The sequence below is a fragment of the Streptomyces sp. NPDC005266 genome (assembly GCF_040607655.1).
Classification (GTDB): domain Bacteria; phylum Actinomycetota; class Actinomycetes; order Streptomycetales; family Streptomycetaceae; genus Streptomyces.
In genome coordinates, this window is record NZ_JBEXHC010000005.1 from 217,365 (window position 1) to 275,035 (window position 57,671).

Consider the following 57,671-nt stretch of genomic DNA (forward strand, 5'->3'; position numbering starts at 1 on the left):
CGGGTCGGTCACGCCCGCCGGGTCGGTCACGCCCGCCGGGTCGGTCACGCCCGCCGGGTCGGTCACGCCCGCCGGGTCGGTCACGCCCGCCGGGTCCGTGGGGTCCTCACCCCGGTCCAGGGCCTTCCACAGCTCCTCGGGGCGCTCCGGGTCGGGGGCGGGGCGCCCGCCGCGCCGGGGCCGGCCCCGGCCCGCGGCGGCGCCGGCTGACGCGCCCGCGCGCTCGTACCGGCCGGACATGGCGGGCCAGTCTCGACCGTAGCCCAGGGCGAGCACGCCCGCGAGCAGCAGCAGCGCACCGCCCGCCGCGGCGACCCACGGCCAGGGGGTGTACGCCACGTCGTGGATGGGGCTGTGGGTCAGACCGCTCACCTTGGACGCCTTCTCCTCCAGCGCCGCCTTGTCGGACGCGCCGAGGACCGCGCTGATGACGATGCCCGCGCCGCTGAGGGCGAGCAGCCCCGAGACGACGGTGCGGCCGAGGTGGCGGACGGCGAAGACCGCGACGAGCGCGGCGAGGCCGACGACCGCGAGCGCACCGGGCAGCCCGGTGATGTCATCGCCGTTCGCGCTCTGGGGAAGGTTCCCCTGGGCGACGGAGGCTGTGCCCTCGGCCCACTTGCGGCTGGTCGCCAGCAGGACGAGTGCGGCGCCGAGCGCACCGGCGAGCAGGGCGATGGCAAGGCTGCTCCGGCGGCCGCGCGCGGCGGGGGCGGAGGGCTCGTTCTCGGCCCGGGGCTGGGGTACGGCTGCTGCAGTCACGCGTACCACTATCCCCCACGGGGTACGGGGCCCGGATCGCGGGGATCCGGGATGAGCGGCCCGATACCGGTACACGCCCCTCCGGACGGGGGCGTACCGGCATCACCGCCCTGCCCCGGGGCCCGATACCGGTACACGCCCCTCCGGACGGGGCGTACCGGCATCACCGCCCTGCCCCGGGGTGGGCGCCGGGGGCGGGCGATGAGCGGCCCGATACCGGTACACGCCCCTCCGGACGGGGGCGTACCGGCATCACCGCCCTGCCCCGGGATGGGCGCCGGGGGCGGCCGGCGGCTACCGGCCCAGCCGGTTCGCGGAGTTCACCGCTCGCAGCACGGCGGCCGCCTTATTGCGGCACTCCGCGTCCTCGGCGGCCGGATCCGAGTCGGCGACGATCCCCGCTCCCGCCTGGACGTAGGCCGTACCGTCGCGCAGCAGCGCGGTACGGATGGCGATGGCGGTGTCGGAGTCGCCCGCGAAGTCGAGATAGCCGACGCAGCCCCCGTACAGCCCGCGGCGGCTGGGCTCCAGCTCCTCGATGATCTGCATCGCGCGCGGCTTGGGGGCGCCGGAGAGGGTGCCTGCGGGGAAGCACGCGGTGAGCACATCGAAGGCCGTGCGGCCCTCGGCGAGGTCGCCGGTGACCGTGGAGACGATGTGCATGACATGGCTGTAGCGCTCGATCGACATGAAGTCGACGACCTCGACGCTGCCGGGCTCGCAGACCCGTCCGAGGTCATTGCGCCCGAGGTCCACCAGCATCAGATGCTCGGCCCGCTCCTTGGGGTCCTCGAGCAGCTCCTCCGCGAGGGCGGTGTCCTCCTGCGGGGTGGCGCCCCGGGGGCGCGTACCGGCGATGGGGTGGACCATCGCGCGGCCGCCCTCCACCTTGACGAGGGCCTCCGGGCTGGAGCCCACCACGTCGAACCCCTCGAACCGGAAGAGATACATATACGGGCTCGGGTTGGTGGCCCGCAGCACCCGGTAGACATCGAGGGCGCTCGCCGAACAGGGCGTCTCGAACCGCTGCGAGGGGACGACCTGGAACGCCTCGCCCGACCGGATGCGCTCCTTGATGTCCTCGACGGCCGCCATGAAGTCCGGCCCGCCCCACAGCGCGGTGCAGTCGGGGAGCTCGGAGGCGGGCAGGGCGGTGGGCTCCGTGGGCACGGGGCGCACCAGATCGGCGGCCATCGCGTCGAGCCGCGCCACGGCGTCCGCGTACGCCTCGTCGACGCCCGTGTCGAGGTCATTGTGGTTGATCGCGTTGGCGATCAGCAGAACGGTGCCGTCCCAGTGGTCCAGTACGGCGAGGTCCGAGGTGAGCAGCATGGTCAGCTCGGGGAGCTTCAGATCGTCCCGCCCGTGCTCGCCGATCTTCTCCAGCCGGCGCACGATGTCATAGCCGAGATAGCCGACCATGCCGCCGGTGAAGGGCGGCATCTGGACCAGGCCACCGAGGTCGCGAGGGGTGTGCAGGGCCTCGACGGTGGCGCGCAGCGCCTGGAGGGGGTCGCCCTCCGTGGGGACGCCGACCGGCGGGGTGCCCAGCCAGTGGGTGCGGCCGTCGCGCTCGGTGAGGGTGGCGGCGCTGCGGACGCCGATGAAGGAGTAGCGGGACCAGGAGCGGCCGTTCTCGGCGGATTCGAGCAGGAAGGTGCCGGGGCGCTCGGCGGCCAGCTTGCGGTAGAGGCCCACGGGCGTGTCCCCGTCCGCCAGCAGCTTGCGGCTGACGGGGATGACGCGGCGATCGGCCGCCAGCTTGCGGAAGGTCTCGAGATCCATGGTGACAGGGTCCTGGGTCAAGGCTGGGGAGCCCAGCGGGAGACGGATGGGCCGGTGGGAGCCGGGCTACTGGCCGAGCGGGAGGACGTCGGCGTCGAAGCAGGTGCGGTCGCCGGTGTGGCAGGCGGCGCCGACCTGGTCGACCTTCACGAGGATGGTGTCGGCGTCGCAGTCCAGCGCGACGGATTTGACCAGCTGGACATGGCCGGAGGTGTCGCCCTTGACCCAGTACTCCCGGCGGCTGCGGCTCCAGTAGGTGCAGCGGCCGGTGGTGAGGGTGCGATGCAGCGCCTCGTCGTCCATCCAGCCGAGCATCAGCACTTCGCCGGTGTCGTACTGCTGGGCGATGGCGGGGACGAGCCCGTCGGCGCCGCGCTTGAGGCGGGCGGCGAGGGCCGGGTCGAGGGCGGAGGGGCGGTCGGGACCGGTCATGCGACCATTCTGCACGCCCGGGCGAGCGGAACCGCGAGCGCTCTCCCGGGGTGGTCTCAGGGCGTGATCTCGGGGGGTGGTCCAGGGCGTGGTCTCAAGACGTGATCCCGGGACGTGATCCCAGGACGTGATCCCAGGACGTGATCCCGGGACGTGATCCCAGGACGTGATCCCAGGACGTGATCCCAGGACGTGATCCCAGGACGTGATCCCAGGACGTGATCCCAGGACGTGATCCCAGGACGTGATCTCCCTGGCTCGTATGTCGGTGTTGATGGCCGCGATGTCAGGGCCCGATGGCCGCGATGTCAGGGAGATGGGGCATGCTTCGGACATGACGTTTCCGTCGCCGTCGCATGACCCCAACCGGCCTGGAAACGGCGGGGGGTTCGGTCCGCCGCCGCAGCAGCCACCACAGCCACAGGCCCAGCCACCGCAGCCACAGGCCCAGCCACCGCAGCAGGGCTTCGGGCCGCCGCCCGCGGTGGATCAGTCCGCGCCATCGGGCCCGCCCGCGCCTTCGAGCGGCGGATTCGGCCCGTACAACGCACCGGCCCTGCCGCCTGGCTCCCCGCCGCCGGGTGGTCTTCCGCCCGGCTCTCTTCCACCGGGCTTCCTGCCGCCTCCTCCCCCGCCGCCGCCCGGCACCGGCGGGTCCAAGGTCACGGCGATCGTGATCGCGACGGCGGTGGCCGTGGCGGTGGTCGTCGGCGCGATCGTCATCGGCGCCCGGGGCGGCGACGACGACACCGAGGCATCGGCCTCTACGCCCTCGCGCTCCCAGGGATCGGACAAGCCCCTGTCATCGCCGTCGGCCTCCGCGTCCGCCTCCGCCAGTCCCTCGGGTACGGAGGATCCCGGCCAGGGCGCGCCGCTGGGCGGCGGAAGCGACGCCTCCGACGAGGATCCGGCCGCCTCGGCCTCGGCGTCCCCGGAGTCGTCGGAGTCCGGCAGGCCCGGTGACAAGGTGCCGTATGTCGTGCTCAAGCCCGGTGAGTGCTTCGACCACCCGGCGATGGACAGCAGCGTCACCAAGGTGGAGACCCGGTCCTGCATGAGCCCGCACGACGGCGAGGTGATCGCCAACGAGACGCTGAGCGGTGACTTCTCCTCCGAGAAGGCCATTCAGACCAAGGCGCTCTCGCTGTGCGGGGCGGACGCCAAGAAGCGGCTGAAGAGCATCCCCAACGACGGACGGGTGTATTACTACTACGCGCTCTATCCGGAGCTGGGCACCTACACGGTCCAGGGCGAGGACAAGGTCTCCTGCGCGCTGACGCTGAGCGCGGGGCTGGACGGCGCGAAGCTGAGCAAGCGGCTGCCCGGCTGAACCGGCGGCCGGAAGCGACGCGCCCGTTGCCGGGCGGCATGGCAGGCGGCACGCGACGGCCGTAGGGTGGCGGTATGTCCACTCACGCGAAGCGCGAACGCCTGCTCCTCGCCGACCTCTTGGAGAGCGCGGGCCCCGCCGCCCCGACGCTGTGCGAGGGCTGGACCACCCGCGATCTGGCGGCCCATCTCGTGGTCCGTGAGCGCCGCCCCGACGCGGCCGCCGGCCTGCTGATCAAGCCGCTGGCCACCCGACTGGCCCGGGTGCAGGCCGAGTTCGCAGTGAAGCCGTACGAAGAGCTGCTCCAGCTGTTCCGCACCGGCCCGCCGCGGACGTCGCCGTTCGCGCTCAAGCAGGTGGACGAGGCGGCCAACAGCCTGGAGTTCTACATCCACGGCGAGGACGTCCGCCGCGCCCAGCCGCAGTGGACGCCGCGCGAACTCGACCCCGTCTTCGCCGATGTGCTCTGGGCCCGCATCGAGCGCGTCGCGCGGGTGTTCGGCCGCCGCTCCCCGGTCGGTCTGGTGCTGCGCCGCCCGGACGGCCGCACGGTGGTCGCCCACCGGGGCGTCCCGGTCGTCACGGTCACCGGCGAACCGGGCGAGCTGGCCCTCTTCCTCTACGGCCGCCAGAACGCCGCCCGGGTCGAGCTGGACGGTGACAAGGAGGCGGTGGCCGCGGTGCAGGAAGCCAAGCTCGGCATCTGAGGGCGGCTGCGGCGACGGCCTGCTCGTCCGCAAGCTTGCCGCCGTCTCGTTCACCACCGACCGGCTGCTGTGTCGGCCGATCGAGCCCCCGGCGTGCACGTCAGCAGGTCTCGCGGACGTAGTCGTCGCTGCCCGGGGGTGTGACGTTCTCGTCCCGGCGGACGATGCTGAGCTGGTCGCCCCAGCCCTCGCATGCCTTGGCGAAGCCCTCGTCGGTGTACTCGACCACGACGAGGCGATCGTCGTAGGCGTCCGCGAAGTCACCGCACTCGTCTCGTTCACCACCGACCGGCTGCTGTGTCGGCCGATCGAGCCCCCGGCGTGCACGTCAGCAGGTCTCGCGGACGTAGTCGTCGCTGCCCGGGGGCGTGACGTTCTGGTCCCGGCGGACGATGCTGAGCTGGTCGCCCCAGCCCTCGCATGCCTTGGCGAAGCCCTCGTCGGTGTACTCGACCACGACGACGCGATCGTCGTAGGCGTCCGCGAAGTCACCGCACTCGTCGTACTGGCCGCACTCCTCGACCACCGCGAAGTCCAGCCCGGTCTTCTTCCGGCCGGGGAGGAGTTCGGCGGTGTTCTTCTGCGCGATGGCCAGGCCCTTGGCGTGGGCGTGCTTCGACAGCAGGGTGATGAACGCCTGTGCGTCGGCGGTGGTCAGCAGACCGTGGGAGCGTTCATAGCTGTCGTAGTTGTCGGGCTCGACGGCGTCGAAGTCCTTGTCGGCGCAGCCGTCGAGCCACCGGTTGACCTTGGCGGCCGCCCGTTCGCGCTTGTCGGCGGTGCCGATGTCCAGCAGCGGTTCCTTCCACCGCTTGTCGATGACGGTGTCGCCGTTGCCGTCGTGTAGCAGCAGATCCTCGGGCCAGGTGTTGCGTTCGCCCGGCTGGACCTGGAAGGCGTTGACGTAGCAGATGGAGTAGAGCCCGTCCGCCGGGGACGCCGTACGGTCGCGGCTGACGATGTCGACGCCCTTTCGCGGGGTGTACGCCCCGCCCAGCTGATAGTCGAATCCGCCGTGGACGTGCGGCAGCGCCGGCTCGGTGGCGTCGCCTGCCCCCGAGGACGTACAGCCGGTCAGTACGGCGGAGGCGGCGGCCAAGGCCATCGTGGAGGCCACCGCCCGCGAACGACGACGGCGGACAGTGTGGTGGGCGGGCATGCGGCACTCCAGCATCGGCGGGTGAGGATCCAAGCGGGCGGCGGGCGGCCGCGTCACGTACCCGGCCGCCGGGCCCACACCTCTTGGACAACGCCGTAGTCGATCACATGGATCCCCTCCCGCCGCGGCAGTTCACGCGCCTGTGAGGACATCAGGAACGCGTAGTCGCTGTGGATGAGCACCCGTGCGTCGGGCGCAAACCCCAGCGGCTCACTCGGCCCATGTCGTTCCACGGCCTCAGTCCGAGCCGCGGGCACGGCGGTTGGCACCCGGTTATTGGAGGCCGGCCGCGGGGCGGACCACGATCTCGTTGACGTCGACCTCGGGCGGCTGGCTGATCGCGTAGGCGATGGCGTCCGCGATCGCCGAGGCGGGGAGGGCCACGGAGCGGTACGCCTCCATGTCCTTGCGGGCGCGCGGGTCGGAGATGGAGTCGGCGAGTTCGGACTCGGTGACGCCCGGGGAGACCACGCTGACCCGGATGTCCCCGGTCGACTCCTGGCGCAGCCCCTCCGAGATGGCGCGTACGGCGAACTTGGTGCCGCAGTACACCGCGGCGGTGGGCACCACCTCGTACGCGCCGACCGAAGCCATGTTCACGATGTGCCCGGCGCCCTGGTCCTTCATCACCGGCAGGGCCGCGGCGATGCCGTAGAGGACGCCGCGCACATTCACGTCGATCATCCGGTCCCACTCCTCGACCCTCAGCGCCTCCAGCGGCGAGAGCGGCATGATCCCGGCGTTGTTGACCATCACGTCCACCCGGCCGTAGAGCTCCCGGGCGGCGGTCACGAAGGTTCGCATGGCGGTGGCGTCGGTGACGTCCAGCTGCTGGAACGCCCCGCTTCCGCCGGCGGTGGTGATCTCCTCGACCAGCTCCTCCAGCCGGTCGGTGCGCCGCGCGCCCAGAAAAATCCGGTGGCCGTCGGCGGCCAGGCGGCGGGCGGTCGCCGCTCCGATCCCACTGCTCGCCCCGGTGATCAGCACGACCTTGGCTGGTTCGGCCATGGCGGACCCCTCTCGTCCCTGGTGCGGTTCTGTCCTGTCCCACCGAGTCTGGGCTGGTCAGCGGCCATCTACCAGGACGCGATCTTCCTGGGTGGGGTGCTCCCACCCGCGAGGCACGGCTGACCTGGGCCTCGGCAACATTCTGCGCACGCGCCACCGGGGCCTGCGACCGGAGAGCGTTGGGGGCAGGTGCGCCCCGTCCCCGAACCCTTGGGTCAGCGGACCGGGTGCCCCGCGTCCCGCAGCGCGTCCTTCACCTGGCTGATCCGCAGATCGCCGAAGTGGAACACCGACGCCGCCAGCACCGCATCGGCGCCCGCGGCCACCGCCGGGGGGAAGTCGGTGAGCCTGCCGGCGCCGCCGCTGGCGATGACCGGGACGGTGACGTGCTTGCGGACGGCCTCGATCATGGCCGTGTCATAGCCGTCCTTCGTACCGTCGGCGTCCATGGAGTTGAGCAGGATCTCCCCTGCGCCCAGCTCGGCCGCGCGGTGGGCCCATTCGACGGCGTCGACGCCGGTGCCGCGGCGGCCGCCGTGGGTGGTGACCTCGTAGCCGGAGGGGGTCACGGTGCCCTCGGGGCAGCGGCGGGCGTCGACCGAGAGGACGAGGACCTGGCTGCCGAAGCGCTGGGAGATCTCGCGGATGAGCTCGGGGCGGGCGATGGCGGCGGTGTTGACGCCGACCTTGTCCGCTCCGGCGCGCAGCAGCTTGTCGACGTCCTCCGTGGTACGGACGCCGCCGCCCACGGTGAGCGGAATGAAGACCTGCTCGGCGGTGCGACGGACGACGTCGTACGTGGTCTCGCGGTTGCCGGAGGAGGCGGTGATGTCGAGGAAGGTCAGCTCGTCGGCGCCCTCCTCGCCGTAGATCTTGGCCATCTCGACCGGGTCGCCCGCGTCGCGCAGGTTCTGGAAGTTGACTCCCTTGACGACCCGGCCGTTGTCCACGTCCAGGCAGGGGATGACTCGGACCGCCAGGGTCATGTCTGCCGTGCTCCTCGGAATGCTTCCAATTCGACTTCCACCAGGACGCGCGAGTCGACGAAGCCGGACACCACGACGAGGGTCGCGGCGGGGCGTACGGCGTCGAAGAGCTCCTTGTGGGCGCGCCCCACCTCGTCCACGTCGCGGGCGTGGGTGAGATACATCCGGGTGCGGATGACCGATTCGACGCTCAGGTCGAACTTCGCGAGCGCGTCGAGCGCATGACGGAAGGCGGCGAGCGTCTGTTCGTACGGGTCGCCCTCGCCTTCCAGGACGCCGTGCTCCGCGAGCGGCATCGTCCCGGAGACGACCACCAGATCACCGGCCTCGACGGCCCGTGCGAAGCCGATGGTCTCCTCCCAGGGGCTGCCGGTCTGGACCCGACGTGCGATCTCGGGTGAGGTCATACGGATACCGCCTCCAACGCCTCTTCCAAGGTGAACGCCTTGGCATAGAGGGCCTTCCCGACGATCGCGCCCTCAACGCCTTCGGGTACCAGAGTCGCAAGGGCACGCAGGTCATCAAGGGAGGAAACGCCGCCCGAGGCGACGACGGGCTTTTCGGTGGCGGCGCAGACATTGCGCAGCAGCTCCACGTTGGGGCCCTGGAGGGTGCCGTCCTTGGCGATGTCGGTGACGACGTAGCGCGCGCAGCCCTCGGAGTCGAGGCGGGCGAGGGTCTCGTAGAGGTCGCCGCCGTCGCGGGTCCAGCCGCGGCCGCGCAGGGTGGTGCCGCGGACGTCGAGGCCGACGGCGATACGGTCACCGTGCTCGGCGATGATCTTGGCGACCCACTCGGGGGACTCCAGCGCCGCCGTGCCGAGGTTGACCCGGGTGCAGCCGGTGGCGAGGGCGGCGGCGAGGGAGGCGTCGTCGCGGATGCCGCCGGACAGCTCGACCTTGAGGTCCATGGCCCGCGCGACCTCGGCGATCTGCTCGCGGTTGTCGCCGGTGCCGAAGGCGGCGTCCAGGTCCACCAGATGCAGCCACTCGGCACCCGCCCGCTGCCACGCGAGGGCGGCTTCCATCGGGTCGCCGTACGACGTCTCGGAGCCGGACTCGCCGTGGACGAGCCGGACGGCCTGGCCGTCGCGGACGTCAACGGCGGGGAGGAGTTCCAGGCGGTGCGTGGGCATGTGGGGAACCTTAGGGTGAGAGGGTGCGGACGGGGCGGTCAGAGCGTGTCGAGCCAGTTGCGGAGCAGCCGCGCTCCCGCGTCGCCGGACTTCTCGGGGTGGAACTGAGTGGCCCACAGCGGGCCGTTCTCCACGGCGGCGACGAACGGCTCGCCATGGGTGGTCCAGGCCACCTTGGGGGCGGGGATGTGCGGGCTGGTCACCTCGAGCTCCCAGGTCCGGACGGCGTAGGAGTGGACGAAGTAGAAGCGCTCGCCCTCGTCAAGACCCGCGAACAGCTGGGAGTCCTCGGGCGCCTTGACCGTGTTCCAGCCCATGTGGGGGACGACGGGAGCACGCAACGGCTCGACCGTGCCGGGCCACTCGTCGAGCCCCTCGGCCTCGACACCGTGCTCGATGCCGCGCGCGAAGAGGATCTGCATGCCGACGCAGATGCCCATGACCGGGCGGCCACCGGCCAGCCGGCGCCCCACGATCCAGTCGCCGCGCGCCTCGCGCAGCCCCTGCATACAGGCCGCGAAGGCGCCGACGCCGGGGACGAGGAGGCCGTCGGCGGCCATGGCCTTGTCGTAGTCGCGGGTGATCTCGACATCGGCGCCGGCATGCGCGAGCGCGCGCTCGGCGGACCGGACGTTGCCGAATCCGTAGTCGAAGACGACGACCTTCTTGGTGCCCTCGCTCAATTCCAGACCTCCAGCCGCAGGATTCCGGCCAGCAGAGACATCGTGGCGCCCACGCCGAGCAGCACGATCACGCCCTTGGGCAGCCCCTGCTTGACGAAGGAGATCACCCCGCCGAGCAGGAACAGCCCCACCAGGATGAACGCCGTGGACAGCCCACTCACAGCATCTTTCCGTTCGCCCCGCCGCGGCAGCGGCTGATGTCACCGTCGCCCGCGCGGCGACGGCGCGGCTCGAATGTCGGCAGCGGCCCGGCGGCCGCGCGTGCGACGCTCACAGGGCCCCCTTCGTGGAGGGCAGAATGCCCGCCGCCCGCGGGTCGCGCTCGCTCGCGTACCGCAGCGCCCGCGCCAGCGCCTTGAACTGGCACTCCACGATGTGGTGGGCGTTGCGCCCGTACGGGACGTGGACGTGCAGGGCGATCTGCGCCTGGGCCACGAAGGACTCCAGGATGTGGCGCGTCATCGTGGTGTCGTAGGTGCCGATCATCGGCGCCATGTTCTCCGGCTCGCTGTGCACCAGGTACGGGCGGCCGGAGAGGTCGACGGTCACCTGGGCCAGCGACTCGTCCAGCGGCACCGTGCAGTTGCCGAAGCGGTAGATGCCGACCTTGTCGCCGAGCGCCTGCTTGAAGGCGGCGCCGAGCGCGAGGGCGGTGTCCTCGATGGTGTGGTGGGTGTCGATGTGCAGGTCGCCCTCGGTCTTGACTGTGAGGTCGAAGAGGCCGTGGCGGCCGAGCTGGTCGAGCATGTGGTCGTAGAAGCCCACACCGGTCGACACATCGACCTGGCCGGTGCCGTCGAGGTCGATCTCGACGACGACCGAGGTCTCCTTGGTCGTACGCTCCACGCGTCCCACGCGGGTCATGCGCTCTTCTCCTTCATCAGCTCGCGTACCGCGTCGAGGAACGCGTCGTTCTCGGTGGGGGTGCCCGCGGTGACCCGCAGCCATCCAGGTACGCCGTTGTCGCGGACCAGGACGCCTCGGTCCAGCAGGGACCGCCACGCCGCGTGGGCGTCCTCGAAGCGTCCGAACTGCACGAAGTTGGCGTCGGAGTCGGTCACCTGGCAGCCGATGGCGCGCAGCTCGCGCACCAGCCGGTCGCGCTCGGCCTTGAGCGCCTCGACGTACCCCAGCAGCGTATCGGTGTGCTCGAGGGCGGCCAGCGCGGTGGCCTGGGTGACGGCGGACAGGTGGTACGGCAGCCGGACGAGCTGGACGGCGTCCACCACGGCCGGGTGCGCGGCGAGATAGCCGAGCCGCAGCCCGGCGGCGCCGAACGCCTTGGACATGGTCCGGGAGAGGACCAGGTTCGGGCGGCCGTCGATCAGCGGGAGCAGCGACGGGCGGTGGCTGAACTCCCCGTACGCCTCGTCCACGACCACGAGCGCCCCGGCGCTCTCGGCCCTGGCCGCCTGCGCCGCCTCGTACAGGGCGAGCACCGTCTCGGCCTCGACGGCCGTCCCCGTCGGATTGTTCGGGGAGGTGATGAAGACGACGTCGGGGCGGTGCTCGGCGATGGCCTTACAGGCGGCGTCCACATCGATGGTGAAATCGGGATTCCGCGGACCGGAGATCCAGCCGGTGCCGGTGGAGCGCGAGATCAGCGCGTGCATCGAGTACGAGGGCTCGAAGCCGATCGCGGTGCGCCCCGGCCCGCCGAAGGTCTGGAGCAGCTGCTGCAGCACCTCGTTGGACCCGTTGGCCGCCCACACCTGGGCCGGCCCCACCTCGAGCCCGGCCGTACGGCTCAGATACCGCGCCAGCTCGGTGCGGAGCTCCGTCGCGTCCCGGTCCGGGTAGCGGTTGAGGGAACGGGCCGCCTCGGCGACCCGCTCCGCGATCCGCGCCACGAGCGGCTCGGGCAGCGGATACGGGTTCTCGTTGGTGTTCAGCCGGACGGGGACATCGAGCTGCGGGGCGCCGTACGGGGACTTGCCACGGAGCTCGTCCCGGATCGGGAGATCGTCAATGCCGGTCACTTGCTCGGTGGCACCTTCCAGTCGAACCTTGCCTTCACCGCGGCGCCGTGGGCGGGCAGATCCTCCGCCTCGGCGAGGGTCACCACATGGCCCGCGACCTCGGCCAGCGCCTCGCGGCTGTAGTCCACCACGTGGATGCCGCGCAGGAAGGACTGCACGGACAGCCCCGAGGAGTGGCAGGCGCAGCCGCCCGTGGGCAGCACATGGTTGGAGCCCGCGGCGTAGTCGCCGAGCGAGACGGGTGCGTACGTCCCGACGAAGATCGCCCCGGCGTTGCGCACCCGGGCCGCGACCGCCGCCGCGTCCTTGGTCTGGATCTCCAGGTGCTCCGCCCCGTACGCGTCCACGACGGCCAGGCCCTGTTCGAGCCCGTCGACCAGCACGATGCCGGACTGCCGCCCGCTCAGGGCCGGGGTGATCCGGTCCTCGACGTGCTTGGTCGCGCCGACCTGGACCTCCAGCTGCTTCTCGACCGCGCTCGCCAGCTCCTCGGAGTCGGTGACCAGCACGGATGCGGCCAGCGGGTCGTGCTCGGCCTGACTGATCAGGTCCGCGGCGACATGCACCGGGTCGGCGGTCGCGTCGGCGAGGATCGCGATCTCGGTGGGACCGGCCTCGGCGTCGATGCCGATCCGCCCCTTGAGCAGCCGCTTGGCCGCGGCGACCCAGATATTGCCCGGCCCGGTCACCATCGCGGCCGGACGGCACTCCTGCGTGCCGTACGCGAACATCGCCACGGCCTGGGCACCGCCCGCCGCGTACACCTCATCGACGCCCAGCAGCGCACAGGCCGCCAGGATCGTGGGGTGCGGCAGTCCGCCGAATGCCTTCTGCGGCGGCGAGGCGACGGCCATCGAGCCGACCCCGGCCTCCTGCGCGGGCACCACGTTCATCACCACGGAGGACGGATAGACCGATCGACCGCCCGGTACGTACAGTCCCACGCGCTCCACCGGCACCCAGCGCTCGGTGACCGTACCGCCCGGCACGACCTGCGTGGTGTGGTCGGCGCGCCGCTGCTCGCGGTGGACCAGCCGGGCCCGCCGGATGGACTCCTCCAGGGCCGCCCGCACGGCCGGGTCCAGCTCGGCCAGGGCGCGCTCCAGCGCCTCGGCCGGTACCCGGACCTGCTCTATCGTGACGCCGTCGAACCGATGCGCGTAGTCGATCAGCGCCGCCGTGCCACGATGGCGCACGTCGTCGCAGATGGGCCGCACCTTCTCCAGGGCGGCCTCGACGTCGAGCTCGGCACGGGGCAGCAGGTCACGGTCGATGCCGCCCTCCGGGAAGGCGGCACCGCGCAGATCGATTCGGGAGATCACGCGATCAATTGTCTCAGACCCGCACCGGCGCCCCTCCCCCTGTATCAGCCAGTGATACGACCCCCTAAGTTGGCCCTGACCGTTGGCGTTCAACCGGTTACTCAGCGGGCATGTGGTCCGTACGGGGATACGGAGAACAGGAGGGCACACGGCTGTGACCGAGCCGCACGATGGCGACCCGCCCCCGGGGCTCGACCTGACCACCGCGGAGTGGGGCATGTGGCAGGCGTTCCGCAACGGCAGCACCCACGATCTGCGCACCTCCCACCCCCAGCGGAACGACCCCGCCGGCCCCTATGCCTGGGGACCCGAGCGCAGCGTGCGCGCGCGCGTCGTCGCCCTCCTGCTGCTGGACGGGCCGCCCGCCCAGCCGGGCCGGGTCGCCGCGCTCAAGCTCAACGGGGTGCACATCACCGGCACGCTCGACCTGGCCGGCGGGGTGATCAATCCCTATGTCGAGCTGAAGAACTGCCGCTTCGAGCGGGAGGTCCTGCTCCCCGAGTCGCATTTCACCACCCTGCGCCTGGTGGGCTGCGCCCTGCCCCGGCTGGAGGCGGCCCGGCTGCGCACCGAGGGCGATCTGCATCTGCCGCGCTGTGTGGTCGAGCACGGCATCCGGCTCACCGACGCCCACATCGGCACGGACTTACTCCTCAACCAGCTGATCGTGCGCCGGGACCGCCGGGGCATGTCGATCAGCGCCGACGGGCTGACCGTCGCCCAGGACTTCCAGGCCGACATGATCGAGTCGTACGGCGAGCTGAGCCTGCGCGGCGCGCAGGTCGGCGTGTCGCTCAGCCTGCGCGGCAGCCGGCTGCGCAATCCGTACGGGCGCCGCGCGCTCAACGCGCCGCAGCTGACCGTCGAGCGCAGCCTGTATCTCACCACGGGCGGGGTCAGCACCTACTCCAGCGGCTCCACCCCACCGTACGGCACCGCCTCCACGCCCACGCGTGGCACCCGCATCCAGCGCTTCGAATGCGAGGGCGGGGTCCGGCTGGACGACGGGCGCATCGGCGACGCCATCGACTTCGACCAGGCCCGCTTCATCATGGAGAACGACCAGGAGCTGTCGCTGCGCCGCGTCCAGACCCCCGAGCTGCGCTTCATCGGGGAGCGGCCGCAGCGCGGTCGGGTCATCCTGTCCGGCGCCCGGGTCGTCAACCTCGTCGACAAATCGGTGAGCTGGCCGGGGCCCGGCGGGCTGACCATGGCCGGGTTCTCCTACGAATGCCTGATCCCGCGCGGCCACTTCCCGCTGTCCCGGCGGCTGGAGTGGGTGGCCGCCGCAACCCCGGAGTACGCGCCCGAGCCGTACGAGATGCTGGCGAACTCGCTGCGCGCCGGCGGCGAGGACGCCGACGCGCGCGAGGTGCTGCTCGCCAAGCAGCGCCGCCGCCGCGAAACCCTGCCGCCCGCCGGGAAGCTGTGGGGGTATCTCCAGGACTGGACCGTGGCCTACGGCTACCGCCCCGGGCGGGCGGCGGTGTGGATGGCGGTGCTGTGGGCGGTCGGCTCCGTCTTCTTCGCCCACAACAGACCCGAGGCCATCAAGCCGGGCGAATCCCCGCACTGGAACGCGACGCTGTACACCCTCGACCTGCTGATCCCGGTCATCGATCTGGGCCAGGACGGCTATTGGAAACCCGACGGGGCGGTCCAATGGGCGGCCATCGTGATGATCCTGCTGGGCTGGGTGCTGGCGACCACGATCGCCGCCGGCGCATCCCGGCTGCTGCGCCGTCAGTGAAGCCGGACGCGCGGGGCCATTAGGCTTACGCCCCGTGACCTCCGCGCGCCTTCCGCTCTTCCCCCTGAACACGGTGCTGTTCCCGGGGCTCGTCATGCCCCTGAACGTCTTCGAACAGCGGTACCGCTCCCTGATGCGCGATCTGTCGGCGCTTCCCGAGGACGCGCCACGCCGGTTCGGGGTGATCGCGATCCGGGACGGCTATGAGGTCGCCCCCAGCGCGATCGGCCTCCCCGACGCCGTCACCCTGCCCGATCGCGGCCCCGCCGCCGGGTTCGGCCCGGATCCCGCCAAGTCCTTCTACACCGTCGGCTGCGTCGCGGACGCGGCCACCATCCGGGAAAAGGAGGACGGCACCTTCGAGGTGCTCGCCACCGGCACCACCCGCTTCGAACTGCTCTCCGTCGACTCCTCCGGCCCCTATCTCACCGCCGAGGTCAAGGAGCTGGAAGAAGAGCAGGGGGACGGCGCCGGGGCGCTGGCCTCGGGGGTCGTACGGGCCTTCCGCACTTACCAGAAGCGGCTCGCGGGCGCCCGCGAACGCACCCTCACCGCCGAACAGGACCTGCCGGGCGAGCCGTCCGTGCTCTCCTACCTCGTCGCGGCCGCCGCCGTCCTGGACACGCCCGCCAAGCAGCGGCTGCTCCAGGCCCCGGACACGGCCAGCCGACTGGCCGAGGAGCTGAAATTGCTGCGCGCCGAGAGCGCGGTCATCGGTAAGCTCCCGTCGCTCCCCGCCGTCGATCTGACCCGCCGCCCCACCAGCCCCAACTGACGCATCGGATATGGCCAAGAAGCCCAGGAAGAACTCCGTCGGCACCCCCGCCACCACGGCCCTGACCGCCGCGGGGACGCCCTTCACCCTGCACTCCTACGACCACGACCCGGCAGCCCCCTCCTACGGCGAGGAGGCCGCGACGGCGCTCGGCGTCGCACCGGGCCGGGTCTTCAAGACCCTGATCGCCAGCGTCGACGACCGGCTCACCGTGGCGATCGTCCCCGTCTCCGCGACCCTCGACCTCAAGGCCCTCGCGGCGGCCGTCGGCGGCAAGCGGGCCACGATGGCGGACCCGGCGGCGGCCGAGCGCACCACGGGCTACGTCCGCGGCGGCATCTCTCCCCTGGGCCAGCGCAAGCGTCTCCCCACGGCCCTGGACGCGTCGGCGTCCGCCTACGAGACCATCTGCGTCTCGGCGGGCCGCCGCGGCCTGGAGGTGGAGCTCTCCCCCACGGCCCTGGCGACGCTCACGGACGCGGTCCTCGCCCCGATCGCCCGCCCCAACGCGTAGCGAGTGCCGGGCCCCCGCCCCGGCACCCCTGCACCCGGAAGCGAGCTACCGCGCCGCCGACCCCGGCACCGGCCCTGGCGACGCTCACGGACGCGGTCCTCGCCCCGATCGCCCGCCCCAACGCGTAGCGAGTGCCGGGCCCCCGCCCCGGCACCCCCGGCACCCGGAAGCGAGCTACCGCGCCGCCGACCCCGGCACCGGCAGCGGCTCCGGGTCCCTCGGCCCGAACAGGCCCGTCAGCGCCAAGTGCAGCACCATCGCCGCCACCGACCACGACAGCACCGCGCCCTTGGCGCCCAGCTTCAGGGGCCCGTCGAAGGTGACGCCCTTGCCTGCCGCCTTCGCATGGGCCACGACGTCCGAGGTCGGACCCAGCCATACGCCCAGCCGCCACGCGATGATCGAGGCGAGCACCCCCCCGATCGCCAGCCCGATGACCAGGGCGATGCCACCGTGCCGGAAGAGCAGGAACACCACGATCGCCGACACCGCCCCGAAGGCCAGCCCGAGCAGCGTGAAGACGCCGTCCGCGCCGATCGCGTCCTCCCCCTCGGAGTTCTTCAGATAGACGCCGGAACCGCCGTCCCAGACCAACGGAACCTTCGGCGCCAGCCACAGCCACAGCAGTCCGAGAAGCACCCCGGAGACAGCCACCGCGATCGCGACCAGGGAAGCCTGCACCAGCTCGGCCCGCAGCTCGGGCCCGGGCTCGGAGTACTCGTCGGTGTGTTCCGGATGGGAGGGATACGCCGCGGAGGGGTATCCGTACTGCTGCTCGGGCCGGTCCTCGCCGGACTCGTCACGGGGCGAAGGCTGATCATGTGGCGTCAACGGTGCGGTCACCCCGTCATCGTGCCAGGCGGATGGCGTACATCGGTCAGCGGGAGGCCCGCTGGGCGCGTCACCGCACGGCCGCCCGCCGGTAGGCCCAGGTCGCTGCGGTGAGCGACACCACGGCCACCGCCGCGCACACCCCGAGGTCGGCGCAGACCACCAACCAGTCGGGCTGCCCGTCGAAGGACCGCGCCAAGGCTTCCACACCGTACGTCGACGGCAGCAGATCACGCGCGTACGACACTACCTCCGGCATGCGCCCGGCGGGCAGCACCCCCAGCAGCAGCGCGGCGGACATCCCCAACTGCCCGCAGAGCGTGGCGAGTTCCTGACGCGGGGCGAGCAGTCCCAGCGCGGCGCCCAGCCCCGCCAGGGCGGCACCGGAGAGCGGGATCACCGCGACCAGCACCCACAGATGCCCCATCGGCAGCTGGAACAGCACGCTGCCCATCACCGCCGTGACGGCTGTCCCGGGCGCGGTGAAGGAGGCGTACGCGGCGGCCGCGCCGAGGACCACCGCCGCAGGCGGCACCGGCAGCGTCGCGTAGTGGTCGAGGCCGCCGCTCGCCCGCAGCTGGCCGAAGTACTGCGCGAGGAGGTTGAGCGCGACGAAGGCGACGACGAGCACGCTGGACCCGGCGACCACGGACCGGGCCTCGCTGCCGCCGTCCACGACCCCGCGCATCAGGATCATGATCCCGATGGACTGGAAGGTTGCCACGAACAGCAGCGGGATCCGGGCCACCCGGGCCCGCGACAGCTGGGCCCGGTAGACCGCGGCGAGCGCGGGGAGGAGGCGTGCGGGGGCCGCCAGCGGGGCGGGCGCGTCATCGGCCTCACCGGCCGGCGCACCGGAGGCATCCGGTACGGGCGACACACCGGACACCGCGGGCACGACACTCACGTTGCGCTGCTCCTCTTCCCCTACCTGCACTTACCGCTTCATTACGAGCCCGGTCACCGCCGCGTTCACGCCTTCACCAGGCCCTGCCGGCCCTCCGCGCGGCCGCCCAGCGCCACGTAGACATCTTCCAGGCTGGGGGTGGCGAGCGTGAAATCGTCCAGCGCGGCGAAGGCCGGGCCCCCGGTCACGGTGGCGATGGCGGCCCGTGCGTCGTCCGCGGCGAGCCGCAGGGTCCAGCGGCGCCCGGTGGAGGAGGACGCGGCGTCCCGCAGGGCGGCGACCCCGGGGATGTGCAGGGGCGGCTCGGCACGCCAGACCAGCTCGACCCGCACCTCGTCGGCGACGAGTGCCTTGAGTCCGGCGGGCGTGTCGCAGGCGATGACCCGGCCGCGCTCCAGCACGGCGACCCGGTCGAGGACGGTCTCGGCCTCGATCACGTTGTGGGTGACGAGCAGCACCGTAACGCCCCGCTCGGCCCGCCGCCGGTCGATGGCGGCCCACACGGCCCGCCGGGCGACGGGGTCCATCCCGGTGGTGGGCTCGTCCAGCACCAGCAGCGGCCGCTCGCCGACCAGCGCGGCGGCGACACAGGCGAGCCGCCGCTGGCCGCCGGAGAGCTTCTTCAGCGGGCGTCCGGCGAGCTCTCCCAGCCCCAGCTCATCGATCACCGCGTCCCGCTCGGCGCGGGCGGCGCGCAGATCGAGCCCGCGCAGCCGGGCGGTCGTCTCGGCGGCCAGGGAGACGGTCAGCTCGTCGAGCGCGGTGGAGTCCTGGCCGAGATAGCCGAGGAGGCGGGCGGCGCGCTCGGGATGGCGTACGAGATCGTGGCCGAGGACCCGCACACGGCCCTCGTCCGGCCGCAGCAGGCCGGTGAGCTGCCGTACGAGCGTGGACTTGCCGGCGCCGTTGGGCCCGAGCAGCCCGAAGACCTCACCGCGGGCCACATCGAGGTCGATGCCGTCGCTGGCCCGGACGGCGGGCGTGGCGGGCGTGCCGCGCCGACCGCGCGCCGCCGGATAGGTCTTGACCAGGCCGCGCACGGTGCACACCACATCGCCGCTCGTCGCCTGTTTCGCGCCCGTCCTCACGAGCTATGAGGGTACGCGCCCGAACTCCCGGACTCGCCCTCGGGGCTTCCTCCCCCGGCCCTTCGGACTTCCCCGCCCGGCCCTTCCGGCTTCCCCGCCCGGCCCTTCGGACTTCCCCGCCCGGCCCTTCCGGCTTCCCCGCCCGGCCCTTCGGGCTTCCCCGCCCGGCCCTTCGGACTTCCCCGCCCGGCCCTTCCGGCTTCCCCGCCCGGCCCTTCCGGCTTCCCCGCCCGGCCCTTCGGACTTCCCCGCCCGGCCCTTCCGGCTTCCTCACCCGGCCCTTCGGACTTCCCCGCCCGGCCCTTCCGGCTTCCTCACCCGGCCCTTCGGGCCTACTCTCCCGCCCCCGCGTGCTCGGCCGCCGTACGGAGGTCGATCTCGCGCCAGAAGCCCGCCCGGATCGCGTAGCGGTCGTGCTCGTCGATCTGGTCGTCCTTGTGGGCGAGCAGGCCGAAGCGGGCGGCATACCGCAGCAGTTCGCCGTCGATGCGGTGCGGGATGCGCGGATATTCGCTCGAGAGCTGCTGCAGATAGCCCGGGTCGGAGAGCCGCTCGATCCAGCGGCGGGCGAAGACCTGGCCGACCTCGAAGGGGTCGCCGCTGACGGTGGTGATGTCCTCCTCGCGGTCGGCCCAGCGCTGCTCGGCGCTGGTGAGCTGGGCCAGCATGGGGAGATTGGCCGTCTCCGGGGGCTCTCCCACCCCGGCGGCCGGGCCGCGGTCGACCCAGCCCTTGTCGGAGGACCAGCGCAGGGTGGCGCTGGGGACCGGCTGCTGCACCGTGGGGCCGCCGCCGTGCCCACCCTGGCCGCGACCGAGGCCCGCGAGGTCCTTCGGGGTGGGTACGCCCTTGCCCGCGCCCGTGGCCGCGGCTGCGGACTCGGCGGGCACGCCACCCGCGGCCGTGACGGCACCGGCGCGGCCGGTGGCGCCCGTCCCGTCGGCGACGGCGGCGGCCCGCCCCCCGCCGTTGCGGCTGGAGGGGGCCTCGCTCACGCCGGGCGGCCCGGCCGCGGCGGCAGCGGCAGCGGCCGTCTCCGGCAGCGGGGCGGACAGGATGGCGGCGATCTCCGGGCGCGGCTCGGCGGCGGGCGCACAGGGCCCCGGGAGCTCCTTGGCGCGCACGGCGCGGGTGATCCACGCACGGTCCAGGACGCGCCGCTCATCGGCCTCGGCGACGAGGTCCTCGGACTGGTTGTAGTCGCCGTCGGCCGCCTGGACCGCCCAGAGGTGGACGGCGACGCCGTGCTCCTTGGCGGACATCAGACCGGGCAGCAGATCGCCGTCGCCGGTCACGAGCACGATGTCGGAGCAGGCGCGGTTACGGGCCAGCTCGGTGAGCTCGGCGTGCATGGCGGCGTCGACGCCCTTCTGGGCCCACCGGCCGTCGCTGCGGGTCAGCGCCCCGAGCCGGACGGTCACCCGGGGCATGACGCGCAGCCGCCGGTGCTCGGGCTGCGGAACCCGGTCGGGGGCGCCGTCGAACCAGTAGATGCGCAGCAGCGGGCGCTCGGTCTCGGCCTCGGCACGCTCGCGCAGCCCCTGGATGAGGGTCGCGTGGTCGACGGAGATGCGGGACCGGGCGGGCTCCCCGGCAAGCAGGCTCGCGGCGGCGCCCAGCAGATAGCCGGCGTCCACCAGGACGACGCAGCGGTCCACGTTCCACCCTCTTTCCTGACAGTCCAGTCGTCGGTCGCCCCCGCGCACAGTTGTGCCCCGATGCTTTTCTTTGACTTTCTTTTGAGTCTGCCCGACCGTACGGGGGTTATCAGTCCGAACTGGATCACCGGCGTGGCGGATACGGCCTACCCTCGAAGACCCGCCTTCTCACTCACCGTAATTGCCCGAAATGCACGGGTCACCGCGACGTGTCACTGTTCTTCCCGGAGGGCTTCTCTCCAAAGGGCCCTTCGCGGGGGCTGATCCCAACTGGAGGAACACCACCATGGGCAAGAACAAGAACCGCGACCGCAAGCAGCAGCAGGAAGCTCAGCAGCGGCCGAACCGCGGTATGGCCGACGGCACCGCCGAGCAGGCGCAGCAGTCCTCGGTGGAGGCGCAGTCCCAGCGGACGCGGTCGGAGGGCGGCCCCTCGACGGCGCGCAAGGACCGGCAGAAGAGTTTCGGCCACAACTGACCCGCTGCATCGCGCGGTTGAGGGGCGCGCCCGTTCCGGGCGCGCCCCTCACTCATGGGTCAACTCGTACGGGCGCTCAGCCCGCCAGGCAGGACGCCCCCAGCAGCACCTTGAGATCGCCGAAGAGCGCCGGGTCGGGGGTGACCCGGTGCCGGTCGAGCCGGAGCACGGTGGTCTTCCGCGCCCCTTGGAGCTTGATCCGCACCTCGGTGGAGCCACGGTGGTGGGTGAGCACCTCGCCGAGCTTCTCGACCAGCGGCGGGGTGACCTTGACGGTCGGGATGGTGATCGTCACGGGCGCGTTGGCCGATGCCTCGGACAGATCGGGGACCATGAGCTCCATGGCGACGAGCCGGGGGACGTCCTCGCGCTTGTCGAGCCGGCCCTTGACGAAGACGACGGCGTCCTCGACCAACTGGGTGGAAACCAGCTGATAGGTGGCCGGGAAGAACATGCACTCGATCGAGCCGGCCAGGTCCTCCACCGTGGCGATGGCCCAGGCGTTGCCCTGCTTGGTCATCTTGCGCTGGAGGCCGGAGATGATGCCGCCGATGGTCACGATCGCGCCGTCCGCGTGCTCACCTCCGGTGAGCTGAGAGATCGCGGCATCCGCCTTCTCGTTCAGCACATGCTCGATACCGAACAGCGGGTGATCGGAGACATACAGGCCGAGCATCTCGCGCTCCTGGGCCAGCAGATATGTCTTGTCCCACTCGACGTCGGAGAACTCGATGTCGAGCCCGAAGCCCGGTCCGTCGCCGCCCCCGTCGTCGCCGCCCATGCCGCCGAAGAGGTCGAACTGGCCCTCGGCCTCCTTGCGCTTCACCGCCACGACGTTGTCGATCATCGTTTCGTAGTGCGCCATGAGGCCCTTGCGGGTGTGGCCCATCTCGTCGAAGGCGCCCGCCTTGATCAGCGATTCGGTGGTGCGCTTGTTGCAGACGACCGCCTCGACCTTGTCGAGGTAGTCGGGGAAGGAGGTGTACTTTCCCTTGGACTTACGCCCACGGATGATCGCTTCCACCACGTTCTGACCGACGTTACGGACCGCTGTGAGGCCGAAGAGGATCACATCATCACCCTGGGCGGTGAAGTTGGCCTCGGACTCATTGACGTTCGGCGTGAGCACCTTGATGCCCATGCGGCGGCATTCGTTGAGGTAGACCGCGGACTTGTCCTTGTCGTCGCGCACCGAGGTGAGCAGCGCCGCCATGTACTCGGCGGGGTAGTTGGCCTTGAGGTACGCGGTCCAGTAGGTGACCAGGCCGTACGCGGAGGAGTGCGCCTTGTTGAACGCGTATCCGGCGAACGGGACCAGCACGTCCCACACCGCCTGGATGGCCTCGTCGGAGTAGCCCTTCTCGCGGGCGCCCTGCTGGAAGTTGACGAACTCCTTCTCCAGCACCTCGGGCTTCTTCTTGCCCATGGCACGGCGGAGCAGGTCGGCCTGGCCGAGCGAGTAGCCGGCGAGCACCTGGGCGGCCTTCTGCACCTGCTCCTGGTAGACGATGAGGCCGTAGGTGATCCCGAGGACCTCCTTGAGCGGCTCCTCCAGCTCGGGGTGGATCGGGGTGATCTCCTGCTGCCCGTTCTTCCGCAGCGCGTAGTTGATGTGCGAGTTCATGCCCATCGGGCCCGGCCGGTAGAGGGCCGAGACGGCGGAAATGTCCTCGAAGTTGTCGGGCTTCATCATGCGCAGCAGGGAGCGCATGGGGCCGCCGTCGAATTGGAAGACGCCGAGGGTGTCACCGCGGCAGAGCAGCTCGAAGGTCTTGGGGTCGTCGAGCGACAGGTCGAGCAGCTTGAGGTCGACGCCCTTGTTGGCCTTCACCATCTTGACGGCGTCGTCCATGATCGTGAGGTTGCGCAGGCCGAGGAAGTCCATCTTCAGCAGGCCGAGCGACTCACAGGTGGGGTAGTCCCACTGCGTCACGACCTGGCCATCGTTCTTCGGCGAAAACACCGGCACATGGTCGGTGACCGTCTCGCTCGACATGATGACGCCGGCGGCGTGCACACCCATCTGGCGGACCAGGCCCTCGATGCCGCGCGCGGTATCGATGACCTTCTTGACATCCGGCTCGTTCTCGTACATCCCGCGCACCTCGCCCGCCTCGCTGTAGCGGGGGTGCTTGGAGTCGGTGATGCCGGAGAGCGGGATGCCCTTGCCGAGGACGTCGGCGGGCATCGCCTTGGTGATCCGGTCGCCCATCGCGTACGGGTAGCCGAGCACCCGGGCCGAGTCCTTGATCGCGTTCTTGGCTTTGATGGTGCCGTACGTACCGATCTGCGCGACCTTGTCGGCGCCGTACTTCTCGGTGACGTACCGGATGACCTCACCGCGCCGACGCTCGTCGAAGTCGATGTCGACATCGGGCATGGACACGCGCTCGGGGTTGAGGAACCGCTCGAAGATCAGGCCGTGCTCGATGGGGTCGAGGTCGGTGATGCCCATCGCGTACGAGACGATCGAGCCCGCCGCGGAGCCACGGCCGGGGCCGACCGCGATGCCGTTGTTCTTCGCCCACATGATGAAGTCGGCGACCACGAGGAAGTAGCCGGGGAACCCCATCTGGATGATGACGTCCATCTCGTACTCGGCGAGCTTCTGACGGTCCTCGGGGATCCCGCCCGGGAAGCGGCGGGCCATCCCCTTCTTGACCTCCTCCTGGAACCAGGTGACCTCGGTGTACCCCTCGGGGACGTCGAAGCGCGGCATCAGGTCGCGCTTCTCGAACCACCCGGTGTTGTCGATCTGCTCGGCGACCAGGAGGGTGTTGCGGCAGCCCTCCTGCCAGGCGTCCGAGGAGTCGATGGCGTACATCTCGTCGGTGGACTTCAGGTAGTAGCCGGTGCCGTCGAAGCGGAAGCGGTCCGGGTCGGAGAGGTTCTTGCCGGTCTGGACGCAGAGCAGCGCGTCGTGCGCCTCGGACTCGCGCGCGTACGTGTAGTGCGAGTCATTGGTGACCAGCGGCGGGATGCCCAGCTTCTTGCCGACCTCCAGCAGCCCGTCCCGGACCCGGCGCTCGATCTCGATGCCGTGGTCCATCAGCTCCAGGAAATACCGGTCCTTGCCGAAGATGTCCTGATACTCGGAGGCGGCCTTGACGGCCTCGTCGAACTGGCCGAGCCGCAGCCTGGTCTGCAGCTCACCCGACGGGCAGCCGGTGGAGGCGATCAGCCCCTCGGACCACTGGGCGATGGTCTCCTTGTCCATCCGGGGCCACTTGACGAAATAGCCCTCCATATAGGCGTCCGAGGAGAGCCGGAAGAGATTGTGCAGACCGGTCTTGTTCGCCGCCCAGATCGTCTTGTGGGTGTAACCGCCGGAACCGGAGACGTCATCGCGCTTCTGGTGCGGCTGGCCCCACTGGACACGCCGCTTGTAGCGCCGCGACTCGGGCGCGACATACGCCTCGATCCCGATGATGGGGGTGACCCCCGCACCCGTCGCCTGCTGGTAGAAGTCGTACGCCCCATGGAGGTTGCCATGGTCGGTCATGGCGATGTGGGTCATGCCCATCTCATTGCAGGCGTTGAACATGTCCTTGAGCCGCGCCGCACCGTCCAGCAGCGAGTACTGGGTGTGGACATGCAGGTGCGTGAAGGGCGGCTTGGTCACGGTGGCAGACCTCCGGCGAACAATCGATGACGGCATGGCGAGACAGCTCCGAAGGTTACCCCTCCGCACTGACAGCGGCGGGGCACTCACGAGTAGCCTCAGGCGTTGATCCCCACGGGTCGTCCGCTCCACCGGCGCGCCCGGCGGGAGGGAAATACCCTGTCGTATCTGTCACCCCGGCCCGATCCCCCATGCCCTCAGGAGGCGTCCCGCGATGTCGACCCAGCAGACCCAGGCGGAGCAGCGCGGCGAGCACATTCTCGCCGTATTCGACACCGCCTTCGGCGAGCTGCTCGCCGCCGACCCGGCCGCCTTCCGCGTCAAGTTCCGGAAGATGGCCGCCTCGGCGTTCGCGTTCTACCGCGGCACCGCCTGCCTGTTCTATTCCGACGTGGAGCGGGAGCGCGCCGGTGGCCCGTACCTGGACGAGCGCACCAGCCGGGTGTGGATCCACGGCGACCTCCACGCGGAGAACTTCGGCACCTATATGGACGCCAACGGACGGCTGATCTTCAATGTCAACGACTTCGACGAGGCGTACGTCGGCCCCTTCACCTGGGACCTGAAGCGCTTCGCCGCCTCAGTAGCACTCATCGGCTACACCAAGGCGCTCAGCGACGAGATGATCACCGAGCTGGTGCGGACGTACGCGACCGCCTACCGCGAGCGGATCCACGCGCTGGCCACCGGCGCCAAGAACGACGAGGTGCCGCCCTTCACGCTGGAGACCGCCGAGGGTCCGCTGCTGGACGCGCTGCGTGACGCCCGCTCGCTGACCCGCTTCGGGCTGCTCGACTCGATGACCGAGATCCGCGACTTCGAGCGCCGCTTCTCGGCCGGCGGCGGATCCATCGAGTTGGACGCGGCCACCCGCTACAAGGTCCTGGCCGCCTTCGACGGCTATCTGGAGACGCTCCCCGAGTCCAGTCTCGCGCGGCCGGACTCCTACCGGGTCAAGGACGTCGTCGGCCGCCGGGGCATCGGCATCGGCAGCGCCGGGCTGCCCTCGTACAACATCCTTCTGGAGGGCAACAGCGACGCCCTGGAGAACGATGTGGTGATCTACATGAAGCAGGGGCAGACCCCGGCGGTCTCCCGGCACATCACCGATGAGCAGGTGCGGTCGTACTTCCGCCACGAGGGCCACCGCACGGTGATCTCGCAGCGCGCGCTGCAGGACCACGCCGACCCGTGGCTGGGCTGGACCGAGCTGGACGGCGCGGGGCAGCTGGTCGCCGAGGTGTCGCCGTACGCGGTGGACCTCGACTGGTCGGACATCGACGACCCGGCCGAGATCGCGGCGGTCGTGGCCGACCTGGGGCGGGCGACGGCCACCATGCACGCCGCCGCCGACGACCAGAGCGGCCACTCGCTGGTGCCGTTCTCCACCGAGCGCGCCATCGACGCGGTGATCGCCGCCGACGAGGAGGCGTTCTCGGAGCTTCTGGTGGACTTCGCCCACTCCTACGGCGCCCGCGCCCGGGCCGACCACCAGATCTTTGTGGACCTTTTCCGCAACGGCCGGATTCCGGGGCTCTGAGCTCCTCCTGCGTTCGCCGCGGTCCTGCTCGGCCCTCTATCGTTGTCGGCCATGTGGCCTGGAGAGCAGCCGCCGGGGGGCGAGCAGAACCCGCAGCACCATCCGCATCAGCAGCCGGGGTACCCACCGCCGCCGCCGAACGGGCCGCCAGGCTTCCCGCCGCGGGGGGACCCGCGGCGCAGGGCCGGGCTCACGGCCGTCGTGGCGGTGGCGGCGGCCGCCGCCGTGGTCGCCGCCGTTCTCGTGATCACGGATGACGGCAGCGGCGGCTCCACCCGCGACGGCGCCTCCGCGTCCCGGCCCTCCCTCCCGGGAGCGGCGGAATCCGGCGGCTCGGGCGGCTCCGGTGGCAGCGGGGGCTCCGGCGGCAGCGGCAGCGGGAAGCTCGCCACCCCCGCCCACAGCTCCGGGCCGGACGGCACCACCGTGCTGATCGGCAAGAACGGCACGGGGCACACCCTCGACGTCTACGAGGATGTGCGCTGCCCGCCGTGCGCCACGTTCGAGCAGGGCGTGGGCCCGGCCATCGCCAAGGACATCAAGGCCGGCAAGTACCAGGCGTCCTTCCACTTCGCCTCCCTCATCAGCACACACCTGGGCGGCACCGGCTCCACGAACGCACTGAGCGCGCTCGGCGCGGCACTGAACGTGAGCACGGACGCCTTCATGGACTACAAGGCGGCCCTGATGTCCGAGGACCACCACCCCGAGGAGTCGAAGGACGCGTACGCCGACGACAGCTATCTGCTGACCGTGGCCAAGGAGGTGCCCGCCCTGAAGGACAGCGCTTCCTTCCGGAAGGACGTGACCGAGGGCACCTACGACGACTGGGCCCACAAGATGGTCGGAACCTTCGGCAAGTCCGGAGTGAACGCCACCCCCACCGTCAGGCTCGACGGCACCGACCTCACCGGGGACAGCGGCGGCGCCCCCATGACCGCGACGGAATTCACCCAGGCGGTGAACGAGCGGCTGGGCGGCGGATAGCCACCCGGGCGGGTCCGCTCTTGATGGCACCCCTACACCCGATCGTGGCAAAATGCGAGGTCTATGGACGGCACCGGACCACAGCTGAGGACCGTGCGCGCGGCGCTCTTCACAGCGCTGTGCGTCACCCTGTCCTCGGCGTCCCATGTCCTGCTGTCCCACACGCCGCTGCCGCTGAGCACCGTCGGGGCGCTCTCGGTCGCCGTCTTCGCCCTCGCGTACGCCCTCGCGGGCCGGGAGCGCGGCTTCTGGAGCATCGCCGCCCTGCTGGTCCCGCTGGAGCTCGCCGCCGACACGATCTTCACCACCGGTCAGGACGCCTGTTACGGGCACTCCGGCGGCCCGGTGGCCGGCTCCCTGCGCTCCATGGGCGTGAATCTGCTGTGCGGCAGCGGCGACGTCGGCACCCCGCTGGCTCGGGTCGCCCAGCCGGGCACCGGCACCCCGCTGACGTCCGCCGTGAGCTCGGCCACGCCCTGGCTGCTGCTCGCCGGGCATATCGCGGTGGGCCTGATCGCCTCGGCCTGGCTGCGGCGCGGTGAGGCCGCCGTGGGCCGGCTGCTGGGCGCGCTGGCCGGCTTCGCCTTCCGGCCGCTGCTGCTGGCGGTCGCGGCGGTCACCGCGGCCACGCGGGCCCCGCGCCCGGCCGTACGGCCCGTGCGCCCGGTGCGTCCGGCGCCGGGGCTCCCTCTGCTCGGGCACTCCGTCGTGCGTCGTGGACCGCCCCGCCCCGCCCTGGTCTGAGCACAGCGGTCCACACCCCCGTACGCATTACCGACGACGCACAACGACGGAGAATCGATCAACCATGAGCAACCGCAACAACCACCAGAACAAGCAGGCCGCGCGTGAGCGGCTGCGCGCCGAGCGCGAGCGCCAGGCCAAGAAGGACCGGATGCGCCGCCAGCTGTTCGTGGGCGGCGGGGTCGTCGCGGTCCTCGCGATAGCCGGCGGCATAGGCTACGCCGTCACCCAGATGAACAGCGACAACGTCAGCCAGAAGTGGATAGCGGCCGCCGAGAAGAAGAAGCTGGTGAAGCCCGCCCACACCACCGGCGCCAAGGGCACCACGGTTGTCATCGGCGAGAAGAAGGCCAAGAACACCCTGCATGTCTACGAGGACATGCGCTGCCCGGTCTGCGCCCAGTTCGAGCAGCTCACCGGCAAGACCGTGCTCAAGGACATCAAGGACGGCACCTTCAAGGCGCAGTTCACGATGGGCACCTTCCTCGACAACAACAAGCAGATGCCCGCCGCCGGTTCGAAGAACGCGCTGAGCGCGCTGGGCGCCGCCCTCGACGTCAGCCCGGACGCCTTCCTGGACTACAAGACGGCGCTCTACTCGCAGAAGAACCACCCGGAGGAGACCAAGGACTCCTTCGCGGACGACCAGAAGCTGATCTCCATCGCTCAGGAGGTCAAGGAGCTCAAGGGCAACAAGAGCTTCCAGAAGGCCGTGAAGAACGGCACCTACGACCGGTGGGCGCTGGCCATGTCCAAGACCTTCGACCGCACCAAGGACGTCAGCGGCACGCCGACCTTCAAGCTCAACGGCAAGAAGCTGGTCACGAACGCGCAGGGCAACCCGCCGATGACTCCCGACCAGTTCACCCCGCTCGTCCAGCAGGGGCTGAAGAAGTAACCCACCACACCGGGATCGGCGGGCGTGCCCTGACGGCGCGCCCGCCGATTCGCCGGTGACACGGCGGCGACGAGTGGGCGAACATACCCCAAGTCCCTGTCCCCTGGGGATACTTACCAGTAATGTCGTCGGCCGTGACCGACCACCACATATCGCGCCGCAGTGCCGTCACGGCCGCTGCGGCCACCGCCGCCCTGCTGCCCCTCGCCCCCGGGTTCACCGCCCACGCCGCCACCGGCCCCGCCTTTGTGCACGGCGTCGCCTCCGGCGACCCGCTGCCCGACGGGATCCTGCTGTGGACCCGTATCACGCCCACCCCGGACGCCGTACCCGGCTCGGGGCTGGGTCCGGTCCTGGAGGTGACCTGGGAGGTCGCCGAGGACCAGAACTTCCGTACGGTCGTCGCCCATGGCTCCGTCAAGGCCACCGCCGGCACCGACCACACCGTCAAGGCCGATGTGCGCGGACTGCGACCCGCCACCGACTACTTCTACCGCTTCGCCGTGGACGGCGGCGTCCGCTCCCCGGTGGGGCGCACCCGCACCGCCCCGGCCCACGACGCGGGCCCGGACGGCGTCCGCTTCGGCGTGGTCTCGTGCGCCAACTGGGAGGCGGGCTACTTCTCCCCGTACCGCCATCTGGCCGCCCGCACCGACCTGGACGCGGTGCTCCACCTCGGCGACTACATCTACGAGTACAAGAGCGGCGAGTATCCGTCCCAGAAGTACGTCGTCCGGCAGCACGCCCCCACCCACGAGATCATCACCCTCGCCGACTACCGCACCCGGCACGGGAAGTACAAGACCGACGCCGACGCCCAGGCGCTGCACGCCGCGCTGCCGCTCATCGCCATCTGGGACGACCACGAGTTCGCCAACGACGCCTGGTCGGGCGGCGCGGAGAACCACTCCCCCGAGGCCGAGGGCGCGTGGGCGCAGCGGATGGCCGCCGCCAAGCAGGCGTACTTCGAGTGGATGCCGGTGCGCCCCTCCACCCAGGGCACCACCTACCGGCGGCTGCGCTATGGCACCCTCGCCGACCTCCATCTGCTGGATCTGCGCTCGTTCCGCTCCCAGCAGGCTTCCGTCGGCAGTGGCACGGTGGACGACCCGGACCGTACGCTCACCGGGCGCGCCCAGCTGGACTGGCTCAAGTCGGGGCTGAGCGCCTCAAACACCACCTGGCGTCTGGTGGGCAACTCGGTCATGATCTCGCCCGTGGCCTTCGGTTCCGTCCCCGCCGATGTGCTGGGCCCGCTCGCCGAGCTGCTGGGGCTGCCCAAGGGCGGGCTGGCCATCAACACCGACCAGTGGGACGGCTATACGGACGACCGCCGCGAGCTGCTGGCCCATCTCACCGGCCAGGCGATCGACAACACGGTCTTCCTCACCGGTGACATCCATATGGCGTGGGCCAACGACGTCCCGGTCAAGGCCGCCAGCTACCCGTCCTCGACGTCGGCCGCGACCGAGTTCGTGGTCACCTCGGTGTCCTCCGACAACCTCGACGATCTCCTGCATGTGGCGCCGCACACGGTGTCGCTGGCCGCGGCCGGCGCGATCAGGGCCGCCAACCGCCATGTGAAGTGGGTGGACATGGACTCCCATGGCTACGGAGTGCTCGATGTCACGCCGGAGCGGGCCCAGATGGACTACTACACCGTCTCCGACCGCACCGACCCGCACGCCACCTCGGCCTGGGTCCGGTCGTACCGTACGCCGTCGGGCACCCAGCGGATCGAGCGCGCCGACAAGCCGGTGCGCTGACCCGCGGGCCACCCCTCACAGATCGGCGAGGAAGCCGAGCGCCACCCGCCACGTGGCCTCGGCGGCCTCCTCGTCGTAGTCCGGCAGCTCCGGGTCGGTGTACAGATGACCGGCCCCGGGGTAGCGGAAGACCTCCACGTCCGCCCCGGCCCGCCGCATCCGCAGATACCAGGCGTTCAGCCAGTCGTGCGGCTCGAACGGGTCGGGGTCGGCCACATGCAGCTGCACCGGCAGATCGTCGGCCGCCGCGTCGTCGGCGATGTCCGAGGTGCCGTGGAGCAGCAGCAGCCCGCGCGCCTTGTCGTCACCCAGCGCGAGGTTCTGCGCGATGGACCCGCCGAGCGAGAAGCCCGCGTAGACCAGCCCCCGGTCCGAATGGGGCGCCGCCGCCGTGATGGCCCGCTTCAGCAGCTCCTCCCGGCCGATCTCGTCGCGGAGCTCCATGCCCTCCTCGACGGTCCCGGCCGTCCGCCCCTTGAACAGATCGGGCACGATCACCTCATGCCCGGCCGCGCGCAGCCGGTCGGCCGCCGCGCGCACCGCGGGCCGCAGCCCGTACGTGGAGTGGAACAGCAGAATCGTCGAAGCACCGGCCACCGCGGTCACTTTCCCTTTCCGTGTGCGGAACGCGTCCTGTTCATGGATCGCGCTGATCCCATCGTGCCAGTTACGGTCTGGGGAAGCCTGATCCAGGGAAGACGGGACACCCGGGAGACTCCCGGAAGGAAGGATGAGCTAAGTGTCAATGGAGGACGTACTGCGTCCGCTCGTCGTCATCGGCGGCTCGCTGGCCATCACGCTGTTCATCGGCTGGGCGGTCGACTGGCTGCTGCGGAGGGCCGACGCCCGGCACCGTGAGACCCCGTTGTGGGGCCTGCTGCGCCGCTGTCGGCTCCCTCTGCAGGTGACCGTGTGCACGGCGCTGCTGAGCGGTTCGTACGACAAGACACGGGCGAAGATCGTCCAAGACCACGGCTCGGCCGTCTCCCAGCTGCTCACGCTGGCGCTGATCGCGGCGACCGCCTGGCTCGTGGTGCGGGTCTCATCGGCGATCGTGGAGTCCTCGTACTCCCGCTACGCCGCCAGCGCCCACAACGCGGCGCGGGTGCGCCGGGTGCGCACCCAGGTGACGCTGATCCAGCGCGTGGTGACGGCCGTCGTGGGGGTCGTGGCGATCTCGGCCATGCTGCTGACCTTCCCCGCGATGCGCACCGTCGGCACGTCCATGCTGGCCTCCGCGGGCCTCGTCGGCATAGTCGCCGGTATCGCCGCCCAGTCCACGCTGGGCAACCTCTTCGCCGGGCTGCAGATCGCCTTCGGCGACATGGTGCGGATCGGCGACACGGTGGTCGTGAACGGCGAGTGGGGCACGGTCGAGGAGATCACGCTGACCTTCCTGTCCGTCCGGACCTGGGACGAGCGCCGGATCACCATGCCGGTGTCGTACTTCACCAGCCAGCCCTTCGAGAACTGGTCGCGGGGCGGCACCCAGAAGATGGGCACGGTCTTCTTCCACCTCGACCACAGCGCCCCGATCGAGGAGATGCGGGAGCGGCTGCGCGAGTTCGTGCAGAAGTCCCCGGCGTGGGACGGCCGGGACTGGAGCCTGGTGGTGACGGACACCACCCCGAGCACGATCCTGGTCCGCGCGCTGATCACCGCGCGGGACTCGGACGACGCGTGGACGGTGCGGTGCGAGGTGCGCGAGAAGATGATCACGTGGCTGCGGGACGAGCATCCGTACGCGCTGCCCCGCGTAGCGACGGCCCCGGCCGTCGTCCAGCCGGTCCCCCACCGCGAGCCGGAGCGCAAGGACCACTTCGCCCGCTTCGACAACGACCTCCGCAAGGAAGCCCCCCACTCCGGCCGCGGCTGAAGGGCCGGGGCGCAGCCCCGGACCCGGGGCAGAACCCCGGATCGGGACCAGGGGCGGAGCCCCTGGCCGGCGCGCCCCCGCTACAGCGGCCTGCGCATTGCCCGGTGGGGGATGCCGCTGCCTTCGTCGAATTCGGGGCCGTGCGCCACATACCCCAGCCGCTCGTAGAAGCCGAGGGCATGGGTCTGGGCCTCCAGGTAGACCTCGGCGAGGCCGCGCCGGCGGGCCTCCTCCTCGACGGCGCGGACCAGCGCCGCGCCCAGGCCCGTGCCGCGCGCGGCGGCCGTGACGGCGAGGCGGCCGAGGACGGCCGTGGTGGCGCCGTCGACGCCCGCGTGGGCGTACTTCTTGTCCGCGGCGGCGCCGTGCAGAAAGCGGGCGGTGCCCACCGGCCGGCCCGTCGGGTCGGTCGCGAGGAGGTGGACGGCGTGCGCGTCGTACGCGTCCATCTCCTCCGCCTCGGGGATCCGCTGCTCGACGACGAAGACCTCGCGCCGGACCGCGAAGCAGGCCGACAGATCCCCGTCGGGCGCCACCACCTGGATCACGCGCTCTCCGCCCGCACGGTGTCCAGCGCCTGCCGCAGATCCTCCGGGTACGGGCTCTCGAACTCGACCCAGCCGCCGTGCCCCGGGTGCTCGAAGCCGAGCCGCATGGCGTGCAGCCACTGCCGGGTCAGCTTGAGCCGCTTGGCGAGCGTGGGGTCGGCGCCGTAGGTCAGGTCGCCGACGCACGGATGGCGGTGGGCGGCCATATGGACGCGGATCTGATGGGTGCGGCCCGTCTCCAGCTTGATGTCCAGCAGACTCGCGGCCCGGAACGCCTCGATGAGGTCGTAGTGGGTGACGCTCGGCTTGCCGTCGGCCGTCACCGCCCACTTGTAGTCGTGCTGCGGATGGCGCCCGATCGGCGCGTCGATGGTGCCGCTCAGCGGGTCGGGATGGCCCTGGACCAGCGCGTGGTAGCGCTTGTCGACCGTACGCTCCCGGAACTGCTGCTTGAGCAGGGTGTACGCGCGCTCGGACTTGGCGACGACCATCAGCCCGGAGGTGCCGACGTCCAGCCGGTGCACGATCCCCTGCCGCTCGGCGGCGCCCGAGGTGGAGATGCGGAAGCCGGCGGCGGCGAGCCCGCCGATCACGGTGGGGCCGGTCCAGCCGGGGCTGGGGTGGGCGGCGACGCCGACCGGCTTGACGATCACCACGATGTCGTCGTCGTCATGCACGATCTCCATGCCCTCGACGGGCTCGGCGACGACCCGCACCGGCTGCGCGGGCTGCGGCATCTCGACCTCGAGCCAGGCTCCCCCGGAGACCCGGTCGGACTTCCCGGCGACGCTGCCGTCGACCTGCACCTTCCCGGCGGCGGCCAGCTCGGCCGCCTTGGTCCGCGAAAAGCCGAACATGCGGGCGATCGCGGCATCGACGCGCTCACCCTCGAGGCCGTCGGGTACGGGCAGGGTGCGGATCTCAATACTCACCCGACGAGTATGCCGGACCGCGAGCCCCGGTTCGTACGCCTGTCGCAGGCCGGCCGTACGGGCCCGGCCGGGCGGCGGCCGGAAGTCAGTCCTTGTGGATCGTGCCGTCCGGGTCCAGACCGCGGAAGGACAGGATGACGATCAGGAAGCCGCCGCAGACGATCGCCGAGTCGGCGAGGTTGAAGACCGCGAAGTGGGCGGGCGCGATGAAGTCCACGACCGCCCCTTGAAAATCTCCGGGGGTGCGGAAGATCCGGTCGGTGAGGTTGCCGAAGGCCCCGCCGAGCAGCATTCCGAGCGCGATGGCCCACGGCAGGCTGTAGAGCTTGCGGGCCAGCCGCGCGATCACCACGACGACCCCGACCGCGATCACCGTGAAGACGATGGTCATGGCCTCGCCGAAGCCGAAGGCCGCGCCCCGGTTACGGATCACCTCGAACTGCAGCCAGGTGCCGACCACCTCCACCGGCGCGTGATGCTCCAGCTTGGCGACCACGGCCAGCTTGCTGACCAGGTCGAGGAGGTACGCGAAGGCGGCGACCGCCAGGAGCACCCCGATCCGGCGCTTCCCCCTGCTTCCGTCCGCGGCTGTGTCAGCGCTGGGCCCGGCGCCTTCCTCGGCCTTCCCCGCGTCTGGCGTACCGATGGCCTGCTCCGCCTCTGTCACGTGAGTCCCTCAACATCGTCCGGGCCAGTCTCCCCCTGGCTGAGGACGAGAGTACGGCACACTCGTGCGGAGGGTCAGCGGCGCTCCTGGCGCTGCTTGCACTCGACGCACAGGGTGGCCCTCGGAAACGCCTGCATCCGGGCCTTGCCGATCGGCTTGCCGCAGCTCTCGCACAGCCCGTACGTCCCGGCGTCCAGCCGCTCCAGGGCGCGCTCGGTCTGGAGCAGCATCTCGCGGGCGTTGCCCGCCAGGGCCATCTCGTGCTCGCGGGTGATGTTCTTGGTCCCGGTGTCGGCCTGATCGTCGCCCGCACCGTCCCCGGAGTCCCGCATCAGCCCGGTGATCGCCTCCTCGGAGGCGAGGATCTCGGTGCGCAACCGGCCGGTCTCGGTCAGCAGCTCGCTGCGCGCCTCGTCCACCTCCTCCGCGGACCAGGGATCCTCTCCGGGGCGTACCGGCAGCTCGCTGGGGTCGACGGGGTTGCCCGCCGCACGGGCCTTGGGCAAGGGGGACGCCGTCGTTGTGGCCTTCTTCTCGGTCGGCGCACCACCCGGGTTCTTCTTCGCAACCACTTTCCTGGCTCCCGTCCTCTTCGCGGGCACCGCCTTCTTGGCGGATGCGGCCTTCTTGGCTGTGGTTTTTTTGGCCGCCGCGACCGGCTTGGCGTTTTTTCCGGCGGACGCGGTGGCCTTCTTCGTCGGTGCGCTCTTCTTCCCGGCCTTCGCGGTCGCCCCGGCGGCGTTCCTGGCGGCCGCCGCGGTCTGCTTCACGGCCTTCTCGCCCGAACCCGAGGCGCTCTTCCTGGCGGGCGCGGCCTTCGTCGCCTGCGCCGTGCTCTTCTGCACGGCGGTCTTCCTAGCCACCATGGCCGCGGCCCCTTCACATATTGTGATCTTGCTCGCGAATCGTTCCGGAACGATAAATCGACTCCGGGCACGCGGCAACGGGGCTCGCCGCCCGATTCGCCCGGCTTGCCCGTACGACAATCCGGTCTCCACCGTTGTGCCCCCCTCGTCGCCCGGTAATCCGGCCGGGATCCGTTACGGGAGAGTGACGCCCCGGGTCCCGCGGACTGCAGCACCCGGCGTATCGCCATTCGGGTCATCTCCCGGTGGGCCCGTACCTCACTCGGCGCAGCGCGGAAATCGGTCGGCGGCGATCTGCCGCGCCCCGTACACTGGGCGAAGCGAAAGGCATGGATGGGGACGAGTAGCGTCGTACGCGGCCATGAGCGACCCGGGGACGGTGTGAGCCCGGGGGCGAGCGCGATGCGAAGGATCACCCCGGAGCCGCCGGAAGAACCCCCGCACAGGGTCAGTAGAACCGGCATCGCGACCCTTAATGAGGGGGCCGGGAGCGCACCCGCTCGCGGCCAAGGAGGGTGGTACCGCGGGAGCCAGTGGCTCTCGTCCCTCCGACGGAACGAAGAGCGTGTGTCCGCCGGAGGAAGAGTCCCGATGACGCTGTATCGCCAGGTACCCGCCCAGGTCGACCTGCCCGCCCTCGAGCACGCCGTGCTCGACTTCTGGCGGGAGAACAAGATCTTCGCCCGCACCCTGGAGCAGTCCGAGGGGCGGCCGGAGTGGGTCTTCTACGAGGGCCCGCCGACCGCCAACGGCATGCCGGGCGCCCACCACATCGAGGCCCGCGTCTTCAAGGACGTCTTCCCCCGCTTCCGCACCATGCGCGGCTACCACGTCGACCGCAAGGCGGGCTGGGACTGTCACGGTCTGCCGGTCGAGCTGGCGGTCGAGAAGGAGCTCGGCTTCAACGGCAAGAAGGACATCGAGGCCTTCGGCATCGCCGAGTTCAACGCCAAGTGCCGGGAGTCGGTGACCCGGCACACCGACGCCTTCGCCGAGCTCACCACGCGCATGGGGTACTGGACCGACCTCGACGGCGCCTACTGGACCATGAACCCCGAGTACGTCGAGTCGGTGTGGTGGTCCCTGAAGGAGATCTTCAAGAAGGGGCTGCTGGTCCAGGACCACCGGGTCGCACCCTGGTGTCCGCGGTGCGGCACCGGTCTGTCCGACCATGAGCTGGCGCAGGGCTACGAGACGGTCGTGGACCCGTCGGTCTACGTCCGCTTCCCGCTGACCTCCGGCCCGCTGGCCGGCCAGGCGTCGCTGCTGGTGTGGACGACCACGCCGTGGACCCTCGTCTCCAACACCGCCGTCGCAGCGCACCCCGAGGTGCGCTATGTGGCGGCCACGAACGGCGAGGAGACGCTGGTCGTCGCGGAGCCGCTGCTGGAGAAGGCGCTGGGTGAGGAGTGGACGGCGACCGGGCAGTCGTTCACCGGCGCCGAGATGGAGCGCTGGGCCTACCAGCGCCCCTTCTCCCTCGTGGAGATCGAGGACGCGCACTATGTGGTCAACGCCGACTATGTGACGACCGAGGACGGCACCGGTCTGGTCCACCAGTCCCCCGCGTTCGGTGAGGACGACCTCAGGACCTGCCGCGCGTACGGCCTGCCCGTGGTCAACCCGGTCCGGGCCGACGGCACCTTCGAGGAGGGCCTGAACCTGGTCGGCGGGCAGTTCTTCAAGAAGGCCGACGAGGCGCTGACCGCGGATCTGAAGGAGCGCGGTCTGCTCTTCCGGCATCTGCCGTACGAGCACAGCTACCCGCACTGCTGGCGCTGCCACACCGCGCTGCTGTACTACGCCCAGCCGTCCTGGTACATCCACACCACCGCGATCAAGGACGCGCTGCTGCGGGAGAACGAGAAGACCAACTGGTACCCCGACTCGGTCAAGCACGGCCGCTACGGGGACTGGCTCAACAACAACATCGACTGGGCGCTGTCGCGCAACCGCTACTGGGGCACCCCGCTGCCCATCTGGCGCTGCGCCGAGAACCACCTCACCTGCGTAGGCTCGCTCGCCGAGCTCTCCGAGCTGACCGGCACCGACCAGACGGGGCTGGACCCGCACCGCCCGTACATCGACGAGATCACCTTCAGCTGTACCGCCGAGGGCTGCCGCCTTACGGCCGTACGGGTGCCGGAGGTCATCGACGCCTGGTACGACTCGGGTTCGATGCCGTTCGCGCAGTGGGGCTACCCGTACCGCAACAAGGAGATCTTCGAAAAGCGCTACCCGGCGCAGTTCATCTCCGAGGCCATCGACCAGACCCGCGGCTGGTTCTACACGCTGATGGCGGTCGGCACGCTGGTCTTCGACCGGTCGTCGTACGAGAACGTGGTCTGCCTCGGTCACATCCTGGCCGAGGACGGCCGGAAGATGTCCAAGCACCTGGGCAACATCCTTCAGCCGATCCCGCTGATGGATCAGCACGGCGCCGACGCGGTCCGCTGGTTCATGGCCGCCGGCGGTTCGCCGTGGGCCGCGCGCCGGGTGGGTCACGGCACGATTCAGGAGGTCGTGCGGAAGACCCTGCTCACCTACTGGAACACGGTCGCCTTCCAGGCCCTGTACGCCCGCACCACGGGCTGGGCCCCGGGCGAGGCCGACCCGGCCCCGGCCGAGCGCCCGCTGCTCGACCGCTGGCTGCTGGGCGAGCTGGGCACGCTCACCGAGCAGGTCACCCAGGCCATGGAGGCGTACGACACCCAGCGCGCCGGAAAGCTGCTGTCGGCCTTCGTCGACGATCTGTCCAACTGGTACGTGCGCCGCTCGCGCCGCCGCTTCTGGCAGGGCGACACCGCCGCGCTGCGCACGCTCCACGAGGTCATCGAGACGGTCACCCGGCTGATGGCCCCGCTGGTGCCCTTCATCACCGAGCGGGTCTGGCAGGACCTGGTCGTCCCGGTGACGCCGGGTGCCCCCGAGTCCGTCCATCTGTCCTCGTGGCCGGAGCCGGACCGGTCCATGATCGACCCTGCCCTCTCGGCGCAGGTGCTGCTGGTGCGGCGGCTGGTGGAGCTGGGCCGCGCGACCCGCGCCGAGTCCGGCGTGAAGACCCGCCAGCCACTGTCGAGGGCGCTGGTCGCGGCGTCCGGCTTCGAGCAGCTCTCCGCCGAGCTGCGAGCGCAGATCGAGGAGGAGTTGAACGTCTCGTCGCTCGCGGCGCTGAGCGAGGTCAGCGGCTCCCTGGTCGACACCACCGCGAAGGCCAACTTCCGCGCACTGGGCAAGCGCTTCGGCAAGGGCACCCAGCCGGTCGCCAAGGCAATCGCGGAGGCGGACGCGGCCGCGCTGTCCCTGGCACTGCGCGAGGGCACCGCGTCGGTGACCGTGGACGGCGAGACGGTGCCCCTCTCCCCCGACGAGGTCATCATCACCGAGACCCCGCGCGAGGGCTGGTCGGTCGCCTCCGACGCGGGCGCCACCGTCGCCCTCGACCTGGAGATCACCCCGGAGCTGCGCCGAGCGGGCCTGGCCCGTGACGCGATCCGGCTGATCCAGGAGGCCCGTAAGAACAGCGGCCTGGACGTGGCCGACCGGATCGCGCTGCGCTGGCGGTCGGAGGACGAGGAGCTCCGTCAGGCGCTGACCGACCACGCCGGCCTGATCGCGGACGAGGTCCTCGCCACGGAGTTCGCCTCCGGCGACGGTGACGACGCCTACGGCGAGGAGTTCACGGACGCCCCGCTGGGCCTCACCTTCCGCCTCCGCAAGGTGTGAGCGAACGGAGCCACCCGCTTCCCGCACAACATCGGCATGGGGGCCACCCGTGACCCCATGCTGGCCGAGCGCGAGGGCGAGGTGACCGCCTCCGCGCTACGGGCGACCGGCACGCTTCCCTCGCCGCGCCCTCCCACGGATTCCGCCGTGGGAGGGCGCAACCATTGATTGAGCAACCCTCGCGGAGAGCAACCAGGTCCGCGAAAGCGGCGCCGGTTCAGGCGCACAAAAGAGCCGGGCCCCGGGAGGAAGCTCCCGGGGCCCGGCCCGTGTGATTGCCGAACGGTCACGCGCTCACGCGCGCCGCGTCAGTTGTCGTCCTCGTCGATGAGGAAGCCCCGCATCGGGCTCGGCGCCTGCTGCATCGGCTGCGGACTCTGCGGCCGCACCGGTGCCATCGGCTGGGTCATCGCGGGAGACATCTGCTGCTGGCCACCGTAGGACGGCGCTCCGCCGTTCTGCTGGTGACCGCCCATGGACTGGTTGCCGCCCATGGTGTGACCACCCATCGAGCCGGCGCCGGCCGAGGCCATGGAGCCGCTCATCGAGGGGGACGGCGGCAGCGAGGCGGTCGCCGGGGTGCGCGGCGGGGCCAGCGAGTCGTCGGCCTGGTTCTCCAGCTGGCGCAGCTGGCTCTCCAGGTACGACTTCAACCGCGTGCGGTACTCGCGCTCGAAGCCGCGCAGATCCTCGACCTTGCGCTCGAGCGTGGCGCGAGCGGACTCCAGGGAGCCCATCGCGACACGGTGCTTTTCCTGCGCGTCCCGCTCCAGCGCGTCGGCCTTGGCGCGGGCGTCCCGCTCCAGGCCCTCGGCGCGGCTACGGGCCTCGCCGACGATCTTGTTGGCCTCGGAACGGGCCTCCGCGATCGCCTGGTCGGCGGTCTGCTGCGCGAGCGAGAGCACGCGCGCGGCGCTGTCACCACCGGGGCCCTGCCCCGGCTGCGGCAGCTGCGGGCCGCCGGGACCGCCCATCGGGCCACCCATGGGACCGCCGGGGCCCATGGGGCCGTTCTGACCCATCGGGCCGTTCTGACCCATCGGGCCGTTCTGACCCATCGGGCCGTTCTGACCCATCGGGCCGTTCTGACCCATCGGGCCGTTCTGACCCATGGGGCCGTTCTGGCCCATCGGGCCGGGTCCGCCCTGCTGCATGGGTCCGGGGCCGTTCTGGCCCATCGGACCCGCCGGCAGCTGCGGGGCACCGCCCGGAAGTTGGGGCGGACCACCCATCTGCTGCTGGCCGGGCGGCACCGGCTGCGGTCCGGATATGGCGGCGGGCACAGGTGCGCCGGGCCTCTCCTGTTGTTCTGGGGGCTTGCGCATCCCTTGTTGCTGACTCTGCGCGGCGGCACGCGTCGCGGCGGCCAGCTTGGCCCGCAGGTCCTCGTTCTCCCTGAGCAGGCGGGTCAGTTCGGCTTCGACCTCGTCGAGGAAGGCATCGACCTCGTCCTCGTCATAGCCTTCTCGGAGGCGGACGGTCGTGAACTGCTTGTTCCGCACGTCCTCGGGGGTCAACGGCATCTCTACTTCACCTCAACGTAGTCGTCGGCAATCGGCAAGACCGTATCGTTCACACCCTGCTCGCAAAATTGCTCACGACGGTGATCAGGATCCAGACGATGATCATCAGCACGAAGAAGGACAGGTCGAGCGCCACACCCCCGAGACGCAGCGGCGGGATGAACCGCCGCAGGAGCTTGAGTGGCGGATCGGTCACAGTGTAGGTGGCCTCGAGGATGACCACCATCGCCCTACCGGGTTGCCACGAGCGTGCGAACTGGAAGACGTAGTCCATCACCAGCCGGAAGATCAGGACGATCAGAAAGCAGTACAGCGCGATATAGATCACCTGCAGTGCGATGTCCATCCCGCGCGTCCCTCTCCCCTGGCTCGTACTCGGCCTCGCGGCCTCGGATGACTCGATGTTGCCGTGTTGCGTCTCAGCTCTGGTTGAAGAACCCGCCCTCTGCGATGCGGGCCTTGTCCTCCGCCGTGACATCGACGTTAGCAGGAGACAACAGGAACACCTTCTGCGTCACCCGCTCAATGCTCCCATGGAGACCGAACACCAGACCGGCGGCAAAGTCGACAAGTCGCTTCGCATCCGTGTCGTCCATCTCGGTCAGATTCATGATAACCGGGGTGCCCTCACGGAAGTGTTCCCCGATAGTACGGGCCTCGTTGTAGGTCCGGGGGTGCAGTGTGGTGATGCGGTACGGCTCCCGCTCGGACACAACCTTGGGCATGATCACAGGTGCGTTCTTCTCCAGGTTCTGACGTTCAGGTGTGATGGATGCCACGGGGGCGATTCGCGCGGGTCGTCCACTTTCCACCGTAAGTGGGGCCGGTTCACGCTGTGCGGGGGGGTGGACGACTCGCACGGATTCGCCCCTTTCCGGCCGCGGTTCGGTCTCCACTACCTGATGACGCCGGCGCTCCCGCTCGGGCTCCGGCTCGGGCTCGAACTCGTCGTCGGGGTCGAACCCCCGGCCGTCGTACCCATCGTCCTCCACGAGGCCGAGGTAGACCGCCATCTTGCGCATCGCGCCGGCCATTCTCTGCGTCCTCCGCTCTGTGGTGGATCGGCTCCGCCACCGGATGCCCTGGATCCACGTGGCCCGCCCGCCTTTTGGCGGGAATGACCATATTTTCTGCTGTGGTCCGACTTCTTCGCGACGTTACCGGAGCCTGGGTCGGACTCCGAGTACCGCAGTGCCAACGCGCACATGTGTCGCTCCGGCCGCCACCGCTTCCTCGAGATCCGAGCTCATCCCCGCCGAGACCATGTTCGCAGCAGGGTGGGTCACGCGCAGGCGGGATGAGATTTCCATCAGCCGGTCGAACGCCGCCCGCGGCTGCCCCGCGAAGGGACCGGCCAGCGGAGCGACGGTCATCAGCCCGTCGAGCCGCAGCCCTTCGGCCTCGACCACGGCGTCTGCCAGCCGCTCCACTCCGTCCGGTCCGACGCCGCCGCGCGCTCCCCGCTCACCGGAGTCGGCATCGAGCGCGACTTGGATCAGGACGCCCAACTCACGGGCGGCCCCGACCGCCGCACCGGAGAGCACGTCGACCAATCGTCGGCGATCGACGGATTGCACCACATCGACATAACTGGAAACGCTACGCACCTTATTGGTCTGCAATTGTCCGACAAAGTGCCACATCAACGGCAAATCCGCGCATTCCGCAGCTTTAGGGGCGGCCTCCTGATCGCGATTCTCGGCGACATGCCGGACCCCGAGTTCCGCCAGCAAACGGATATCGCTCGCGGGGTACGTCTTGGTGACCACGATCAGGGTCACCTCTTCACGCTTGCGACCGGCCGAGGCACAGGCAGCAGAGATACGTTCCTCCACCTGGGCCAGGTTCGCGGCCAGTTCCGTCTTGCGATCCGTCACAGCTCAGCCGTCCAACCAGACATAGCTCGCGAGCCGCCCCGTGGTGCGCTCGCGCCGGTACGAGAAGTGGTCCACCGATTCCAGCGTGCAGATGTGAGATTGTCCATCCATCTCGACGCCCGCACGGGCGAGTTGGGCGCGCACTCCGGCCGCCACGTCCACCGCCGGGGTGCCCCAGCTGGTCTCGGCCCATGCCTCGGGCACCGTCTCGGCGACCGAGGCGCGCATCGCCGCCGGAACCTCGTAGCAGCGGCCGCAGACCGCCGGACCGGTGCGGGCGACGATCCGGGCCGGGTCGGCACCCTGCGCCGTCATCGCCTCGACCACCGCCGGAACCACCCCGGCGACGAGCCCCGGCCGGCCGGCATGGGCGGCCCCGGCGACCCCGGCCACCGGATCGGCCAGCAGCACCGGAGTGCAGTCGGCGGTGAGGACGGCGAGCGCGAGCCCCCGACGGGTCGTCACCACCGCGTCGACCGCGGGGATCTCCTCGTCGCTCCAGGGGCCGCAGGCCACGGCGACATCCCGGCCGTGCACCTGGTTCATCCAGACGACCGCCGCCGGGTCGAGCCCGAGCCCCTTGGCCGCCAGGTCACGGTTGGTCAGGACGGCCTGGGTGTCGTCGCCGACCGCGCCGCCGAGGTTGAGCTGGTCATACGGAGCGGCGCTCACCCCGCCCCACCGGTCGGTGAAGGCGAAATGCGCGCCGCTCGCGTCGTGCTGTTGCGCTATCACTTCTGGATCGCTTCAGGGTCGTCGCCCCGCCAGGCCGGGCGGCTCACTTCAGGAAGTCCGGGACGTCCAGCTCCTCGGCCTGGCTCTCCGGGTACGGACGGGCCGGGGGAACCTGGGGGTGCGGGGTGGACACCGGGGCAGGCGGGGGCACCTCGGCGACGGGGGCGGGCTCCGCCGGGGCGGGCTCCTCCTCGCGCGGGGTGACGTTGCCGAGGCCGCCGAAGGACGGACGGCCGGTCTCCGGGGTGGACGGGCGGCTGGGGGACGAGGCGCCGGCCCCCTCCTCGCGGCTGCCGCCGCCGTACGAACCGAGCACCTTGTCGCGGTTCTTCGCGGGCGGCTGGCCACCGTCGAAGCCCGCCGCGATCACGGTGACCCGGACCTCGTCGCCGAGCGCGTCGTCGATGACCGCCCCGAAGATGATGTTGGCCTCGGGGTGGGCGGCCTCGCTCACCAGCTGGGCGGCCTCGTTGATCTCGAACAGACCGAGGTCCGAGCCGCCGGAGATGGAGAGCAGCACGCCCCGGGCGCCGTCGATGGACGCCTCCAGCAGCGGCGAGGAGATCGCCATCTCGGCAGCGGCCACCGCGCGGTCGTCGCCGCGCGCCGAGCCGATGCCCATGAGCGCCGAGCCCGCCTCGGACATCACGGACTTGACGTCCGCGAAGTCCAGGTTGATCAGACCCGGGGTGGTGATGAGGTCGGTGATGCCCTGAACACCCGACAGCAGCACCTGGTCCGCCGACTTGAACGCGTCGAGCACGCTCACCTGACGGTCCGAAATGGACAGCAGCCGGTCGTTCGGGATCACGATGAGGGTGTCGACCTCGTCGCGCAGCCCCGCGATGCCGTCCTCCGCCTGATTGGCGCGGCGGCGTCCCTCGAAGGTGAACGGACGGGTGACCACACCGATCGTCAGTGCGCCCAGGGAGCGTGCGATGTTCGCGACCACCGGGGCGCCGCCGGTCCCGGTGCCGCCGCCCTCGCCCGCCGTCACGAAGACCATGTCGGCCCCCTTGAGGACCTCCTCGATCTCCTCGCGGTGATCCTCGGCGGCTTTCCGGCCGACATCTGGGTTGGCGCCGGCGCCAAGTCCGCGGGTGAGCTCTCGGCCGACGTCGAGCTTGACGTCCGCGTCACTCATGAGCAGGGCCTGCGCATCGGTGTTGATCGCGATGAACTCGACGCCCTTGAGCCCGACCTCGATCATCCGGTTGATGGCGTTCACGCCACCGCCGCCGATGCCGACGACCTTGATGACTGCGAGGTAGTTCTGCGGTGCTGCCACGTCGAAGGCCTCTCGCCTCGAGTTACGTGTCGTCACCCCGCCGTTGCCGCGGTGTGCCGACTGATGCCGAATGGGACGGTTCCGATTGCCGACCCCAACCCTAACGCTGCAGTTTAGGGTTACCAGTGCCTCTGTTTCCCGGACTCTTCGGAACAGGACACTAAGTCGACAAGTGGTACGCGTTCAATGAACACGCCGAACCTCCCGCTTTTCTTTTCACCCTATGTGATCACCCAGTGGGCTAGCCAGCCAGGGTGCTGGCCTGCCACTATCACGTCAACTGCGAGACACTGCGGGGGCGCTCGGCGCGCTGACGTCGAAGTGACCCGCGTGCGGCTGAGCTTTCATCAGCGCGATGAGCGTCTTCGCCTTCGCCGCGCCGCTCTCGCCGCTCCCCCATGCGATCGTACGGCCGCCGGTCAGCTCAAGGGTGATCGAGTCGTACGAGCGGACGCGCACGGAACGGGTGTCCGCGCGGACCTTCGCCGGGAGTTGGGTGACCACCCGGACGGCCTCCCGGCGCAGCCTGGTCGCGCCGAAATGGCGCGAACTCGGCGACCGGTCCGGCTCCATTTCCAGCAGCGGAACGCCCTTCGGACGCTTGGTGTCGGTGGCGAACCGGACGCCCTCCGCGTCCACTTCGCGGAACTTCCCGCCCTCTTCGACAATCGCTTCGGCCTTGCGTTCCGTCACATCCAGACTGATGGTGTGCGGCCATGACCGGGACACGTCCACATTCGCTATCCGCGGCAGCCGTTCGCGCAGCCGGTGCTCGATGGCTCCGGTGTCCACCGCCACCAGCGGGGTGTGCAGGGGGACGGCCGCCGCCCCCCGCACCTCCTTGGGGGTGAGGACGGCGGTGCCGGCGACCGTCACCCGCTCGGTCCGCAGCCAGCTCGAACCGAAGAGCAGCCAGACGGCGCCGGCGCCGAGCAGGATCACCGCCACCGCGATCAGCAGCAGGGTGCGGCGGCGGGGCAGGCGAAGCCTTGGGCGCGCCACCAGGACGCGCGGGGGCGGGCCGGACGGCGACGTCCCTCGTGAACCGCGCTGTGCGGTCGTCGGTCCGGCCACGCTCCCTGCCTTCTCACGCCTGGTGGCGTGCCGCGATTGCCTCGTACACCATGCCGACCAGCAGCTCGTCGGCGTCCCGGCGGCCGAACTCGGCGGCGCGCCGCGACATCTCGTACAGCCGGTGCGGGTCGCCGAGCACCGGCAGCACATTGCTCTGCACCCACTCGGGGGTCAGCTCGGCGTCGTCGACCAGCAGTCCGCCGCCCGCCTTGACCACCGGCTGGGCGTTGAGCCGCTGCTCGCCGTTGCCGATGGGCAGGGGGACGTAGGCGGCCGGGAGCCCGACGGCGGACAGCTCTGCGACGGTCATCGCGCCCGCGCGGCAGAGCATCATGTCGGCCGCGGCGTACGCGAGGTCCATCCGGTCCACGTAAGGTACCGGGATATAGGGCGGCATTCCGGGCATGTTGTCCACATGCGGCAGTTCGTTTTTCGGACCGACCGCGTGGAGCACCTGGATTCCGGCGCGCTGCAGGAACGGGGCGACCCTCTGGACCACCTCGTTGAGCCGCCGGGCGCCCTGCGAACCGCCGGAGACCAGCAGCGTCGGAAGGTTGGGGTCGAGGCCGAAGGCCGCGCGCGCCTCGGGCCGGACCGCGGCCCGGTCGAGGGTGGCGATGGAGCGGCGCAGCGGGATGCCGACGTAGTGCGCGTTGCGGAGCTTGCTGTCCGGGGTGGAGACCGCGACGTACTTGGCGTAGCGGGAGCCGATCTTGTTGGCGAGACCCGGGCGGGCGTTGGCCTCATGGACGACGATCGGCACCCCGAGCCGCTTGGCGGCCAGATAGCCGGGCAGCGCCACATAGCCGCCGAAGCCGACCACACAGTCGGCCTTGGTGCGCTCCAGGATCTGCTCGGCGGCCTTGATGGTGCCGCGCAGCCGCCCGGGGACGGTGATCAGTTCGGGGGTGGGCTTACGCGGCAGGGGTACGGCGGGGATGAGCCCGAGTTCATAGCCACGCTCGGGTACGAGCCGGGTCTCGAGCCCGCGCTCCGTGCCGAGCGCCGTGATCCCCACGGTCGGGTCCTGCCTGCGCAGGGCGTCCGCGAGGGCGAGCGCGGGCTCGATGTGGCCGGCGGTCCCCCCACCGGCGAGTACGACATGCACCGAAATTCACCGCTCTCCGGACGGCCGCTTCTTGACGGGCCGTCTCATCGTCTTCCGTCTCACCCGAGCCAGCTTCTTCCGCAAAGCAGGCTGCCGCATGGCCAGCGCCGCCCGCGCAGCGGGCTCCGCCCGTGCGAAGGCGATCAACAGGCCGACGGCGAACATGGTCGGCAGCAGGGCGGACCCTCCGTAGGAGAACAGCGGGAGCGGAACCCCGGCGATCGGCAGCAGACCCAGCACCGCGCCGATATTGATCATGGCCTGGGCCGTGATCCAGGTGGTCACGCCTCCCGCGGCATACCTCACGAAGGGGTCCTCCGTGCGTCCGGCCACGCGGATACCCGCATAGCCTAGAGCCGCGAAGAGTACGAGAACCGACAGCGTCCCCGCCAGGCCGAGTTCCTCCCCGGTAATGGCGAAGATGAAGTCGGTATGCGGTTCGGGTAGTTCGCCCCATTTCTCCATGGATGCACCGAGTCCCGAGCCGAACCATCCGCCGTTGGCCAGGGCGTAGATCCCATGGACCGCCTGCCAGCACTGATCGTGAGCGCCGGGTTCGGTGGCGCCGATACAGGCGAGCCGGGACATCCGGTTCGCGCTGGTCTTGATGAGCAGCACACCGATCGCCCCGGCGAAGGCGAGCACGCCCACGAAGAGCCGGGTGGGGGCGCCGGCCAGCCAGAGCAGGCCGAAAAGAATCGCCGTGAGAATGATCGCGGTGCCCATGTCGCCGCCCAGCATGATCAGGCCGAGCAGCATCGCCGTCGCGGGCACCAGCGGCACCAGCAGATGCTTCCACTGGGCCAGCAGCCGCTTGTCCTGCTTTCGGGCCAGCAGATCGGCGCCCCACAGGACGAGCGCGAGCTTGCCGAACTCGCTGGGCTGGAGGAGGAACGGGCCGCCGAAGGAGATCCAGTTCCGGTTGCCGTTGACCGCGATCCCCAGCCCCGGCACCTGAACCAGGCACATCAGGAACACCGACACCGCCAGCAGCGGATAGGCGAAGGCGCGGTGCAGCTTGATCGGCATCCGTACGGCGAGCAGCATCAGGGCGCCGCCGAGCGCCGCCGCGAAGAGCTGTTTGCGGAAGAAGTACGACGGAGCGAGCCCCGACTGGAGCGCCTTGATCTGGGAGGCGGAGTAGACCATCACCAGACCCAGCACCAGGATCAGCAGCGCGCCGCCGAGGATCAGGTAGTACGCGGTGAGCGGCCGGTCCCAGGCCCGCCGGACGCGCTGCTGCAGCCCGCGCGCCGCGTCCAGGAGGGTGGAGCGCGAGGGGCGGCGCACCGGACGGGAGGCGCCCGCACCGCCCCGCGGGCGCGCCAGAGCCGCCGCCCGCCCCCCGGCGCGCGCGGCCGCCCGCACCCGCGGGGCCGCCCCGGAAGCGGCCCGCTGCGCGGGACGGTCGGAGACGGCCTGGCGGGCCGGTCGGGAGCGCGGCGCGGCGGGCTGGTCAGGCGTCATGTCGTGTCCCCTCCAGTTTCCCCGCGCGAGCGGTTCTCGCGGGGGACCGGCGGGCTACTGATCGTCCGGGAACCGGCCGGAGGCCAGATCGTGCACCGCCGCGGCGAAGGCCTCGCCCCGCTTGTTGTAGTTGGTGAACATGTCCATCGAGGCGCAGGCCGGTGCCATCAGGACGGTATCGCCCGGCCGGGCGAGCCGCGCCGCTTCGCGCACAGCCGCCGCCATCGCCCCAGTGTCGGTCCGGTCGAGGTCCACGACCGGGACATCGGGCGCGTGTCGCGCCAGCGCTTCGCGGATCAGGGCCCGGTCGGCGCCGATCAGCACGACACCGCGCAGCCGCTGTGACGCCGTGACCACGAGCTCGTCGAAGGTGGCTCCCTTGGCGAGGCCGCCGGCGATCCACACGATGTGCTCGTAGGCCCCCAACGACGCCCCCGCGGCGTGGGTGTTGGTCGCCTTGGAGTCGTCGACGTAGGTGACGCCGTCGACGTCCGCGACATGCTCCACCCGGTGCGGATCGGGCCGGAAGGCGCGCAGGCCCTCCCGTACGGCCGCGGGGGGCACGCCGTAGGCGCGGGCCAGGGCGGCCGCGGCGAGGGCGTTGGCGATGTTGTGCGGCGCCGGCGGGTTCACATCCGAGACCTCGGCGAGCTCGTGGGCCTGCTTGTGCCGGTCTTCCACGAAGGCCCGGTCGACGAGGATGTTCTCGACGACGCCGAGCTGGGAGGGGCCGGGAATGCCGAGGGTGAAGCCGATCGCCCGGCAGCCCTCCTCGACCTCGGCCGCGCGCACCAGGTCCTCGGTGGCGGGGTCGGCGGCGTTGTAGACGCAGGCCACCTGGTTGCCCTCGTAGATCCGGCCCTTGTCGGTCGCGTACGCCGCCATGGAGCCGTGCCAGTCGAGGTGGTCGGGGGCGAGGTTGAGGACGGCCCCGGAGTGGGCGCGCAGGGAGGGCGCCCAGTGCAGCTGGTAGCTCGAGAGCTCGACGGCCAGCACGTCGTACGGTTCGTCGCCGAGCACGATGTCCAGCAGCGAGACGCCGATATTGCCGACGGCGGCGGTACGCAGTCCGGCCGCCTCCAGGATGGCCGCGAGCATCCGTACCGTGGTGGTCTTGCCGTTGGTGCCGGTGACCGCGAGCCAGGGCGGGGCGTCCTCGCCGCGCAGCCGCCACGCGAGCTCCACATCGCCCCAGACCGGGACGCCGGCCTCGGCGGCGGCCAGGAAGAGCGGGCTGGTGGGCTTCCAGCCGGGCGTGGTGACGACCAGCTCGGTGCCCTCGGGAAGCGTGTCACCGTCTCCGAGGCGGACCGTGATGCCGAGCGGCTCCAGTTCGGCCGCCTGGGCCCGCTGCGGCTCGCCGTCGCTGCCGTTGACGACGGTCACGGTGGCCCCGAGGCCCCGCAGCGCACGCGCTGCGGGGACCCCGGAGACGCCGAGTCCGGCGACGGTGACCTGCCGGCCGGCGAGGTCGGTGACGTCGAGGTCGGTGACGTCGGGCGTCACTGGGCTCGCCAGCCCGCGTAGAAGAGACCGAGTCCGACGATCACGCACATGCCCTGGATGATCCAGAACCGGACCACCACAAGGACTTCGCTCCACCCCTTGAGTTCGAAGTGGTGCTGGAGTGGCGCCATCCGGAAGACCCGCTTCCCGGTCATCCGGAAGGAGCCGACCTGGATGACCACGGACATGGTGATCAGCACGAACAGGCCGCCGAGGAGGGCCATCAGCAGCTCCGTACGGGAGCAGATCGCCAGACCCGCCAGCGCGCCGCCGAGGGCGAGCGAGCCGGTGTCCCCCATGAAGATCTTGGCGGGCGAGGTGTTCCACCACAGGAAGCCGAAGCAGGCACCCATCAGCGCGGAGGCGACGACCGCGAGATCGAGCGGATCTCGTACCTCGAAACAGGACGAGGGGTTGGTGAGCGTCTCCGCGTTGGCGCAGGACTCCTGGTACTGCCAGACGCCGATGAAGGTGTAGGCGCCGAAGACCATCACCGAGGCGCCGGTGGCCAGACCGTCGAGGCCGTCGGTGAGGTTCACGCCGTTCGACATCGCCAGGATCATGAACAGCGCCCAGATCGTGAAGATCACCGGGCCGAAGGACCAGCCGAAGTCCTGGACGAAGGAGAGCCGGTCGGAGGCGGGCGTCTGCTGCCGCGCGTCCGCGAAGTTCAGCGAGAGGATCGCGAAGGCGATACCGACGATCAGCTGCCCGGCCATCTTCGCCTTGGCGCGCAGACCCAGGCTCCGCTGCTTGACGATCTTGATGTAGTCGTCCAGGAAGCCGACCAGGCCCATGCCCGCGAACAGGAAGAGCACCAGCACACCGGAGAAGGTCGGCTGGCTGCCAGTGATCACCTTCGTCACGGCGTACGCGATCAGCGTCGCCAGGATGAAGGCGATACCACCCATGGTCGGGGTGCCGCGCTTGCTGCCGTGCGTACGCGGGCCGTCGTCCCGGATGTACTGGCCATAGCCCTTGCGGGCCAGCAGCTTGATCAGCAGCGGGGTGCCGATCAGGGTCAGAAAGAGCCCGATGGCTCCCGCGAAGAGGATCTGCCTCATGCCCATCGGCCGGAGACCTCACCCTCACCCTCGAGCAACGCCTGCGCGAGCCGCTCCAGGCCGACCGACCTGGACGCCTTCACCAACACGACGTCCCCCGGTCGCAGTTCGCTGCGCAGCAGTTCCACCGCTGCCCGCACGTCGGACACGTGCACCGACTCCTCACCCCACGAACCCTCGTTCTTGGCGCCCATGTCCAGCCAGGCGGCCTCCTGGCCGCCGACCGCCACGAGCTTGCTGACGTTGAGCCGGACGGCCAGCCGCCCGACCGCGTCGTGCTCGGCGAGTGACTCCTCGCCCAGCTCGGCCATCCGGCCCAGCACCGCCCACGTGCGACCCCCCGGTGTAGCGGCGCCCATCGCGGCCAGCGCGCGCAGCGCGGCTCGCATGGACTCGGGGTTCGCGTTGTAGGCGTCGTTGACGACCGTCACGCCGTCCGAGCGCTCGGTGACCTCCATCCGCCAGCGGGAGAGCTGCCCCGCCTCGGAGAGCGCCACGGCGATCTCGTCGACGGACATGCCCAACTCATGGGCGACGGCGGCCGCGGCGAGCGCGTTCGACACGTGGTGCTCACCGTACAGGCGCATGGTCACTTCGCTGCACCCGGTAGGGGTGTGAAGGGTAAAGGCGGGGCGGCCACCGTCCGAGAGCCGGACATTCTCGGCACGGACGTGGGCGTCCTCGGCCTCGCCGAACAGAACGGTACGGGCCTTCGTACGGGAGGCCATGGCGCGCACCAGGGGGTCGTCGGCATTGAGCACCGCGATCCCGCCGTCCTCGGCGGGCGGCAGCGCCTCCACCAGTTCGCCCTTGGCCTCGGCGATCTGCTCACGGCCGCCGAACTCGCCGATATGGGCGGTGCCGACGTTGAGGACGAGGCCGATCCGGGGCGGGGTGAGGTCCGTCAGATACCGGATGTGGCCCTTGCCGCGCGCGCCCATCTCCAGCACCAGGTGCTGGGTGGTCTCGTCGGCGGTCAGCGCGGTCAGCGGCAGCCCGATCTCGTTGTTGAGCGAGCCCGGCGTCCACACGGTGGGGCCGTGGCGCTGGAGCAGCTGGGCGATGAGGTCCTTGGTGCTGGTCTTGCCCGCGGAGCCGGTGAGCGCGACCACGGAGGTGCCCAGGCGCTGCACGACCGCGCGCGCGAGCGCTCCCATGGCGGCGATGACGTCGGGCACGACGATCGCGGGGACCGGGGCTTCCGCGGTACCGACGGGGCGGGCGGCCAGAACCGCCACCGCGCCCGCCTCGACCGCACCCCGAGCGAAGTCGTGGCCGTCCACGCGCTCCCCGGGGAGCGCGGCGAAGAGGCTGCCGGGCCGCACCTCACGGGAGTCGATCACGACGGGACCCACGACCTTCAGGTCGGGGTCCGGTATGTCGTGCGGTCGGCCACCGACGAGGCCGGCGATCTCTGCGAGGGACAGGGCGATCACTGATCACCTCCGGCCGTGCGGGAAAGCTGCCTGGAGGGGGCTGGTACGCGCATGGCGGTCTGTCATCCCTGGTCGTGTCGGTCTGTGTCCCGGAGCGGCCCGCTCGCCTCCCGGCGCTCGGAATCGCGCCGGCGGGCTCGCTCACTGAGCTCGATGGCTTCGCGTAGTACCTGGCGGTCGTCGAAGGCGCGTACCACCCCGGCGATGTCCTGGCCCTGCTCATGGCCCTTGCCCGCGACGATGACGGTGTCGCCGGGCTCGGCGCGGGCGACGGCGGCAGCGATGGCGTTCGCCCGGTCCTCCTCGACCAGCACATCGCCGCGCTCGTGCGCGGGCACCTCGGCGGCGCCCGCGAGCATGGCGGCGAGGATCGCGAGGGGGTCCTCGGAGCGGGGGTTGTCGGAGGTGAGGACGGCGGTGTCGGCGTGCCGGGCCACCGCGGCGCCCATGGGGCCGCGCTTGAGCCGGTCGCGGTCGCCGCCGCAGCCGAGGACGGCGTGCAGTTTGCCGTCGGTGACCCTGCGCAGGGCGCGCAGTACCGACTCCACGGCGTCGGTCTTGTGGGCGTAGTCGACGACCGCCAGATACGGCTGGCCGATGTCCACCCGCTCCAGCCGGCCGGGGACGCCGGGGACGGCGGCGATGCCGTCGGCGGCCGTCTGCGGGTCGATCCCGGCGACGTCGAGGGCCACGATCGCGGCGAGTGCGTTCGCGACGTTGAAGGGGCCCGGGAGCGGCGCGGCGGCACGCACGGACTCACCGTTCGGGCCGATGGCGGTGAAGGTCGAGCCGAGCGGGCCGACCTCGACGTCCGCGGCGCGCCAGTGGGCGTCGGGGTGGCCCTCGGCGGAGAAGGTGATGACCGGGACCTCGGACTGCTCGATCAGCCGGCGGCCGTACTCGTCGTCGAAGTTGATCACTCCGGCCCGGCTGCGGGCCTTGGTGAACAGCTGGGCCTTGGCCTGGAAGTAGTCCTCCATGCCGGAGTGGAACTCCATGTGCTCCGGGCTGAGGTTGTTGAAGACGGCGACGTCGAAGACGCAGCCGTCGACGCGGCCGAGGACCAGGGCGTGGCTGGAGACCTCCATGACGACCGAGCGGACGTCGCGCTCGCGCATCACCGCGAAGAGCGCCTGGAGGTCGGTGGCCTCCGGGGTGGTGCGCTCGGACTTCATGCGGTCGTCGCCGATCCGCGTCTCGACGGTGCCGATGAGACCCGTCAGGCCGCCGTCGGCCTTCGCGGCGGCCCGCAGGCCGCCCTCGATGAGGTACGCGGTCGTGGTCTTGCCGGAGGTGCCGGTGATGCCGATCTGGAGCAGGCCGCGGCCGGGCTCGCCGTAGATGGTGGCGGCCAGCGCGCCCATCCGGCCGCGCGGGTTGTCCACGACCAGGACCGGCAGCCCCGTGGCGGCGGCGCGCTCGGCGCCGGCCGGGTCGGTCAGTACGGCGGCCGCGCCGAGGTCGGCGGCCTGGGCGGCGAAGTCCGCGCCGTGGAGGCGGGCACCGGACAGCGCGGCGTACACATCGCCTGGGCGCACGGCGCGCGAGTCATGGGTGATCCCGGTGACCGCGGCCTCGGCCGGTGCTTCGGGGGCATCGACGCCCAGCTGATCCGCCAGCTCCGCGAGCGGGATCGGGCGGACCTGGACAGGGCGGGGCGCTCCCGGGTATTCCACAGAAACGTCCTTCTGAGGGGTTTGGTACTGATCAGCGTGGGGCACGGCGGTGAGCGTACCCGGCACACCCACTCCCCCGCGAAATGAGGCGGCGGAACGAGGCGGTACCGGACCGTGGTTCCCGGGGCCCGGCGTGATCGTCGTCACTGCTGAGTCCGCTCACCGGCCGGGGCTGTAGCTCACGGGGAGCCGCTTGGCCTGCTTGCCGGTGGGCGCGGCCTGCAGGCTCTTCAGCCCGAATTCCATGACCTTCTTGTACACCGGTCCGCAGATCTGTCCGCCGAAGTAACTGCCCTTCGTCGGATTCTGTACGGCGCAGTAGACCGTGAGGCGCGGTTTGTCGGCGGGCGCGAAGCCGGCGAAGGAGGCGGTGTAGCCGCGGTAGTGGCCGGTCTTCGGGTCCACTCGGTTGGAGGTGCCGGTCTTGCCCGCGACCTGGTAGCCGGGGATCTTGGCCTTGGTGCCGGTGCCCTGCTGATCGTTGACGACCGACCCGAGCATCTCGGCGAGCGTCTTCGCGGTCTCCTTACTGACGACGCGGGTCTTCTTGGGCGCGGGCGCGGGCGTGAAGCCGCCCCCGGGGCCCTTGGTGCCGCGGACGAGGGTGGGCTCGACGCGCTCACCGCCGTTGGCGATGGTGGAGTACACGGAGGCCGCCTGGACGGCGTTGAGCGACAGCCCCTGGCCGAAGGCGATCGTGTACTGCTGCGAGGCGCTCCAGTCCTGCGGCTTGGCCAGGATGCCCGGGGTCTCCCCGGGGAAGCCGAGTCCGGTGGGCCGGCCGATCCCGAACTTCCGCAGATAGGAGTAGAGAATCCGGTTCTTCTGCTTGCTGTTCTTCGCCAGCTGCTCGGTGGCGAGGATGGTGCCGATGTTGCTGGACTTGGCGAGCACGCCGTTGAGCGTCAGGTACCAGGTGGGGTGGTCGATGTCGTCGGCGAAGGCCCGGTCGGCGCGCGGCAGCCGGTTCGGGACCACCACATGGGTGTCCCACCGCGCCACGCCCTCCTGGAGGACGGCGGCCATCGACATCAGCTTGCTGACGCTGCCGGGCTCGTAGGCGTCCGAGACCGCGGCGTTGCCCAGGGCGTCCGCGTCCGTGGTGGTGATGTCGTTCGGATCGAAGCCGGGGGCGTTGGCCATCGCCAGGATCTGCCCGGTCCGGGTGTCCTGGACGATGACATAGCCGCGGTCGGCCCGGGACTTCCCGACCTGCTCGGTGATGGCGCTCTGGGCGGCCCACTGGATGTCGCGGTCGAGGGTCAGCTCGATGTCGCTGCCGGGGACCGCGGGCTGTTCCTTGACGTCGCCGGTGGGCACCTGGTGGCCGCCGGACTGGGCGTAGACCCGCTTGCCGTCCTTACCCGCGAGCTTCTTGTCCAATTGCTGTTCGAGCCCCGCCGCGCCGCGGCCGTCGGCGCCCACGAAGCCCAGTAGCCCGGCGGCCAGGTCCCCGTTCGGATAGACCCGCTTGCTGTGCGCCTCCCGGTTCACCCCGGCCAGCACATTGGTGCCCTTGCCCTTGGCCGCGGCGTCGTCCAGGGCGTTCTTCAGGTCCTTGATCTGCTTCCAGACCTGCGGGGACTGCTGCCGGGCCAGCACCACGTACTGCGACCTCGGGTTGTCGGTGAGCTTCTTCTCCAGGTCGGCCCGGTCCTTGCCGAGGATCGGCGCGAGGAGGGAGGCGGCCTGGCGCGGGGCGTCATGGGTCTTGGCCGTCTTGGGCGTGAGGAGGTCGGGGGCGGCGGTGATGTCGTACGCGTCCACCGTGGTGGCCAGGGCCACGCCGTCGCGGTCGGTGATGGAGCCGCGCTCGGCGGAGAGCTTCACCGGGATGTAGCGGTTGACGTTGGCCTTGGCCGCGTACGCGCTCGCGTCCACGGCCTGCACCTGGAGCAGCCGTACGACGAAGGCCAGCATGACGAGGGTGAGGCCGAGGCTGATCAGCCGCAGCCGGGGGCGCGGGCTGCCCAGCCGCAGCGGCTGGGACGCGCCGGGGCGCGGGCGCTGCGGCGGGCGTCCGGACACCCCGGGGCGCCGGTCGGGACGGTGCGCGGTGCCCTGGCGCGGCCGGCGCTCGGCGCGTGGGCCGGCCGGCCCCGGCACCCCGCGGCGGCGCGGATCCCGGGGCCCGGTCACGCGGCGCCCATCCGGGATTCGGCGGATGGGCTCGGCTGGGCGCAGACAAGGGTTCGCGTCACCGTGTCACCTACTGAGGGCCGGGGTGGACGTCGCGGAGGCGGAGGGGGACCGCTGGGGTGTCTTCGAGGCCGCCGTGGCGGTCGCCGTGGGCTTCCCCGTGTGCTTCCCCTTGTGCTTCTTGTGCTTCCCCGCGGTCGGCGAGGGGGACGGCGTGGGCGTGGCCGCGACGGCGGGTGAGACCGGCGTCGGGTCCAGCAGGGGTGGCACGACCGGCCCGGGGGCGCCGAGCGCCGAGGGCTGCCCCGTCGCCGGGGCGGGCACACCGCGGACCGTGCCGTCCGGGTTGAGGAAGGCGGGGCTGCCGCCGGGCACCATGCCGAGCTCGCGGGCGCGCCGCTCCAGGGCGCCGGGCGCGGAGAGCTGGTCGACGTCCTGCTGAAGCGCCTGGCGCTCGTCGGTGAGCTCGTCGGTCTGTTTCTCCAGCTTGCTGAGTTCGAACGATCCCTGGTTGAGGGAGGAGTTCAGCAGCAGCAGCGCGATCAGTCCGGAGCCGAGCACGACGACCACGAGCAGGACGAAGGGGGCGCGCCTGGCCGTGGTGGCCCCCGGCGCCCGCCCTTTCGGGCCCCCCGCCCCGCTCATAGCGCCTCCTCGTTCGCTTCTCCGCCCGCGCGGCGCAGAGGTGCGGCTCTCGTCGCCGCCTGCGGCCCGGCGGCCACGCGTACGTCGCTCACAGTCGCTGCTCCTCCCGGATGCGCTCCGCGCCCCGAAGGCGCGCCGGGGCCGCCCGGCGATTCTCGGCGATCTCCTCCTCGGTGGGCAGCTCCGCCCCGCGGGTGAGCAGCTTGAGCCGGGGCTGGTACTGCTCGGGGACGACCGGCAGCCCGGGTGGTGCGGTGTTGCCGGCGCCCGCCGTGAGCACCTGCTTGACCAGGCGGTCCTCCAGCGAGTGGTACGAGAGGACGGCGATCCGGCCGCCGACGGTGAGCGCGGAGACGGCCGCCGGGATGGCCCGCTCCAGGACCGCGAGCTCCCCGTTGACCTCTATCCGCAGCGCCTGGAAGGTGCGCTTGGCGGGGTTGCCGCCGGTGCGCTTGGCGGCCTGCGGCAGCGCGTCGCGGATCAGCTCGACGAGCCGGGCACTGTTGCTGAACGGTTCCTTCGCACGCTCGCGCACCACGGCGTCCACGATCTTCTTGGCGAACTTCTCCTCGCCGTACGCCCGCAGGATGCGCACCAGCTCGCCCGGCGGATAGGTGTTGAGCACCTCGGCGGCGCTGATGCCGGTGGACTGGTCCATCCGCATGTCCAGCG

At 71.0% G+C, this 57,671-nt stretch carries 53 protein-coding genes and 2 pseudogenes (1 of these 55 only partly in view); 14 read left to right on the forward strand and 41 right to left on the reverse strand.

Going from position 1 to position 57,671, the window contains the following annotated elements:
• Nucleotides 1-96 precede the first annotated feature (96 nt).
• The 3 genes and pseudogenes from ABZU99_RS12195 to hisI all read right to left on the reverse strand — a co-directional run.
• Nucleotides 97-762: pseudogene (locus ABZU99_RS12195) on the reverse strand (TIGR02234 family membrane protein); the annotation flags it as partial.
• A 294-nt stretch (nt 763-1,056) separates the two neighbouring features.
• Nucleotides 1,057-2,568: an anthranilate synthase component I gene (locus ABZU99_RS12200; protein WP_356046815.1), complete on the reverse strand. Its 1,512-nt coding sequence runs from the start codon at nt 2,566-2,568 to the stop codon at nt 1,057-1,059.
• 45 nt (nt 2,569-2,613) lie between these two features.
• The gene (gene hisI / locus ABZU99_RS12205; RefSeq protein ID WP_356046813.1) at nt 2,614-2,979 is read right to left on the reverse strand and encodes a phosphoribosyl-AMP cyclohydrolase; all 366 of its coding nucleotides are present in this window, start codon (nt 2,977-2,979) and stop codon (nt 2,614-2,616) included.
• Nucleotides 2,980-3,652: 673 nt separating this feature from the next.
• Between hisI and ABZU99_RS12210 the strand changes: the two genes are divergently transcribed.
• A complete protein-coding gene (locus ABZU99_RS12210; protein WP_356046811.1) occupies nt 3,653-4,309 on the forward strand; it encodes a hypothetical protein in 657 nt (218 codons plus the stop codon).
• Nucleotides 4,310-4,383: 74 nt separating this feature from the next.
• Complete coding sequence (locus ABZU99_RS12215; RefSeq protein WP_355939453.1) at nt 4,384-5,016, forward strand: TIGR03085 family metal-binding protein; 633 nt, start codon at nt 4,384-4,386, stop codon at nt 5,014-5,016.
• Nucleotides 5,017-5,116: 100 nt separating this feature from the next.
• On the opposite strand, the pseudogene ABZU99_RS12220 reads toward ABZU99_RS12215, so the two are convergent.
• The 12 genes and pseudogenes from ABZU99_RS12220 to hisD all read right to left on the reverse strand — a co-directional run.
• Nucleotides 5,117-5,299 (reverse strand): annotated as a pseudogene (locus ABZU99_RS12220) (hypothetical protein); the annotation flags it as partial.
• Between the two features lie 45 nt (nt 5,300-5,344).
• The gene (locus ABZU99_RS12225) at nt 5,345-6,175 is read right to left on the reverse strand and encodes an endo alpha-1,4 polygalactosaminidase (RefSeq protein WP_356046808.1); all 831 of its coding nucleotides are present in this window, start codon (nt 6,173-6,175) and stop codon (nt 5,345-5,347) included.
• A gap of 53 nt (nt 6,176-6,228) precedes the next feature.
• Nucleotides 6,229-6,408 carry a hypothetical protein gene (locus tag ABZU99_RS12230; protein ID WP_355939447.1) on the reverse strand — a complete coding sequence of 60 codons (180 nt, stop codon included), beginning with the start codon at nt 6,406-6,408 and terminating at the stop codon, nt 6,229-6,231.
• A 40-nt stretch (nt 6,409-6,448) separates the two neighbouring features.
• Nucleotides 6,449-7,183, reverse strand: coding sequence for an SDR family oxidoreductase (locus ABZU99_RS12235; RefSeq protein WP_356046806.1), 735 nt, complete (start codon nt 7,181-7,183; stop codon nt 6,449-6,451).
• Between the two features lie 215 nt (nt 7,184-7,398).
• Complete coding sequence (hisF, locus tag ABZU99_RS12240; RefSeq protein ID WP_355939441.1) at nt 7,399-8,169, reverse strand: imidazole glycerol phosphate synthase subunit HisF; 771 nt, start codon at nt 8,167-8,169, stop codon at nt 7,399-7,401.
• Complete coding sequence (locus ABZU99_RS12245; protein WP_355939439.1) at nt 8,166-8,576, reverse strand: RidA family protein; 411 nt, start codon at nt 8,574-8,576, stop codon at nt 8,166-8,168. The genes hisF and ABZU99_RS12245 overlap by 4 nt, the downstream gene beginning before the upstream one ends.
• Nucleotides 8,573-9,304: a bifunctional 1-(5-phosphoribosyl)-5-((5-phosphoribosylamino)methylideneamino)imidazole-4-carboxamide isomerase/phosphoribosylanthranilate isomerase PriA gene (gene priA / locus ABZU99_RS12250; protein WP_355939436.1), complete on the reverse strand. Its 732-nt coding sequence runs from the start codon at nt 9,302-9,304 to the stop codon at nt 8,573-8,575. Before priA ends, ABZU99_RS12245 begins: the two co-directional genes overlap by 4 nt.
• 38 nt (nt 9,305-9,342) lie before the next feature.
• Nucleotides 9,343-9,987, reverse strand: a complete 645-nt coding sequence (gene hisH / locus ABZU99_RS12255; RefSeq protein ID WP_355939433.1) for an imidazole glycerol phosphate synthase subunit HisH — start codon at nt 9,985-9,987, stop codon at nt 9,343-9,345.
• Nucleotides 9,984-10,148: a hypothetical protein gene (locus ABZU99_RS12260; RefSeq protein WP_355939430.1), complete on the reverse strand. Its 165-nt coding sequence runs from the start codon at nt 10,146-10,148 to the stop codon at nt 9,984-9,986. Before ABZU99_RS12260 ends, hisH begins: the two co-directional genes overlap by 4 nt.
• Before the next feature lie 109 nt (nt 10,149-10,257).
• Complete coding sequence (gene hisB, locus ABZU99_RS12265) at nt 10,258-10,851, reverse strand: imidazoleglycerol-phosphate dehydratase HisB (protein WP_355939426.1); 594 nt, start codon at nt 10,849-10,851, stop codon at nt 10,258-10,260.
• Nucleotides 10,848-11,966, reverse strand: a complete 1,119-nt coding sequence (locus ABZU99_RS12270; protein ID WP_355939423.1) for a histidinol-phosphate transaminase — start codon at nt 11,964-11,966, stop codon at nt 10,848-10,850. Before ABZU99_RS12270 ends, hisB begins: the two co-directional genes overlap by 4 nt.
• Nucleotides 11,963-13,288, reverse strand: coding sequence for a histidinol dehydrogenase (gene hisD / locus ABZU99_RS12275; RefSeq protein ID WP_356046802.1), 1,326 nt, complete (start codon nt 13,286-13,288; stop codon nt 11,963-11,965). The genes ABZU99_RS12270 and hisD overlap by 4 nt, the downstream gene beginning before the upstream one ends.
• 154 nt (nt 13,289-13,442) lie before the next feature.
• Here hisD and ABZU99_RS12280 point away from each other — a divergent pair, with 154 nt between their 5' ends.
• From ABZU99_RS12280 to ybaK, 3 genes are read left to right on the forward strand one after another with little or no spacing between them, the layout of a single operon-like run.
• A complete protein-coding gene (locus tag ABZU99_RS12280; RefSeq protein WP_355939417.1) occupies nt 13,443-15,038 on the forward strand; it encodes an oxidoreductase in 1,596 nt (531 codons plus the stop codon).
• Between the two features lie 34 nt (nt 15,039-15,072).
• The gene (locus ABZU99_RS12285; RefSeq protein ID WP_356046800.1) at nt 15,073-15,813 is read left to right on the forward strand and encodes an LON peptidase substrate-binding domain-containing protein; all 741 of its coding nucleotides are present in this window, start codon (nt 15,073-15,075) and stop codon (nt 15,811-15,813) included.
• Between the two features lie 10 nt (nt 15,814-15,823).
• On the forward strand, nt 15,824-16,327 hold the full coding sequence (gene ybaK / locus ABZU99_RS12290; protein WP_355939411.1) for a Cys-tRNA(Pro) deacylase: 504 nt from the start codon (nt 15,824-15,826) through the stop codon (nt 16,325-16,327).
• Between the two features lie 174 nt (nt 16,328-16,501).
• Here ybaK and ABZU99_RS12295 read toward each other — a convergent pair whose 3' ends face one another.
• The 4 genes from ABZU99_RS12295 to ABZU99_RS12310 all read right to left on the reverse strand — a co-directional run bounded on the left by ABZU99_RS12295 (nt 16,502) and on the right by ABZU99_RS12310 (nt 20,811).
• Nucleotides 16,502-17,170 (reverse strand): ABC transporter permease, encoded by a 669-nt coding sequence (locus ABZU99_RS12295; protein ID WP_356046797.1) that lies wholly within the window; start codon nt 17,168-17,170, stop codon nt 16,502-16,504.
• A 58-nt stretch (nt 17,171-17,228) separates the two neighbouring features.
• On the reverse strand, nt 17,229-18,038 hold the full coding sequence (locus tag ABZU99_RS12300; RefSeq protein ID WP_355939845.1) for an ABC transporter permease: 810 nt from the start codon (nt 18,036-18,038) through the stop codon (nt 17,229-17,231).
• Nucleotides 18,039-18,130: 92 nt separating this feature from the next.
• On the reverse strand, nt 18,131-19,153 hold the full coding sequence (locus ABZU99_RS12305) for an ABC transporter ATP-binding protein (protein ID WP_355939405.1): 1,023 nt from the start codon (nt 19,151-19,153) through the stop codon (nt 18,131-18,133).
• 332 nt (nt 19,154-19,485) lie between these two features.
• A complete protein-coding gene (locus tag ABZU99_RS12310) occupies nt 19,486-20,811 on the reverse strand; it encodes an NYN domain-containing protein (protein WP_355939402.1) in 1,326 nt (441 codons plus the stop codon).
• Between the two features lie 286 nt (nt 20,812-21,097).
• Between ABZU99_RS12310 and ABZU99_RS12315 the strand changes: the two genes are divergently transcribed.
• Entirely contained in the window at nt 21,098-21,289 is a 192-nt protein-coding gene (locus ABZU99_RS12315) for a hypothetical protein (RefSeq protein WP_355939399.1), read from the forward strand.
• Between the two features lie 76 nt (nt 21,290-21,365).
• Here the strand turns inward: ABZU99_RS12315 and dnaE are convergent, their stop codons facing one another.
• Entirely contained in the window at nt 21,366-24,911 is a 3,546-nt protein-coding gene (dnaE, locus tag ABZU99_RS12320) for a DNA polymerase III subunit alpha (RefSeq protein ID WP_355939396.1), read from the reverse strand.
• 214 nt (nt 24,912-25,125) lie between these two features.
• Here dnaE and ABZU99_RS12325 point away from each other — a divergent pair, with 214 nt between their 5' ends.
• The 5 genes from ABZU99_RS12325 to ABZU99_RS12345 all read left to right on the forward strand — a co-directional run bounded on the left by ABZU99_RS12325 (nt 25,126) and on the right by ABZU99_RS12345 (nt 30,846).
• On the forward strand, nt 25,126-26,451 hold the full coding sequence (locus tag ABZU99_RS12325; protein ID WP_355939393.1) for a DUF2252 domain-containing protein: 1,326 nt from the start codon (nt 25,126-25,128) through the stop codon (nt 26,449-26,451).
• 51 nt (nt 26,452-26,502) lie between these two features.
• Complete coding sequence (locus ABZU99_RS12330; RefSeq protein WP_355939390.1) at nt 26,503-27,438, forward strand: thioredoxin domain-containing protein; 936 nt, start codon at nt 26,503-26,505, stop codon at nt 27,436-27,438.
• A gap of 63 nt (nt 27,439-27,501) precedes the next feature.
• Nucleotides 27,502-28,182: a hypothetical protein gene (locus ABZU99_RS12335; RefSeq protein ID WP_355939387.1), complete on the forward strand. Its 681-nt coding sequence runs from the start codon at nt 27,502-27,504 to the stop codon at nt 28,180-28,182.
• Between the two features lie 64 nt (nt 28,183-28,246).
• Nucleotides 28,247-29,080 (forward strand): DsbA family protein, encoded by an 834-nt coding sequence (locus ABZU99_RS12340; protein WP_355939384.1) that lies wholly within the window; start codon nt 28,247-28,249, stop codon nt 29,078-29,080.
• Between the two features lie 122 nt (nt 29,081-29,202).
• A complete protein-coding gene (locus ABZU99_RS12345; protein ID WP_355939381.1) occupies nt 29,203-30,846 on the forward strand; it encodes an alkaline phosphatase D family protein in 1,644 nt (547 codons plus the stop codon).
• A 15-nt stretch (nt 30,847-30,861) separates the two neighbouring features.
• Here the strand turns inward: ABZU99_RS12345 and ABZU99_RS12350 are convergent, their stop codons facing one another.
• Nucleotides 30,862-31,452 (reverse strand): dienelactone hydrolase family protein, encoded by a 591-nt coding sequence (locus ABZU99_RS12350; RefSeq protein ID WP_355939378.1) that lies wholly within the window; start codon nt 31,450-31,452, stop codon nt 30,862-30,864.
• A gap of 139 nt (nt 31,453-31,591) precedes the next feature.
• Here ABZU99_RS12350 and ABZU99_RS12355 point away from each other — a divergent pair, with 139 nt between their 5' ends.
• Entirely contained in the window at nt 31,592-32,722 is a 1,131-nt protein-coding gene (locus tag ABZU99_RS12355) for a mechanosensitive ion channel domain-containing protein (RefSeq protein ID WP_355939842.1), read from the forward strand.
• Nucleotides 32,723-32,802: 80 nt separating this feature from the next.
• Here the strand turns inward: ABZU99_RS12355 and ABZU99_RS12360 are convergent, their stop codons facing one another.
• The 4 genes from ABZU99_RS12360 to ABZU99_RS12375 all read right to left on the reverse strand — a co-directional run bounded on the left by ABZU99_RS12360 (nt 32,803) and on the right by ABZU99_RS12375 (nt 35,735).
• The gene (locus tag ABZU99_RS12360; RefSeq protein WP_355939376.1) at nt 32,803-33,270 is read right to left on the reverse strand and encodes a GNAT family N-acetyltransferase; all 468 of its coding nucleotides are present in this window, start codon (nt 33,268-33,270) and stop codon (nt 32,803-32,805) included.
• Nucleotides 33,267-34,202 carry an RluA family pseudouridine synthase gene (locus tag ABZU99_RS12365; protein WP_355939373.1) on the reverse strand — a complete coding sequence of 312 codons (936 nt, stop codon included), beginning with the start codon at nt 34,200-34,202 and terminating at the stop codon, nt 33,267-33,269. The genes ABZU99_RS12360 and ABZU99_RS12365 overlap by 4 nt, the downstream gene beginning before the upstream one ends.
• Nucleotides 34,203-34,287: 85 nt before the next feature.
• Entirely contained in the window at nt 34,288-34,869 is a 582-nt protein-coding gene (locus ABZU99_RS12370; protein WP_355939370.1) for a signal peptidase II, read from the reverse strand.
• Nucleotides 34,870-34,943: 74 nt separating this feature from the next.
• Nucleotides 34,944-35,735, reverse strand: a complete 792-nt coding sequence (locus tag ABZU99_RS12375; protein ID WP_355939367.1) for a TraR/DksA family transcriptional regulator — start codon at nt 35,733-35,735, stop codon at nt 34,944-34,946.
• 591 nt (nt 35,736-36,326) lie between these two features.
• Between ABZU99_RS12375 and ileS the strand changes: the two genes are divergently transcribed.
• Both ileS and ABZU99_RS12385 read left to right on the forward strand, forming a co-directional pair.
• Nucleotides 36,327-39,461, forward strand: a complete 3,135-nt coding sequence (gene ileS / locus ABZU99_RS12380) for an isoleucine--tRNA ligase (RefSeq protein WP_355939364.1) — start codon at nt 36,327-36,329, stop codon at nt 39,459-39,461.
• A gap of 36 nt (nt 39,462-39,497) precedes the next feature.
• A complete protein-coding gene (locus tag ABZU99_RS12385) occupies nt 39,498-39,629 on the forward strand; it encodes a hypothetical protein (protein ID WP_355939361.1) in 132 nt (43 codons plus the stop codon).
• 140 nt (nt 39,630-39,769) lie between these two features.
• On the opposite strand, the gene ABZU99_RS12390 is transcribed toward ABZU99_RS12385, so the two are convergent.
• From ABZU99_RS12390 to rsmH, 16 genes are all read right to left on the reverse strand, one after another.
• Nucleotides 39,770-40,984: a DivIVA domain-containing protein gene (locus ABZU99_RS12390; protein WP_355939358.1), complete on the reverse strand. Its 1,215-nt coding sequence runs from the start codon at nt 40,982-40,984 to the stop codon at nt 39,770-39,772.
• A 49-nt stretch (nt 40,985-41,033) separates the two neighbouring features.
• Nucleotides 41,034-41,330 (reverse strand): YggT family protein, encoded by a 297-nt coding sequence (locus ABZU99_RS12395; protein ID WP_355939355.1) that lies wholly within the window; start codon nt 41,328-41,330, stop codon nt 41,034-41,036.
• Nucleotides 41,331-41,403: 73 nt separating this feature from the next.
• Complete coding sequence (gene sepF / locus ABZU99_RS12400) at nt 41,404-42,018, reverse strand: cell division protein SepF (RefSeq protein WP_355939349.1); 615 nt, start codon at nt 42,016-42,018, stop codon at nt 41,404-41,406.
• Between the two features lie 123 nt (nt 42,019-42,141).
• Nucleotides 42,142-42,861, reverse strand: coding sequence for a YggS family pyridoxal phosphate-dependent enzyme (locus tag ABZU99_RS12405; protein ID WP_355939346.1), 720 nt, complete (start codon nt 42,859-42,861; stop codon nt 42,142-42,144).
• 3 nt (nt 42,862-42,864) lie between these two features.
• Complete coding sequence (gene pgeF, locus ABZU99_RS12410; protein ID WP_356046789.1) at nt 42,865-43,596, reverse strand: peptidoglycan editing factor PgeF; 732 nt, start codon at nt 43,594-43,596, stop codon at nt 42,865-42,867.
• 43 nt (nt 43,597-43,639) lie between these two features.
• Nucleotides 43,640-44,884, reverse strand: coding sequence for a cell division protein FtsZ (gene ftsZ, locus ABZU99_RS12415; RefSeq protein ID WP_355939339.1), 1,245 nt, complete (start codon nt 44,882-44,884; stop codon nt 43,640-43,642).
• A 276-nt stretch (nt 44,885-45,160) separates the two neighbouring features.
• A complete protein-coding gene (locus ABZU99_RS12420) occupies nt 45,161-45,958 on the reverse strand; it encodes an FtsQ-type POTRA domain-containing protein (RefSeq protein WP_356046786.1) in 798 nt (265 codons plus the stop codon).
• Between the two features lie 13 nt (nt 45,959-45,971).
• The gene (gene murG / locus ABZU99_RS12425) at nt 45,972-47,066 is read right to left on the reverse strand and encodes an undecaprenyldiphospho-muramoylpentapeptide beta-N-acetylglucosaminyltransferase (RefSeq protein WP_355939333.1); all 1,095 of its coding nucleotides are present in this window, start codon (nt 47,064-47,066) and stop codon (nt 45,972-45,974) included.
• A gap of 6 nt (nt 47,067-47,072) precedes the next feature.
• Nucleotides 47,073-48,533 carry a putative lipid II flippase FtsW gene (gene ftsW, locus ABZU99_RS12430; protein WP_355939330.1) on the reverse strand — a complete coding sequence of 487 codons (1,461 nt, stop codon included), beginning with the start codon at nt 48,531-48,533 and terminating at the stop codon, nt 47,073-47,075.
• Nucleotides 48,534-48,587: 54 nt separating this feature from the next.
• Complete coding sequence (gene murD, locus ABZU99_RS12435; protein ID WP_356046784.1) at nt 48,588-50,039, reverse strand: UDP-N-acetylmuramoyl-L-alanine--D-glutamate ligase; 1,452 nt, start codon at nt 50,037-50,039, stop codon at nt 48,588-48,590.
• A complete protein-coding gene (gene mraY / locus ABZU99_RS12440; RefSeq protein WP_355852546.1) occupies nt 50,036-51,103 on the reverse strand; it encodes a phospho-N-acetylmuramoyl-pentapeptide-transferase in 1,068 nt (355 codons plus the stop codon). The genes murD and mraY overlap by 4 nt, the downstream gene beginning before the upstream one ends.
• Nucleotides 51,100-52,539, reverse strand: coding sequence for a UDP-N-acetylmuramoyl-tripeptide--D-alanyl-D-alanine ligase (murF, locus tag ABZU99_RS12445; protein ID WP_355939325.1), 1,440 nt, complete (start codon nt 52,537-52,539; stop codon nt 51,100-51,102). The genes mraY and murF overlap by 4 nt, the downstream gene beginning before the upstream one ends.
• Before the next feature lie 62 nt (nt 52,540-52,601).
• Nucleotides 52,602-54,362 carry a UDP-N-acetylmuramoyl-L-alanyl-D-glutamate--2,6-diaminopimelate ligase gene (locus ABZU99_RS12450; RefSeq protein ID WP_355939322.1) on the reverse strand — a complete coding sequence of 587 codons (1,761 nt, stop codon included), beginning with the start codon at nt 54,360-54,362 and terminating at the stop codon, nt 52,602-52,604.
• Nucleotides 54,363-54,374: 12 nt separating this feature from the next.
• Nucleotides 54,375-56,354, reverse strand: a complete 1,980-nt coding sequence (locus ABZU99_RS12455) for a penicillin-binding transpeptidase domain-containing protein (protein ID WP_355939319.1) — start codon at nt 56,352-56,354, stop codon at nt 54,375-54,377.
• A gap of 66 nt (nt 56,355-56,420) precedes the next feature.
• Nucleotides 56,421-56,999 carry a septum formation initiator family protein gene (locus tag ABZU99_RS12460; RefSeq protein WP_356046781.1) on the reverse strand — a complete coding sequence of 193 codons (579 nt, stop codon included), beginning with the start codon at nt 56,997-56,999 and terminating at the stop codon, nt 56,421-56,423.
• Between the two features lie 88 nt (nt 57,000-57,087).
• On the reverse strand, nt 57,088-57,671 hold the 3' portion of the coding sequence (gene rsmH, locus ABZU99_RS12465) for a 16S rRNA (cytosine(1402)-N(4))-methyltransferase RsmH (RefSeq protein WP_355939313.1). The gene runs 379 nt beyond the window's last position; 584 of the gene's 963 nt are visible here — the last part of the coding sequence; its start codon lies off the right edge, out of view; it ends in the stop codon at nt 57,088-57,090.

Coding starts and splice junctions, on each gene's coding strand:
- hisI (WP_356046813.1), bottom strand. CDS start 2,979: ATGACCGGTCCCGACCGCCCCTCCGCCCTCGACCCGGCCCTCGCCGCC.
- ABZU99_RS12215 (WP_355939453.1), top strand. CDS start 4,384: ATGTCCACTCACGCGAAGCGCGAACGCCTGCTCCTCGCCGACCTCTTG.
- ABZU99_RS12225 (WP_356046808.1), bottom strand. CDS start 6,175: ATGCCCGCCCACCACACTGTCCGCCGTCGTCGTTCGCGGGCGGTGGCC.
- ABZU99_RS12235 (WP_356046806.1), bottom strand. CDS start 7,183: ATGGCCGAACCAGCCAAGGTCGTGCTGATCACCGGGGCGAGCAGTGGG.
- hisF (WP_355939441.1), bottom strand. CDS start 8,169: ATGACCCTGGCGGTCCGAGTCATCCCCTGCCTGGACGTGGACAACGGC.
- ABZU99_RS12245 (WP_355939439.1), bottom strand. CDS start 8,576: ATGACCTCACCCGAGATCGCACGTCGGGTCCAGACCGGCAGCCCCTGG.
- priA (WP_355939436.1), bottom strand. CDS start 9,304: ATGCCCACGCACCGCCTGGAACTCCTCCCCGCCGTTGACGTCCGCGAC.
- hisB (WP_355939426.1), bottom strand. CDS start 10,851: ATGACCCGCGTGGGACGCGTGGAGCGTACGACCAAGGAGACCTCGGTC.
- ybaK (WP_355939411.1), top strand. CDS start 15,824: ATGGCCAAGAAGCCCAGGAAGAACTCCGTCGGCACCCCCGCCACCACG.
- ABZU99_RS12315 (WP_355939399.1), top strand. CDS start 21,098: ATGGGCAAGAACAAGAACCGCGACCGCAAGCAGCAGCAGGAAGCTCAG.
- ABZU99_RS12325 (WP_355939393.1), top strand. CDS start 25,126: ATGTCGACCCAGCAGACCCAGGCGGAGCAGCGCGGCGAGCACATTCTC.
- ABZU99_RS12330 (WP_355939390.1), top strand. CDS start 26,503: ATGTGGCCTGGAGAGCAGCCGCCGGGGGGCGAGCAGAACCCGCAGCAC.
- ABZU99_RS12335 (WP_355939387.1), top strand. CDS start 27,502: ATGGACGGCACCGGACCACAGCTGAGGACCGTGCGCGCGGCGCTCTTC.
- ABZU99_RS12340 (WP_355939384.1), top strand. CDS start 28,247: ATGAGCAACCGCAACAACCACCAGAACAAGCAGGCCGCGCGTGAGCGG.
- ABZU99_RS12345 (WP_355939381.1), top strand. CDS start 29,203: ATGTCGTCGGCCGTGACCGACCACCACATATCGCGCCGCAGTGCCGTC.
- ABZU99_RS12355 (WP_355939842.1), top strand. CDS start 31,592: ATGGAGGACGTACTGCGTCCGCTCGTCGTCATCGGCGGCTCGCTGGCC.
- ABZU99_RS12375 (WP_355939367.1), bottom strand. CDS start 35,735: ATGGTGGCTAGGAAGACCGCCGTGCAGAAGAGCACGGCGCAGGCGACG.
- ileS (WP_355939364.1), top strand. CDS start 36,327: ATGACGCTGTATCGCCAGGTACCCGCCCAGGTCGACCTGCCCGCCCTC.
- ABZU99_RS12385 (WP_355939361.1), top strand. CDS start 39,498: ATGGGGGCCACCCGTGACCCCATGCTGGCCGAGCGCGAGGGCGAGGTG.
- ABZU99_RS12390 (WP_355939358.1), bottom strand. CDS start 40,984: ATGCCGTTGACCCCCGAGGACGTGCGGAACAAGCAGTTCACGACCGTC.
- ABZU99_RS12395 (WP_355939355.1), bottom strand. CDS start 41,330: ATGGACATCGCACTGCAGGTGATCTATATCGCGCTGTACTGCTTTCTG.
- sepF (WP_355939349.1), bottom strand. CDS start 42,018: ATGGCCGGCGCGATGCGCAAGATGGCGGTCTACCTCGGCCTCGTGGAG.
- ftsW (WP_355939330.1), bottom strand. CDS start 48,533: ATGACGCCTGACCAGCCCGCCGCGCCGCGCTCCCGACCGGCCCGCCAG.
- mraY (WP_355852546.1), bottom strand. CDS start 51,103: ATGAGGCAGATCCTCTTCGCGGGAGCCATCGGGCTCTTTCTGACCCTG.
- ABZU99_RS12460 (WP_356046781.1), bottom strand. CDS start 56,999: ATGAGCGGGGCGGGGGGCCCGAAAGGGCGGGCGCCGGGGGCCACCACG.